Origin of the sequence: Citrobacter sp. Cpo142 (assembly GCF_030332425.1) — a bacterium.
Lineage (GTDB): Bacteria > Pseudomonadota > Gammaproteobacteria > Enterobacterales > Enterobacteriaceae > Citrobacter > Citrobacter portucalensis.
Map to the genome: position 1 here is coordinate 56,299 of NZ_JAOWHW010000030.1, position 57,671 is coordinate 113,969.

53 protein-coding genes (2 of these 53 only partly in view) are annotated in these 57,671 nt (G+C 51.9%); 28 read left to right on the top strand and 25 right to left on the bottom strand.

Annotated elements, in window-relative coordinates; genetic code table 11:
* Positions 1 to 59 carry the 3' end of a 2-keto-3-deoxygluconate transporter gene (kdgT, locus tag OGY18_RS01275; RefSeq protein ID WP_003825237.1) on the top strand. The gene continues 925 nt to the left of window position 1, outside the view, so the window shows 59 of its 984 coding nt (coding positions 926-984); the start codon falls outside the window, past its left edge; it ends in the stop codon at positions 57 to 59.
* A gap of 41 nt (positions 60 to 100) precedes the next feature.
* Here kdgT and OGY18_RS01280 read toward each other — a convergent pair whose 3' ends face one another.
* Positions 101 to 997 carry a dihydrodipicolinate synthase family protein gene (locus OGY18_RS01280; protein WP_148362602.1) on the bottom strand — a complete coding sequence of 299 codons (897 nt, stop codon included), beginning with the start codon at positions 995 to 997 and terminating at the stop codon, positions 101 to 103.
* A 152-nt stretch (positions 998 to 1,149) separates the two neighbouring features.
* Here OGY18_RS01280 and yiiM point away from each other — a divergent pair, with 152 nt between their 5' ends.
* The 4 genes from yiiM to OGY18_RS01300 all read left to right on the top strand — a co-directional run bounded on the left by yiiM (position 1,150) and on the right by OGY18_RS01300 (position 5,091).
* Positions 1,150 to 1,824 carry a 6-hydroxyaminopurine reductase gene (yiiM, locus tag OGY18_RS01285; RefSeq protein ID WP_003825233.1) on the top strand — a complete coding sequence of 225 codons (675 nt, stop codon included), beginning with the start codon at positions 1,150 to 1,152 and terminating at the stop codon, positions 1,822 to 1,824.
* Between the two features lie 227 nt (positions 1,825 to 2,051).
* Positions 2,052 to 2,756, top strand: coding sequence for a GntR family transcriptional regulator (locus OGY18_RS01290; protein WP_079939316.1), 705 nt, complete (start codon positions 2,052 to 2,054; stop codon positions 2,754 to 2,756).
* Between the two features lie 8 nt (positions 2,757 to 2,764).
* Positions 2,765 to 3,718: a sugar phosphate isomerase/epimerase family protein gene (locus OGY18_RS01295; protein WP_286551365.1), complete on the top strand. Its 954-nt coding sequence runs from the start codon at positions 2,765 to 2,767 to the stop codon at positions 3,716 to 3,718.
* A 122-nt stretch (positions 3,719 to 3,840) separates the two neighbouring features.
* Entirely contained in the window at positions 3,841 to 5,091 is a 1,251-nt protein-coding gene (locus OGY18_RS01300) for an MFS transporter (protein WP_122973888.1), read from the top strand.
* Between the two features lie 40 nt (positions 5,092 to 5,131).
* On the opposite strand, the gene cpxA is transcribed toward OGY18_RS01300, so the two are convergent.
* Together cpxA and cpxR are read right to left on the bottom strand one after the other, a co-directional pair.
* On the bottom strand, positions 5,132 to 6,505 hold the full coding sequence (gene cpxA, locus OGY18_RS01305; RefSeq protein WP_003028758.1) for an envelope stress sensor histidine kinase CpxA: 1,374 nt from the start codon (positions 6,503 to 6,505) through the stop codon (positions 5,132 to 5,134).
* Positions 6,502 to 7,200: an envelope stress response regulator transcription factor CpxR gene (gene cpxR / locus OGY18_RS01310; RefSeq protein ID WP_003028763.1), complete on the bottom strand. Its 699-nt coding sequence runs from the start codon at positions 7,198 to 7,200 to the stop codon at positions 6,502 to 6,504. The genes cpxA and cpxR overlap by 4 nt, the downstream gene beginning before the upstream one ends.
* A gap of 150 nt (positions 7,201 to 7,350) precedes the next feature.
* On the opposite strand from cpxR, the gene cpxP reads away from it, so the two are divergent.
* The gene (gene cpxP, locus OGY18_RS01315; RefSeq protein WP_008787022.1) at positions 7,351 to 7,851 is read left to right on the top strand and encodes a cell-envelope stress modulator CpxP; all 501 of its coding nucleotides are present in this window, start codon (positions 7,351 to 7,353) and stop codon (positions 7,849 to 7,851) included.
* Between the two features lie 207 nt (positions 7,852 to 8,058).
* Here cpxP and OGY18_RS01320 read toward each other — a convergent pair whose 3' ends face one another.
* Complete coding sequence (locus OGY18_RS01320) at positions 8,059 to 8,418, bottom strand: putative T6SS immunity periplasmic lipoprotein (protein ID WP_284962597.1); 360 nt, start codon at positions 8,416 to 8,418, stop codon at positions 8,059 to 8,061.
* Positions 8,415 to 8,978, bottom strand: a complete 564-nt coding sequence (locus tag OGY18_RS01325) for a type IV secretion protein Rhs (RefSeq protein WP_079939319.1) — start codon at positions 8,976 to 8,978, stop codon at positions 8,415 to 8,417. Before OGY18_RS01325 ends, OGY18_RS01320 begins: the two co-directional genes overlap by 4 nt.
* A 250-nt stretch (positions 8,979 to 9,228) precedes the next feature.
* Between OGY18_RS01325 and fieF the strand changes: the two genes are divergently transcribed.
* The 6 genes from fieF to OGY18_RS01355 all read left to right on the top strand — a co-directional run bounded on the left by fieF (position 9,229) and on the right by OGY18_RS01355 (position 16,286).
* Positions 9,229 to 10,131 carry a CDF family cation-efflux transporter FieF gene (gene fieF, locus OGY18_RS01330; protein WP_003825216.1) on the top strand — a complete coding sequence of 301 codons (903 nt, stop codon included), beginning with the start codon at positions 9,229 to 9,231 and terminating at the stop codon, positions 10,129 to 10,131.
* Between the two features lie 185 nt (positions 10,132 to 10,316).
* Positions 10,317 to 11,279 (top strand): 6-phosphofructokinase, encoded by a 963-nt coding sequence (gene pfkA / locus OGY18_RS01335; protein ID WP_003825214.1) that lies wholly within the window; start codon positions 10,317 to 10,319, stop codon positions 11,277 to 11,279.
* 200 nt (positions 11,280 to 11,479) lie between these two features.
* Complete coding sequence (gene sbp, locus OGY18_RS01340; protein ID WP_008787024.1) at positions 11,480 to 12,469, top strand: sulfate/thiosulfate ABC transporter substrate-binding protein Sbp; 990 nt, start codon at positions 11,480 to 11,482, stop codon at positions 12,467 to 12,469.
* Positions 12,470 to 12,572: 103 nt separating this feature from the next.
* A complete protein-coding gene (locus OGY18_RS01345; RefSeq protein WP_020996109.1) occupies positions 12,573 to 13,322 on the top strand; it encodes a CDP-diacylglycerol diphosphatase in 750 nt (249 codons plus the stop codon).
* 73 nt (positions 13,323 to 13,395) lie between these two features.
* Positions 13,396 to 14,700: an SLC13 family permease gene (locus OGY18_RS01350; RefSeq protein WP_148362600.1), complete on the top strand. Its 1,305-nt coding sequence runs from the start codon at positions 13,396 to 13,398 to the stop codon at positions 14,698 to 14,700.
* A gap of 113 nt (positions 14,701 to 14,813) precedes the next feature.
* Positions 14,814 to 16,286 (top strand): DASS family sodium-coupled anion symporter, encoded by a 1,473-nt coding sequence (locus tag OGY18_RS01355; RefSeq protein ID WP_003825206.1) that lies wholly within the window; start codon positions 14,814 to 14,816, stop codon positions 16,284 to 16,286.
* Positions 16,287 to 16,325: 39 nt separating this feature from the next.
* On the opposite strand, the gene tpiA is transcribed toward OGY18_RS01355, so the two are convergent.
* Both tpiA and OGY18_RS01365 read right to left on the bottom strand, forming a co-directional pair.
* On the bottom strand, positions 16,326 to 17,093 hold the full coding sequence (gene tpiA / locus OGY18_RS01360; RefSeq protein ID WP_003028783.1) for a triose-phosphate isomerase: 768 nt from the start codon (positions 17,091 to 17,093) through the stop codon (positions 16,326 to 16,328).
* 228 nt (positions 17,094 to 17,321) lie between these two features.
* A complete protein-coding gene (locus tag OGY18_RS01365; protein WP_003825203.1) occupies positions 17,322 to 17,924 on the bottom strand; it encodes a YiiQ family protein in 603 nt (200 codons plus the stop codon).
* Between the two features lie 100 nt (positions 17,925 to 18,024).
* Between OGY18_RS01365 and OGY18_RS01370 the strand changes: the two genes are divergently transcribed.
* The gene (locus OGY18_RS01370) at positions 18,025 to 18,453 is read left to right on the top strand and encodes a DUF805 domain-containing protein (protein ID WP_003825201.1); all 429 of its coding nucleotides are present in this window, start codon (positions 18,025 to 18,027) and stop codon (positions 18,451 to 18,453) included.
* A 63-nt stretch (positions 18,454 to 18,516) separates the two neighbouring features.
* Here the strand turns inward: OGY18_RS01370 and fpr are convergent, their stop codons facing one another.
* The 4 genes from fpr to OGY18_RS01390 form a co-directional block, all read right to left on the bottom strand.
* Complete coding sequence (gene fpr / locus OGY18_RS01375; RefSeq protein WP_126319619.1) at positions 18,517 to 19,263, bottom strand: ferredoxin--NADP(+) reductase; 747 nt, start codon at positions 19,261 to 19,263, stop codon at positions 18,517 to 18,519.
* 95 nt (positions 19,264 to 19,358) lie between these two features.
* Positions 19,359 to 20,369, bottom strand: coding sequence for a class II fructose-bisphosphatase (gene glpX / locus OGY18_RS01380; RefSeq protein WP_003840506.1), 1,011 nt, complete (start codon positions 20,367 to 20,369; stop codon positions 19,359 to 19,361).
* Positions 20,370 to 20,504: 135 nt separating this feature from the next.
* Positions 20,505 to 22,013: a glycerol kinase GlpK gene (gene glpK / locus OGY18_RS01385; RefSeq protein WP_003028792.1), complete on the bottom strand. Its 1,509-nt coding sequence runs from the start codon at positions 22,011 to 22,013 to the stop codon at positions 20,505 to 20,507.
* 22 nt (positions 22,014 to 22,035) lie between these two features.
* Positions 22,036 to 22,881 (bottom strand): MIP/aquaporin family protein, encoded by an 846-nt coding sequence (locus tag OGY18_RS01390; protein ID WP_003825195.1) that lies wholly within the window; start codon positions 22,879 to 22,881, stop codon positions 22,036 to 22,038.
* A 428-nt stretch (positions 22,882 to 23,309) separates the two neighbouring features.
* On the opposite strand from OGY18_RS01390, the gene zapB reads away from it, so the two are divergent.
* The 3 genes from zapB to OGY18_RS01405 all read left to right on the top strand — a co-directional run bounded on the left by zapB (position 23,310) and on the right by OGY18_RS01405 (position 24,702).
* On the top strand, positions 23,310 to 23,555 hold the full coding sequence (zapB, locus tag OGY18_RS01395; protein ID WP_095533156.1) for a septal ring assembly protein ZapB: 246 nt from the start codon (positions 23,310 to 23,312) through the stop codon (positions 23,553 to 23,555).
* Positions 23,556 to 23,647: 92 nt separating this feature from the next.
* On the top strand, positions 23,648 to 24,316 hold the full coding sequence (locus OGY18_RS01400) for a hypothetical protein (RefSeq protein WP_032934070.1): 669 nt from the start codon (positions 23,648 to 23,650) through the stop codon (positions 24,314 to 24,316).
* A gap of 32 nt (positions 24,317 to 24,348) precedes the next feature.
* Positions 24,349 to 24,702 (top strand): hypothetical protein, encoded by a 354-nt coding sequence (locus OGY18_RS01405; RefSeq protein WP_286551398.1) that lies wholly within the window; start codon positions 24,349 to 24,351, stop codon positions 24,700 to 24,702.
* Between the two features lie 37 nt (positions 24,703 to 24,739).
* Here the strand turns inward: OGY18_RS01405 and rraA are convergent, their stop codons facing one another.
* The 7 genes from rraA to priA form a co-directional block, all read right to left on the bottom strand.
* Positions 24,740 to 25,225, bottom strand: coding sequence for a ribonuclease E activity regulator RraA (gene rraA / locus OGY18_RS01410; protein ID WP_079939327.1), 486 nt, complete (start codon positions 25,223 to 25,225; stop codon positions 24,740 to 24,742).
* Between the two features lie 92 nt (positions 25,226 to 25,317).
* Positions 25,318 to 26,247, bottom strand: coding sequence for a 1,4-dihydroxy-2-naphthoate polyprenyltransferase (gene menA / locus OGY18_RS01415; protein ID WP_149384907.1), 930 nt, complete (start codon positions 26,245 to 26,247; stop codon positions 25,318 to 25,320).
* A 67-nt stretch (positions 26,248 to 26,314) separates the two neighbouring features.
* The gene (gene hslU / locus OGY18_RS01420) at positions 26,315 to 27,646 is read right to left on the bottom strand and encodes an ATP-dependent protease ATPase subunit HslU (RefSeq protein WP_003028803.1); all 1,332 of its coding nucleotides are present in this window, start codon (positions 27,644 to 27,646) and stop codon (positions 26,315 to 26,317) included.
* 9 nt (positions 27,647 to 27,655) lie between these two features.
* Complete coding sequence (hslV, locus tag OGY18_RS01425) at positions 27,656 to 28,186, bottom strand: ATP-dependent protease subunit HslV (protein ID WP_003028805.1); 531 nt, start codon at positions 28,184 to 28,186, stop codon at positions 27,656 to 27,658.
* Positions 28,187 to 28,277: 91 nt separating this feature from the next.
* Positions 28,278 to 29,252: a cell division protein FtsN gene (ftsN, locus tag OGY18_RS01430; RefSeq protein ID WP_072025521.1), complete on the bottom strand. Its 975-nt coding sequence runs from the start codon at positions 29,250 to 29,252 to the stop codon at positions 28,278 to 28,280.
* A 93-nt stretch (positions 29,253 to 29,345) separates the two neighbouring features.
* The gene (cytR, locus tag OGY18_RS01435) at positions 29,346 to 30,371 is read right to left on the bottom strand and encodes a DNA-binding transcriptional regulator CytR (protein WP_003825179.1); all 1,026 of its coding nucleotides are present in this window, start codon (positions 30,369 to 30,371) and stop codon (positions 29,346 to 29,348) included.
* 156 nt (positions 30,372 to 30,527) lie between these two features.
* Positions 30,528 to 32,726: a primosomal protein N' gene (gene priA / locus OGY18_RS01440; protein WP_003825177.1), complete on the bottom strand. Its 2,199-nt coding sequence runs from the start codon at positions 32,724 to 32,726 to the stop codon at positions 30,528 to 30,530.
* 204 nt (positions 32,727 to 32,930) lie between these two features.
* On the opposite strand from priA, the gene rpmE reads away from it, so the two are divergent.
* The 3 genes from rpmE to OGY18_RS01455 all read left to right on the top strand — a co-directional run bounded on the left by rpmE (position 32,931) and on the right by OGY18_RS01455 (position 35,665).
* Positions 32,931 to 33,143, top strand: a complete 213-nt coding sequence (gene rpmE / locus OGY18_RS01445; protein WP_008787040.1) for a 50S ribosomal protein L31 — start codon at positions 32,931 to 32,933, stop codon at positions 33,141 to 33,143.
* 338 nt (positions 33,144 to 33,481) lie between these two features.
* Positions 33,482 to 34,162, top strand: a complete 681-nt coding sequence (locus tag OGY18_RS01450) for an oligogalacturonate-specific porin KdgM family protein (protein WP_003825173.1) — start codon at positions 33,482 to 33,484, stop codon at positions 34,160 to 34,162.
* A 78-nt stretch (positions 34,163 to 34,240) separates the two neighbouring features.
* Positions 34,241 to 35,665 carry an MFS transporter gene (locus OGY18_RS01455; RefSeq protein ID WP_003825170.1) on the top strand — a complete coding sequence of 475 codons (1,425 nt, stop codon included), beginning with the start codon at positions 34,241 to 34,243 and terminating at the stop codon, positions 35,663 to 35,665.
* Positions 35,666 to 35,723: 58 nt separating this feature from the next.
* On the opposite strand, the gene metJ is transcribed toward OGY18_RS01455, so the two are convergent.
* Positions 35,724 to 36,041, bottom strand: coding sequence for a met regulon transcriptional regulator MetJ (gene metJ / locus OGY18_RS01460; RefSeq protein ID WP_003825168.1), 318 nt, complete (start codon positions 36,039 to 36,041; stop codon positions 35,724 to 35,726).
* Positions 36,042 to 36,306: 265 nt separating this feature from the next.
* Between metJ and metB the strand changes: the two genes are divergently transcribed.
* From metB to katG, 4 genes are all read left to right on the top strand, one after another.
* Positions 36,307 to 37,467, top strand: a complete 1,161-nt coding sequence (gene metB, locus OGY18_RS01465) for a cystathionine gamma-synthase (protein ID WP_003028818.1) — start codon at positions 36,307 to 36,309, stop codon at positions 37,465 to 37,467.
* A 2-nt stretch (positions 37,468 to 37,469) separates the two neighbouring features.
* Positions 37,470 to 39,902 (top strand): bifunctional aspartate kinase/homoserine dehydrogenase II, encoded by a 2,433-nt coding sequence (locus OGY18_RS01470; protein WP_003825164.1) that lies wholly within the window; start codon positions 37,470 to 37,472, stop codon positions 39,900 to 39,902.
* Between the two features lie 372 nt (positions 39,903 to 40,274).
* The gene (metF, locus tag OGY18_RS01475; RefSeq protein WP_003825161.1) at positions 40,275 to 41,162 is read left to right on the top strand and encodes a methylenetetrahydrofolate reductase; all 888 of its coding nucleotides are present in this window, start codon (positions 40,275 to 40,277) and stop codon (positions 41,160 to 41,162) included.
* Between the two features lie 168 nt (positions 41,163 to 41,330).
* A complete protein-coding gene (katG, locus tag OGY18_RS01480) occupies positions 41,331 to 43,511 on the top strand; it encodes a catalase/peroxidase HPI (RefSeq protein WP_003825159.1) in 2,181 nt (726 codons plus the stop codon).
* Positions 43,512 to 43,597: 86 nt separating this feature from the next.
* Here the strand turns inward: katG and gldA are convergent, their stop codons facing one another.
* From gldA to ptsP, 3 genes are read right to left on the bottom strand one after another with little or no spacing between them, the layout of a single operon-like run.
* Positions 43,598 to 44,701, bottom strand: a complete 1,104-nt coding sequence (gldA, locus tag OGY18_RS01485; RefSeq protein WP_003825158.1) for a bifunctional L-1,2-propanediol dehydrogenase/glycerol dehydrogenase — start codon at positions 44,699 to 44,701, stop codon at positions 43,598 to 43,600.
* Between the two features lie 12 nt (positions 44,702 to 44,713).
* Positions 44,714 to 45,376, bottom strand: coding sequence for a fructose-6-phosphate aldolase (fsa, locus tag OGY18_RS01490; protein ID WP_126319610.1), 663 nt, complete (start codon positions 45,374 to 45,376; stop codon positions 44,714 to 44,716).
* Between the two features lie 15 nt (positions 45,377 to 45,391).
* Entirely contained in the window at positions 45,392 to 47,893 is a 2,502-nt protein-coding gene (gene ptsP, locus OGY18_RS01495) for a phosphoenolpyruvate--protein phosphotransferase (protein WP_286551402.1), read from the bottom strand.
* Positions 47,894 to 48,201: 308 nt separating this feature from the next.
* Between ptsP and OGY18_RS01500 the strand changes: the two genes are divergently transcribed.
* The 5 genes from OGY18_RS01500 (at position 48,202) to OGY18_RS01520 (ending at position 53,217) form a co-directional block, all read left to right on the top strand.
* Positions 48,202 to 49,281 carry a PTS fructose transporter subunit EIIC gene (locus OGY18_RS01500; protein ID WP_286546050.1) on the top strand — a complete coding sequence of 360 codons (1,080 nt, stop codon included), beginning with the start codon at positions 48,202 to 48,204 and terminating at the stop codon, positions 49,279 to 49,281.
* A gap of 14 nt (positions 49,282 to 49,295) precedes the next feature.
* Positions 49,296 to 49,616 carry a PTS fructose-like transporter subunit IIB gene (locus tag OGY18_RS01505; RefSeq protein WP_148362595.1) on the top strand — a complete coding sequence of 107 codons (321 nt, stop codon included), beginning with the start codon at positions 49,296 to 49,298 and terminating at the stop codon, positions 49,614 to 49,616.
* A 101-nt stretch (positions 49,617 to 49,717) separates the two neighbouring features.
* Positions 49,718 to 52,015 carry a formate C-acetyltransferase gene (locus OGY18_RS01510; protein WP_286551380.1) on the top strand — a complete coding sequence of 766 codons (2,298 nt, stop codon included), beginning with the start codon at positions 49,718 to 49,720 and terminating at the stop codon, positions 52,013 to 52,015.
* On the top strand, positions 51,981 to 52,859 hold the full coding sequence (locus OGY18_RS01515) for a [formate-C-acetyltransferase]-activating enzyme (RefSeq protein WP_286551383.1): 879 nt from the start codon (positions 51,981 to 51,983) through the stop codon (positions 52,857 to 52,859). Before OGY18_RS01510 ends, OGY18_RS01515 begins: the two co-directional genes overlap by 35 nt.
* 1 nt (position 52,860) lies before the next feature.
* Entirely contained in the window at positions 52,861 to 53,217 is a 357-nt protein-coding gene (locus OGY18_RS01520; protein WP_126319602.1) for a PTS fructose-like transporter subunit IIB, read from the top strand.
* On the opposite strand, the gene OGY18_RS01525 is transcribed toward OGY18_RS01520, so the two are convergent.
* The 3 genes from OGY18_RS01525 to ppc form a co-directional block, all read right to left on the bottom strand.
* Positions 53,204 to 54,064, bottom strand: a complete 861-nt coding sequence (locus tag OGY18_RS01525; protein WP_003825144.1) for a helix-turn-helix transcriptional regulator — start codon at positions 54,062 to 54,064, stop codon at positions 53,204 to 53,206. The genes OGY18_RS01520 and OGY18_RS01525 overlap by 14 nt on opposite strands.
* Before the next feature lie 151 nt (positions 54,065 to 54,215).
* On the bottom strand, positions 54,216 to 55,949 hold the full coding sequence (locus OGY18_RS01530) for a phosphoethanolamine transferase CptA (protein ID WP_286551386.1): 1,734 nt from the start codon (positions 55,947 to 55,949) through the stop codon (positions 54,216 to 54,218).
* A gap of 210 nt (positions 55,950 to 56,159) precedes the next feature.
* Positions 56,160 to 57,671 carry the 3' portion of a phosphoenolpyruvate carboxylase gene (gene ppc, locus OGY18_RS01535; protein ID WP_003825139.1) on the bottom strand. Its footprint extends 1,140 nt past the window's final position, so the window shows 1,512 of its 2,652 coding nt (coding positions 1,141-2,652); its start codon lies off the right edge, out of view; its stop codon occupies positions 56,160 to 56,162.

Below are 57,671 nucleotides of genomic sequence, written 5' to 3' on the forward strand. Positions count from 1 at the left end.
GGTCGAAAAAGGTCAAAGCAAGGGCGGCAGAAATTGATATTCGTGGTACCGTGAAGTAAGTCTCTTAAGCCGGATGGTCTGCTCCATCCGGCTTAATTATTTACCCTTTGACGACAAACACCTCATCGATTGTTCGGCACTCACTCTCGTTCAACTCTCCACCGGCATTACGTGACACGCCGGTACAATAGCCAAATTTACGCGATACCACGGTTTTGATGGTGGTGACAAAATCTTCGCCAATGGCATAGATGGACATGTAGGTGCCAATCTGGTCCTGAATATCGCGAAGCGCTGCCAGGTCGCCCTGTTTAAACGCTTCCCGCGCGCTGACAAACAGTTCCGGCATGACGTTGTTCAACCCTGAAATAATCCCCGCGCCACCTGCCAACAGGTTGGGAATGTAGTATTCGTCATAGCCGGACAGCACGGCAAAATCCTCCCGCACGGCGCGGGTGGTCTGAATCATACTGCGGGTATGGGACTGGCAGTCGACGGTGTCTTTAATGCCAGCAAAATTCGGGAACTCGGCGGCGAGGGTAGCTACCAGTTCGGGGGTTAAATCGCAGCCGGTGCGTGCCGGGAAGTTATAAGCAAACCATTTGCCGCTGAGTTTCTGCCCCAACTGACGGAAGTAGCTCAGCAGCTGTTTCGCTGTTTGTCCGTAGTAGTAGGGTGGCAGGATCATCACGGCATCGTAACCTGAGCGATACGCTTCCTGCGCCATCAATAAAACATCATTCTGGCAGGTGGATGAGACGTTGGCGACCATCTTTAGCGGGCTCATGGCACGGGCTTCGCGGATCAGCAGCAGCCTTTCTTCGAGCGTAAAGGAGGCAAATTCCCCGATGCTGCCCATCAGCAAAATCACGTCGATTTTGGCCTCGGTAAGGCGTTTGAGATGTTGGCTTAGACCGTTGAGATCGATCTTTCCATCATTGTCCATTGGCGTAATGGAAGGACACCAGACGCCAGCAAATTGCGATTGACCAGTCACGTTGTCGACTCCTTATTTGAAATGATGTTTCAAAACCAGCTTACATTGATAGCATGTGTCCCTAACTTTCATGTGAACCGTGCTCTCATTTTGAGCGACTGGGGTAAAATAAATGTGGTGTAATGGGGGAAATTTATCGGGAGAGGGAACAGATGCGATATCCGGTCGATGTTTTTACGGGCAAAGTTCGGGACTACACGGGAAGCCGTCCCAGCGCGATTGCTAAAGTCCAGATTGACGGTGAATTGATGCTGACTGAACTGGGACTGACGGGGGATGAACAGGCGGAAACGAAAATTCATGGCGGGCCGGATCGCGCGCTGTGTCACTACCCGCGTGAACACTATCAGCACTGGAGACAAGCGTTCCCGGAGCAGGCGGAGCTATTTGTCGCCCCCGCGTTTGGTGAGAACCTCTCTACTGAGGGGCTGACTGAAGAGAATGTGTATATTGGCGACATTTTCCAGTGGGGAGAGGCGCTGATTCAGGTCACGCAGCCGCGCTCGCCGTGCTTTAAGCTGAATTTCCATTTTGGCATCAGCGATATGGCCAGCCAGATGCAGGATGTGGGTAAGACAGGCTGGCTGTGCAGCGTCATCGCGCCTGGTCAGGTGTCAGCAGACGCGCCATTGATCCTGGCGTCACGCGTGAGCGACGTCAGCGTACAGGAGGCAATTGCTATCGCCTGGCATATGCCGTTTGATGATTCGCAATATCACCGTCTACTGTCGGCTGCCGGGTTATCAAAAAGCTGGACCAGAACGATGCAAAAGCGTCGTTTAAGCGGCAAGATCGAAGACAATTCCCGCCGTTTGTGGGGAAAATAAACCCACCTTAATCTTGCAATTAAATCAGGTGGCGACACCTGATTTACCTCTCCCCGTGGTTCATCTCTCTGCGTACCAAACCGGGCAAAAACCTGACGGTCACGGTTTGCTTCAAAGCCATTCTTGATACCTGGTCCACAAAAAGAAACTCTGCGTTGAAAAAAAACTTGAGTATTTCCTGCACTCAAATATCTTAGCTTCAAATTGGTTTAAACCAGATGAGCAAAATGAAAAAGAAAAACAATGTTGATGTGCTCAGAGAGCGCTTTGAAAGCTGGTTAAACGAGAAGAATTTACCAGCGGGGTCCAAATTGCCCTCAGAAAGGGAGTTATGTGAGCTGCTGGATGCAAAGCGTATGACCTTACGTCAGGTTCTGATTGAGCTTGAGATCGATGCGCGTATTTTCCGCAAGAACCGCAGTGGTTGGTTTATTTCATCGAAGCGATTTATTTATAACCCTAAATCACTTTCCAGCTTCAATGCTGAAGCCTGTGCTCAGGGACGTAAGCCTTTTTGGGATTATTTAACCAAAGAAACCATTGATACAGTTCCGCATCATGTTGATGATGTTTTTCTCTCCTCCGGCGATCGCTATTTAGTTACCGGCTGGTGCGGTCTTGATTCACATAAAGTGTTTTACCATGAATCCTATATTGATGCCGCTGTTGCGCCAGGATTCATTAATAAATTGGGCAATCAGTCTTTTGCCAGCGTCTGGGAAGATGCGTTTGGCCATGTTTTAAATATCAAAGAAATGATTTTTAAACCGGTTAATATGCCAGAAGTGGCCTGCAAAGAGCTGGGTGTTGCGCCTAATACGTATGGAATTTTAGTAGAAAAACATCGGGCTACCCGAGATAAAAAAGTGGTTCAGGTTGATTTCGAATACTGGCGACTTGAATCAGTGGAACTTGTTATTCGCGATGAATGAGAAAAATAATGGGAAAATGTAACCAAGAACTTCTTGCGGAACGCGCGAGAAATATACCGCTGTACCTACATGCTTATGCTTTTCATCTGAATATGCGCTACGAGAGAGTCCTGCCGGGGGATCTTCTGGATATTGCGCATCAGCAAAAATTGAAGGGTGTAAAAATACATGTTGAGGATGGTGAGTCCCAATCACTGCAGAAACTGAACGATCAGCAGCTACACGATTTTAAAGAGAAGGCCAAAGAATATAATCTGGATGTGCATATCGAAACGAGCGCATCGGATAAGGCGACATTGACGGATGCCATCCGTATTGCTGTTGCTACTGGTGCAACTTCAGTGCGTTTCTACCCGCGTTATGAAGGGTATCTAAACGATGTTATGGCGAAGATTGCCAATGATATTGCGTGGCTGTCTCAGTATGACGATTGCGGACTAAGCTTTACTATCGAACAGCATGAAGATCTGCAAGGCCATGAGCTGGTGACGCTGGTTAATAATAGCGGGATGAAAAATCTCTCTATTCTGTTTGATTTTGGCAACATGATTAATGCCAATGAGCAGCCGCTTTCTGCGTTAGAGGTTATGTCTCCTCTGATCACTCAGGTGCATATCAAAGACGCAAAAATTATTAAAGAAGGTAAAGGCTGGGGGCATGAGGCTTGTCGTTCAGGACACGGCGATTTACCCATGGAAGAGATGCTTAAGGCATTATTACTTTTAGGTGAAGATAAACCGCAAGTACATGCTTTTGGCCTGGAAGAAGAAGTTGAATATTATGCCCCTGCATTTCGCTTCGACGATGAGGGTGATAATCCATGGATCCCATGGCGCGATGCAAGTTATACGCCGCTGCCTGACAGCAACATGATTGATGCGCGACTGGCGCAGGAAAAAGAACATGCTCTTGCCCAAATAAAATATATCCGTGATATATGTGACAAGTTTATAGGCAATTAATTAGTTTTCTTAAAATATTATTAAATGCGGAAAGGATTATGAAAATAATCCCCTGACGTTATTAATTATACAATTTAATTTAGATATTTCTCTCAACAAGCAATGAGGGTTTAATCATGTTCATGAATAAATGGGCAAGGCTCTGTTTTTTGATTTTAGGCGGCGGCACGATATTCAAGCTTTCGAGTATGAAAGATGTTTTCTATGTGCCAATGCAGAATGACTGGGGTTTAACTAATACGCAAATTGGGTTGAGCTTTACGGTTTATACGATTGTTCAGACAACCGGACTTTTTCTTTCTCTCTATATCGCAGACCGTTACTCCAAGAAAATATTATTACCGTTCGGTCTGATTGGCGTTGGGTTATGTGGCTTATATCTGGCAACGCTACCGTCATTTACCGGTTATCTCATTTGCTTTGCCGCGATGGCTTTCTTTGCCGACGTGGTTTATTGGCCGGTATTGCTGAAAGCCGTTCGTTTGCTGGGAACGAAAGAAGAACAAGGACGCATGTTCGGCTTTTTAGAAGCCGGACGTGGCGTAGTGGATGTTATCGTTGCATCTGGCGCTCTGTTTGTCTTCGTCCAGTTTGGTGAAGGTAAAGCGGGGATGCAGGCGGGCCTGTTGTTCTATACGGTAATTACGCTTGTGGCAGGTATTGTGACGTACTTTATTGTCGATGATGACAAAGTGAAAGGCGGCGAGAAAACCAGTGCCAACATGGAAGTGTTAAAGGGTATCAAACATGTTTTGTCCTGCCCTAATGTTTGGCTGGCTTCTTTAGGTATTTTCTTCGTTTATGCCGCGTACTGTGGACTGACTTACTTTATTCCATTCTTAAAAGATATCTATATGCTGCCGGTAGCGCTCGTCGGTGCGTACGGCATCATCAACCAGTATGCGTTAAAAATGGTAGGTGGGCCGATTGGTGGAATGTTGGCAGATAAAGTTGCTAAATCACCGACAGTGTATCTGAAGTGGACGTTCCTGATCTCTGCTGTGGCGATGCTTGTGTTCATGCAGTTACCGCATCAAACAATGAACGTGTATATCGGTATGGCGGCGACATTAGGGTTCGGAGCGATTATCTTCTCACAGCGCGCCATTTTCTTCGCGCCAATGGATGAGATCGGTACCCCACGTGAGTATGCGGGCTCGGCAATGGCGTTTGGTTGCATCATCGGTTATATGCCAGCGATGTTTGCGTACACGTTGTACGGCTATTTGCTGGATACCAATAGCGGCATCACGGGCTACAACTATGTCTTTAGCGTGATGATTGCATTCAGCTTAATGGGCTTTATCTGTTCGACCATTCTGGTGAAGCGGATTAAAAAGCAAAAGCTAGCGGCGGCAGAAGTGACAGCATAAAGTGAGAGCTTCCCCGGCACGAGGCTACCGGGGAAGCCTGTTAAGCGCGTTTGTACAGCGGCAACCAAATCACCAGCCGTAAACCACCCAGCGGGCTGTCTTCGGCCTTCACCCAGCCACGATGCTGCTGGATTGCGGTTTCAACAATCGCCAGACCCAGACCTGTTCCGCCAGACTCGCGATCGCGCGCCTCATCGGTACGATAGAACGGACGGAAAATCTGTTCTCTGTCTTCAGGGCTAACGCCTGGGCCATCGTCGTCCACGGTGATGGTAATCCCGTCGATATCCACCGCGAAGCCAACTTCAATCTTCGTATGTGAATAGCGCAGGGCATTGCGCACAATGTTTTCCAGCGCGCTTTCCAACGCATTTGGGTTACCGTACAGCGGCCACGGACCCGGCGGGAAATTCACCGTGAGTGATTTACCCATCTGCTCAGCTTCAAAGGCGGCGTTATCCAGCACTTCGCCCCACAGCTGATTAGCTTTCACTGTTTCACTGACCAGCGCGTTTTTCTGCTGATTACGTGACATCACCAGCAGGTCGTTGATCATGCTGTCCAGTCGGTGTGCTTCTGTTTCAATGCGCTCCAGCTCTTTGCTCTCACCGCTACGACGGCGCAGCAGAGCGGTGCCCAGTTGCAGACGCGTTAGCGGTGTTCTCAGCTCGTGAGAGATGTCCGACAGCAGGCGTTGCTGTGTGGTCATCATCCGTTCCAGCGCCGTAACCATCTGGTTAAAGCTCGCGCCTGCCGCCAGGAACTCCTGCGGACCGGCTTCCAGCTCAGGATGTTGACGCAGGTTACCCTGAGCCACTTCATCCGCCGCGTTTTTCAACTTACGCGCTGGTTTCGCCAGACTCCAGGCAAGCCAGAGCAATAGCGGTGAGCTGACTAACATGGTGACGATCAGCAACAGCAGCGGTCGGTCGAACAGCAGGTTGATAAAGTCAGATTGTGAGCTGCTGGCAGGTCGTATGAGATACAGCTGGTAGTTATCTTCACCGTCTCTGACGGAGAAAGGCCCGACCATCTCAACGCGACCGTATTTTTTCTTTTGCGGATGGTCGGCGTTATCGGCCTGACCAATAAAGTTACGAATGATCTGCATTTCGTTGCGTTCTGCGCCGATCACGCGTCCTTCCGTCGTAACAAGTAATAACCGCTGTCCTGGCGGCGCCCACTTGTCTATCGCCCGAAACAAGCGACGCCACCACATCAAATCGTTGGGTGGATCGTTCGCCAGTTCAGCTTCAACATGTTGCTCAATCATTAACCCCTGGCGCTGCTCGCTGTCCAGTAGCTCGGTCATCTGGCGTGAGTCGAGCTTGGGTAACATCAGTACCAACATCAACACCAGTGCCAGCGTCAACCAGAAGATGGCAAAGATGCGTGCGGTTAAGCTCCCTATCATGAAGCGGAGACCATCAGGTAGCCGCGACCACGCAGGGTTTTAAACCACGGGTGTCCGTCTTTACGCTCTGGCAGCTTACGACGCAGGTTCGAGATATGCATGTCGATCGCGCGATCGAAAGGCGTCAGGCGTTTGCCCAGCACTTCCTGGCTCAGGTGCTCACGCGAAACCACCTGACCGAGATGCTGAGCCAGCAAATAGAGCAGGGTGAATTCGGTGCCGGTTAACTCCAGAATTTGCCCGTCAAAGCTGGCTTCCTGGCGACCCGGATTAAGGCTTAACGCATCTACTTCCAGCGTCGGCGAGCCGTTATCGCTGTTCTGCTGCTGTTCGCTCCAGTGCGAGCGACGCAGAATAGCGCGGATGCGCGCGACCAGTTCACGGTCGTTAAACGGTTTAGGTAAATAGTCGTCCGCGCCCAGCTCAAGGCCAAGTACGCGATCCAATTCGCTGCCGCGAGCGGTCAGCATGATTACAGGTGTCTGGTGTGTCTGACGAAGTGCTTTCAGCGTATCAATGCCGTTTTTCTTCGGCATCATGACGTCGAGCAAAAGTAAATCGATGCTGTCATCCAGAAGCTCAAGCGCCTGTTCCCCATCATAGGCAACCAGCACATCGAAACCTTCCATTTCGAGCAACTCCTTTAACAGGGAAGTCAGCTCTCGGTCATCATCAACTAACAGGATTTTATTCATTGTTTACGTACCTCCGAGGCAGAAATTACGTCATCAGGCGTCGCTAATCTATGACTTTACGTTGTTTTACACCCCCTGACGCATGTTTGCAGCCCGAATCGTAAACTGTCTCTCGTTGAATCGCGACAGAAAAGATTTTGGGAGCAAGTGATGGGCAAAGTTACCGCTGCCGTCATGGCCTCAACGCTGGCACTCAGTACATTTAGCCATGCAGCTGAAGTCGTCACAGGCGATCACTGGCACCTGGGTGAAGGCTCATCGCAACGCAGCGTTCAGAGCCACATGTTTGACGGTATCAGTTTAACCGAACATCAACGTCAACAGATGCGAGATTTAATGCAGCAGGCAAGACACGAACAGCCTCCTGTTAATGTTAGCGAAATGGAGACAATGCATCGCCTTGTCACCGCAGAGAAATTTGATGAAAGCGCAGTGCGCGCTCAGGCAGAAAGAATGGCGCAAGAACAGGTTGCCCGCCAGGTTGAAATAGCCAGGATCCGCAACCAGATGTATCGCCTGTTAACGCCCGAGCAGCAAGCGGTTTTAAATGAGAAACATGAACAACGAATGGAGCAACTGCGCGACGTAGCGCACTGGAAAAAAAGCTCATCGTTGAATTTATTGAGTAGTAGCAACTCACGTTCCCAGTAGTAACCCTGTTTTCCTTGCCATAGACACCATCCCTGTCTTCCCCCACATGATGTGGGGGTTTTTTTTGCCTAAAATTACAGTGAATTACCAAAGATAAACAGCTACTTGCAGATAGTATTTGGAGCTGAAAACAGCTTTTGTTATGTGTGGCTGACTTCAATGTAACTTACTGCCTTTATGTAGAGCGGCGTGATCTGATAATAATGCTTAGCTTTTTCCTAAATCCAACACTTTTCCATCATTGGTAATGATAAATGTGTAGTAGTGATTTTTTCCATTTAAGGTATAGCTTGTACCATACACCACCCCTTTTTCTAAATTGACCGTGAAGCAGGTACTTGGGTAGATGAGATGTTTAAAATCGCCGACTAATAATTTTTTATCTTCTCTACCATTAGTTGACAGAATATAGCGGTTTAACACATCATTTTTATCTATGGTAAAGCAAACACGATTGCCATCTACGTAGATCGCCTGTCGTTCACCGGACTCTGCACCCTCTCTGCCTTTCCCTGGGCACCCGGCCAGAAATAAAAGTAAAGGGAGAAAAAAGAACGATTTCTTCATATCGGAAAGCTCCCGAGTACCTTTTCATATTTCTGCATTAATTCCAGCGCCGGTTCTTCTGGGTCATAATCACGGTAAACATACAGATCGCTATGCCCATCAAACCCATAGTGCTTTAACAACCAGTAATCGCTGACTAAGGATGCTTGTTGCTCCAGTCCGTAATCAAGTAGATTTTTTTCATTTAGGCTGTATGTATAGTCAGCTGCCCATGAGAACGCCCCACGTGTTCGTACCCACATTCCATATTGGTGCTGCCAAACATGCATCATTTCATGCAAAAAAAGATGCTGGGCATTTGGAGTTGGCTGTTTTGTTGGCATCGAGAAATCATCTTCGTATTTTATTGTTCTAAACCACATTTCGCCGTCAGGCGTCATCGCCTGACCTGGGTTTTGAGTATCAAAAGGAAGATAACTTTCCAGATGAACCCAAACCTGATGGTAAAGAATGCTGAAGCCAAAGAGCGAGTTTGCAAGATTTATCTCGCCAAGCCTTAACCTACGCAGACCTCCTTCTTGGATCGGTTTCCAGTCAATAGAATTAGGGTAATACGCCATCTTAATCCCTCAAGATATGTTGATTGAGCGTTTATCGTACACCTAAAGTAAATGAGGATTAGAAGTGTTACAGAGAGGCCTTAAAAATTCAGAATAAAACGTATTCAGGTGACGTATTGCTGCAACATTCCATCCCTGTCTTCCCCCATATGATGTGGGGGTTTTTTTTGCCCAAAATTTGTCCCTCGGTTATTGCCTGACTGTTTTACTTCATCCGTTATACTAGCGGCATATCCTGGCAGGAGTGTTTATGAATCAAACCTATGGGCGGCTGGTGAGCCGGGCGGCAATCGCGGCAACCGTGATGGCATCGCTGTTACTTTTGATCAAAATTTTTGCGTGGTGGTACACCGGATCGGTCAGTATTCTGGCTGCACTGGTGGATTCTCTGGTGGACATCGCGGCGTCATTAACCAACCTGTTGGTGGTGCGCTATTCGCTGCAGCCCGCCGATGATGAACATACGTTCGGACACGGAAAAGCGGAATCGCTGGCGGCGCTGGCGCAAAGCATGTTTATTTCCGGTTCGGCGCTGTTTTTATTCCTGACCGGGATTCAGCATCTCATTCAACCCACGCCGATGAAAGATCCCGGCGTTGGGGTGGTTGTCACCATTATTGCGTTAGTGTGTACAATCATTCTGGTCTCGTTTCAGCGCTGGGTAGTGAAGCGTACGCAAAGTCAGGCCGTTCGGGCAGATATGCTTCATTATCAGTCTGATGTTATGATGAACGGTGCGATTCTCATTGCGCTCGGGCTGGCATGGTACGGCTGGCATCGTGCGGATGCCTTGTTTGCGCTCGGGATTGGCATCTATATTTTATATAGCGCATTACGCATGGGGTATGAGGCAGTGCAATCTTTGCTGGATCGCGCTTTACCCGATGAGGAACGTCAGGAAATTATTGATATCGTGACGTCATGGCCTGGAGTCAGCGGCGCTCACGATCTTCGCACGCGGCAGTCAGGGCCGACCCGCTTTATTCAGATTCATTTGGAAATGGAAGATAATCTGCCGCTCGTTCAGGCGCATTTAGTGGCTGAACAGGTTGAGCAGGCAATTTTACGACGTTTCCCGGGATCGGATGTCATCATTCATCAGGATCCCTGTTCAGTCGTACCCAAGGAAGGCAAGATGTTTGAGCTTTCATAATTCGTTGTAAAAAAAGTGAACCGGGCCAGCATTTTGTGTATAAATTACCACCATTTGGCCTGACCTGAATCAATTCAGCAGGAAGTGATTGTTATACTATCTGCATATTCGTTGGATCGTTTCGATATGCGGAATCGACTTCCGGCAGCAGATTTCATTTTGCATTCCAAAGTTCAGAGGTAGTCATGATTAAGAAAATCGGTGTGTTGACAAGCGGCGGTGATGCGCCGGGCATGAACGCAGCAATCCGTGGTGTTGTACGTGCAGCGTTGACGGAAGGGCTGGAAGTCATGGGGATCCATGATGGCTACCTGGGTTTGTATGAAGACCGTATGGTCCAGCTTGACCGCTACAGCGTGTCCGACATGATCAACCGTGGCGGTACTTTCCTCGGTTCTGCTCGCTTCCCGGAATTCCGTGATGAAAACGTGCGTGCGGTAGCTATCGAAAACCTGAAGAAGCGTGGCATCGACGCCCTGGTTGTTATCGGGGGTGACGGTTCTTACATGGGGGCAAAACGCCTGACTGAAATGGGCTTCCCGTGCATCGGTCTGCCGGGTACTATCGACAACGATATCAAGGGCACTGACTACACCATCGGCTACTTCACCGCGCTGGGTACTGTCGTTGAAGCGATTGACCGCCTGCGTGATACCTCTTCTTCTCACCAGCGTATTTCTATCGTTGAAGTGATGGGCCGCTACTGTGGTGACCTGACCCTGGCAGCAGCGATTGCCGGTGGCTGTGAGTTCGTGGTGGTTCCGGAAGTGGAATTCAGCCGTGACGATTTGGTTACTGAAATCAAAGCAGGTATCGCGAAAGGTAAAAAACACGCAATCGTAGCGATCACAGAACACATGTGTGACGTTGACGAATTGGCGCATTACATTGAGAAAGAAACGGGTCGTGAAACGCGTGCAACCGTACTGGGTCACATCCAGCGTGGTGGTTCCCCGGTTCCTTACGACCGTATTCTGGCATCCCGTATGGGCGCCTATGCCATTGAACTTCTGCTGGAAGGTCACGGCGGTCGCTGCGTAGGTATTCAGAACGAGCAGCTGGTTCACCATGACATCATCGACGCTATCGAAAACATGAAGCGTCCGTTCAAAGGTGACTGGCTGGACTGCGCGAAGAAACTGTATTAATTGCAATTGCCGGATGGCGGCTTGCGCCTTATCCGGCCTACATGATGCAAATCGTAGGCCTGATAAGCGTAGCGCCATCAGGCAAAAACTCGACCCCATATATTCCCCCAAGTTATAGCAAATCTTTTTTTATTCTTTAATGTTTGGATGCCTTTCTGGCACGCTTTGCTCATCACAACACTACCTAAGAGAGCTGGGCGATGAACAAATGGGGCGTAGGGTTAACATTATTGCTGGCATCGACCAGCGTTCTGGCAAAGGATATTCAGTTACTTAACGTATCGTACGATCCAACGCGTGAACTGTACGAGCAGTACAATAAGGCCTTCAGCGCGCACTGGAAGCAGGAAACGGGCGACAACGTCGTGATTCGCCAGTCGCATGGTGGTTCGGGTAAACAGGCGACCTCCGTCATCAACGGCATTGAAGCCGATGTCGTGACGCTGGCACTGGCTTACGACGTGGATGCCATTGCTGAACGTGGCCGTATCGATAAAAACTGGATTAAACGCCTGCCGGATAACTCTGCGCCTTACACCTCCACCATCGTATTCCTGGTCCGCAAAGGCAATCCCAAACAAATTCATGACTGGAACGATTTAATCAAACCGGGCGTGTCGGTCATTACGCCAAACCCGAAAAGCTCCGGCGGAGCTCGCTGGAACTATCTGGCGGCATGGGGCTATGCCCTGCACCACAACAACAACGATCAGGCCAAGGCACAAGACTTTGTGAAGGCCCTGTATAAAAACGTTGAGGTACTCGATTCTGGTGCACGTGGTTCAACCAATACCTTCGTTGAACGTGGTATCGGTGATGTGCTGATTGCCTGGGAAAACGAAGCGCTGTTGGCAACGAACGAGCTGGGCAAAGATAAATTCGAGATAGTGACCCCGAGTGAATCTATCCTCGCGGAGCCGACCGTTTCCGTAGTCGACAAAGTAGTGGAAAAGAAAGACACCAAAGCGGTGGCGGAAGCTTACCTGAAGTATCTCTACTCTCCGGAAGGTCAGGAAATTGCAGCGAAAAACTACTATCGTCCACGTGATGCAGAAGTCGCGAAGAAATACGAAAACGCATTTCCGAAGCTGAAGCTGTTCACTATCGACGAAGAGTTTGGCGGCTGGACGAAAGCGCAGAAAGAGCACTTCTCTAACGGCGGTACGTTCGACCAAATCAGTAAACGATAAATAAGTCTTGATTTACCGACCCGGTGGCCTAACGCGACCGGGTTTTTTATTTGTCATGGTTTTGCGTTACTCTTGCCCTTCAATGGGATACAGGAAACGCGTAATGAAAAAAGCAGGCTATCTTTTACTGGCGGTGATTGTGGTCGCCGCCGCTGCAGGTATCGGGTACTGGAAATTCACCGGCAACCCGGACGCATTACGCCAGATCGTTCTTCAGCAATGCCTGCCGCACCAGTTGCAGCAGCAGGACCCCGCACCATGCGCAGAAGTGAAGCCGGATGCCGGATATGTTGTGTTCAAAGACCGTAACGGCCCACTGCAATATCTGTTGATGCCGACCTGGCGGATCAACGGTACGGAAAGTCCGCTGCTGTTGAAATCAGGCACGCCGAACTTTTTCTGGCTGGCCTGGCAGGCGCGTAGCTTTATGAGCCAAAAATACGGCCAGGAAATCCCTGACAAAGCCGTCTCTCTGACCATTAACTCACGTAGCGGGCGTACGCAAAATCACCTGCATATTCATATCTCCTGCCTGCGAACCGATGTCAGAAAGCAGCTGGATGACAACCTGGCGAAAATCAGCACCCGCTGGCTACCATTACCGGGTGGGCTGCGCGGTCATGAATATCTGGCACGTCGCGTCACGGAAAATGAACTGGCACAACGCAGCCCGTTTATGATGCTGGCGGAAGAGGTGCCGGATGCGCGTGAGCATATGGGCAGCTATGCGTTGGCGATGGTGCGCCAGAGCGACGAATCCTTTGTCCTGCTGGCTACTCAGCGCAATCTGCTGGCACTGAATCTCGCCTCCGCTGAGGAAATTCAGGATCATCAATGTGATATTCTGCGTTAACCCCACCTAATCTGGCGTTTACTCCGCATGCCTGTCCCCGTATTCTTGTTGAAAAAAACAACAGGAGACAGGCATGTCGCTCTGGCTTACACACCCTCTGTTTATCCCCTCTCTGGTGGTTGGTATCACCATTCTGCTCTGGGCTACGTCGCTGCTGCCGGAGTTTATAACGGCGCTGCTGTTCTTTGCCGTGGCGATGGTCGCCAAAATCGCGCCACCGGATGTGATTTTTGGCGGCTTTGCGTCCTCCGCATTCTGGCTGGTGTTTAGCGGCTTTGTACTGGGTATTGCGATTCGTAAAACGGGGCTGGCGGACAGGGCGGCGAGGGCGCTGTCATCGAGGTTGACTGATTCCTGGCCGTTAATGGTGGCGAGCGTAGTGCTGCTGAGTTACGCGCTGGCATTTGTAATGCCATCCAACATGGGCCGCATTGCGCTGCTGATGCCGATTGTCGCGGCGATGGCGAAACGAGCCGGAATTAACGACGGCACGCGCGCCTGGTATGGTCTGGCACTGGCCGTCGGATTTGGGACGTTCCAGCTTTCTGCGACGATTTTACCCGCTAACGTACCGAATCTGGTGATGAGCGGCGCGGCGGAAGGCTCTTACGGCATCCACCTCAATTATCTTCCCTATTTGCTGCTGCATACGCCGGTTCTGGGTTGGCTTAAAGGCGCGGTGCTCATTATGCTTATCTGCTGGTTGTTCCCTGGCAAGCCGCATGCGCCGCGCGATCTCACGCCGCCGGAGCCGATGAGCCGGGATGAAAAACGTCTGGCCTGGATGTTAGCGGTGGTGCTGTTCTTGTGGGTAAGCGAAAGCTGGCACGGTATTGGCCCCGCGTGGACCGGGCTGGCGGCGGCAGTTATCACATTGCTACCACGGGTTGGCTTTATCAATGGCGACGAGTTTTCCGCTGGGGTCAACATTCGTACCTGTATTTATGTGGCGGGTATTCTGGGGCTGGCGATCACCGTCACGCAGACCGGTATTGGTAGCGCCGTTGGCGAAGCGCTGTTACAGGTGATGCCGCTGGATGCGGAAAAGCCGTTTACCAGTTTCCTCGCGCTGACCGGTATTACCACTGCGCTTAATTTTATTATGACGGCGAACGGTGTTCCGGCGCTGTATACCACGTTGGCGCAAAGCTTTGCCGATGCGACGGGATTCCCACTGCTGTCGGTGATTATGATCCAGGTGCTGGGTTATTCCACACCACTGTTGCCGTATCAGGCTTCACCGATCGTGGTGGCGATGGCGCTCGGGAAAGTACCTGCAAGGGCGGGGATGCTGCTGTGTATCGCACTGGCGGCGGCAACATATCTGATTCTTCTGCCGCTGGATTACGCCTGGTTTACGGTGTTGGGAAAACTGTAGCTGTATCAAAATGTTAATTTTTTGTTTTGTGAGTGAGTGAATTGTATTATGCGCGGCAATATTGGTTAATGCCTGAGCGCAGATTTGCGCACTGGAAATTCAAGGATTGATTCATGGACAGTTTAACCCCCATCCGCTGTTGGCCTGCCATCATCTCGCTCGTGATTACGCTGACCATCTGGTTTGTTATCCCGTGTCCACCTGACGTAACCCCGCAAGCGTGGCACCTGCTGGCACTGTTTATTGGTACGATCGCTGCGATTATCGGTAAAGCCATGCCGATTGGCGCAATTGCGATTGTGGCGATTATGCTGGTGGCGATGACTGGCGTTACTAACCCCGGCAAACCCTCCGCGGCGTTGAACGATGCGTTGAGTGGTTTTTCTAACCAGCTAATCTGGCTGATCGGTTTATCCATTATGCTGTCGCAAAGTCTGTTAAAGACTGGCCTGGGAGCGCGTATTGGCTACGGGTTTATTGCGCTATTTGGTAAAAGAACGCTGGGCATTGCGTGGGCATTAACCCTTGCGGAAACGCTAATTGCACCCGTAACGCCAAGCAATACCGCGCGTGGCGGCGGCATTATCCACCCGGTAATGCGGGCGATTGCGGAGAGCCTCGGCTCGCAGCCAGGCCATGCCGAGAATGGCTCAACGGGCCGTTATCTCGCGCTGGTGAACTACAACATTAACCCGATCAGCTCGGCAATGTTCATCACCGCGACCGCACCTAACCCGTTAATCGTCAGCTTTTTGACGAAGGGGACGGATGGCGTGCTGAACATGACCTGGGGAATGTGGGCTATTGCGGCGCTTCTTCCTGCTCTGGTATCACTGGTTGTCATGCCGATTGTAATCTGGTGGCTCTATCCGCCAGCTATCACGCGCACGCCAAATGCGCCGCAGTTCGCGCGGCAAAAACTGGATGCGCTGGGTCCACTATCACTGGCAGAAAAAATCACCCTGGCAGTGTTCATTTTGCTGCTCTGCCTGTGGGCGGGTGTTCCAGCGATGCTGATGGGCAGTGCCTGGAGCGTAAACCCTACCAGCGCCGCGTTAATTGGATTGTCGATTCTATTGATGGCGGGCGTATTGAGCTGGGATGACATTCTTAAATGCCGCGGGGCATGGGATACGATAGTCTGGTTTGCCGCGCTGGTGATGATGGCAGATTTTCTCAGCAAACTGGGGTTGGTGGGATGGCTGGCAACCAGTGTTGGTAGTGCAATCGACCATCTTGGCGTGCACTGGAGTGTTGCAACGCTGCTGTTGATTCTGCTTTACGTCTACTCGCACTACTTTTTCGCCAGCACAACTGCGCATATTACGGCTATGTTCGCTGCGTTCTTCGCCGCAGGATTAGGCCTCGGCGCGCCACCAGCATTGCTTGGTTTAATGCTCGGTTTCTCCTCCTCTTTGATGATGTCGCTCACGCACTATGGCACGGGTACTGCGCCGATCATCTTTGGTTCGGGCTATGTCACGCTGGCGGAGTGGTGGAAAACGGGCCTGGTGATGAGTGTGGTCAACCTGACCATTTGGGGGGTGACCGGCGCCTTCTGGTGGCACTGGTTGGGATACTGGTAGTTAATACAGCGGGAGGAGGGTTCCTCCCGCCTTAACAACTTAAGCCTGTTTAGCGGCTTCTGCTGCTTTAACGATGACTGCGAAGGCGTCTGCTTTCAGAGAAGCACCACCAACCAGCGCACCGTCGATGTCCGGCTGAGCAAACAGTTCTGCCGCGTTAGCTGCGTTTACAGAACCGCCGTACTGGATGATAACTTGTTCAGCGATTTTCGCGTCAGCTTTAGCAATGTGGTCACGAATAAATTTGTGAACAGCCTGAGCCTGAGCAGGAGTTGCAGACTTACCGGTACCGATAGCCCATACTGGTTCGTAAGCGATAACGACGCCTTCGAATGCTGCTGCGCCCTGAGTTTTCAGAACCGCGTCGATCTGACGTGCGCAAACTTCTTCAGTTTTGCCTGCTTCGTTTTCTGCTTCGGTTTCACCGATGCACAGAACCGGAGTCAGACCTTGCTCTTTCAGCACAGCGAATTTTTTAGCGATCAGCTCGTCAGATTCTTTGTGGTAAGTACGACGCTCAGAGTGACCGATAATGATGTACTGCGCGCCGATATCTTTCAGCATTTCAGCACTTGTTTCACCGGTGAATGCGCCAGACAGGTTCAGATCAACGTTCTGCGCGCCCAGAATGATGTGGCTACCGGCAGCGGCGTGTTTCGCCAGGTCGATATACATTTCCGGCGGAGCAATTGCTACTGCACAGCCAGCAACGCCAGCCAGTTCTTTACGCAGATTAGCAACCAGTTCGTTTACCATGTGGCGGCTGCCGTTCAGTTTCCAGTTACCCATCACTAAAGGATGTCGCATTTCATTTCTCCACGCTTGTCAGCGAATTAAGGAATATGGCCGCCCCTCAGGGCAGCATGGTCTGTGAAACAGTATAGAGATTCATCCCCCGAAAGGCTTTGCTTTTTGTCATTTCCCCGTCATTCTCCACGTTGCAGGTGCGTTGGCTGTACTCTCTCACCCCAGTCACTTACTGATGTAAGCTCCTGGGGATTCGTTGCGTCGCCGCCTTCCTGAAACGTGAATAATTTAGGGGGAATTCGACCCTTCGAGGTTTTCAGATAGTGCCAGCTTAATCGGTTCAACAGCGAAGGTCAGCCCCTTTTCACCGTTATCTGCCACGACATAGCGAATTGCGCCTTCTGTTTCGGCGTAATAGTGCTTACCTTTGCCTGCGGCGAGCAGTTTTTGCAGCTTTTTCTGGCTCTGTTCCTTCGTCAGTAGTGGTGCGACAGTGCGGATGACGGCGGTCATGTATTCCAGCGCTTTCGCTTTAGCTGCCTTTTGCTCTGGTCCTTGAATTGGTAACCAGGTTATCTGCATGCTTTTGATTTTCAGGGTGCCGCGCTCAAGGGCGGAAGACGCATACAAGTTTTCATTGATTTTACTGGCCGCGCGGGTGAGATTTGCCCGATCGCGACTGCTGTCGATAGCGCGGAACTCATTCAGGATCAGCTTCGGATTCTGTGTATTAAAGTTTTCGCGAAACTGGCTAATCGACAGGTCAAAGGTCGGCGCGCCCGCCAGTAAATAGGGGGCTGTGGTTGCCGTCGATGGCTCTTTCGCCAGTGCCGCAGTGCTCGCGGTTAAGGCTGAAAACAATAATAAAAACAGTGTAAATCCGTGCTTCATCAATCGTACCTTTCATTCTCACTGCTCACGATTAAAACGGTAACCGTCGAGCTTGTCAAAAGGGTAAACTGTTCTGGAAGGTAATAATAAAGGAACTTACATGACCATACAGCAGTGGTTATTCTCATTTAAAGGGCGCATCGGGCGCCGTGATTTCTGGATTTGGATTGGCCTATGGATCGTCGGCATGCTGGTTCTGTTTTCGCTGGCGAGCAAACAATTACTCGATATTCAGACCGCGGCTTTTTGTCTGGTGTGTCTGCTATGGCCAACGGCGGCAGTGACGGTAAAACGTCTGCATGACCGAGGGCGTTCCGGAGCGTGGGCGCTGTTGATGATTCTGGCGTGGATGCTGCTGGCCGGAAATTGGGCGATGTTACCCGGCGTCTGGCAATGGGCGGTAGGCCGCTTTGTTCCAACGTTGATTCTGGTCGGTATGCTTATCGATCTGGGTGCGTTTATTGGCACCCAGGACGCAAATAAATATGGTAAGGATACGCAGGACGTAAAGTACAGAGCTGGCTCGTAGGCCGGATAAGCGCAAGCGCCATCCGGCAAAATGCCCGGGTGTTTACCGGGCAGTAAAACGTTCTTACCAGTAGTGCTCTGCAGTCATATGGCCCGGTCGGCGGCGCAGGTGTTTGGTCATCTGCCGGGTCTCTTTCAGCAACTGCTGCGTGTCGCGTACCATCTGCGGGTTTCCACACAGCATCACATGGCAGGTTTCTTTATCCAATGGCAGCCCGACTGCTTTTTCCAGCTCACCGCTTTCAATCAGCGCCGGTACACGCCCGGTCAGCGAATCTGCCACGGTTTCACGGCTGACAACCGTCTGGATACGTAATTTACCTTCGTAGCGCTTTTCCAGCGCCTGCATCAACGGTAGATAGCTCAAATCGGCGGCATAACGCGCGGCGTGGACCAGCACCAGGTTTTTGAAGCGATCCAGGTCCTTGCCTAACTGCAGAATCGACAAATATGGGCCGATAGCCGTGCCGGTTGCCAGCATCCACAGCGTGTCGCAATCGGGGACTTCATCCAGCACGAAGAAACCAGCCGCTTCACTCACCACCTGGACTTCATCGCCAGGCTTCAGTGCTGCCAGACGAGGGCTGAGTTTGCCGTCGGGAACCGTCACCAGATAAAACTCTAAATCGGGGTTATCAGGGGCATTGACGTAAGAATAGGCACGCTGGACGCGTTCGCCGTCGATCTCAAGGCCAAGCTTGGTGAATTGACCTGCAGTGAAAGGAAGAACCGGAGCTCGCACGGTCAAACTAAACAGGGCATCGGTCCAGTTCTGTACCTTCGTGACTTTGCCTGTTACCCAATCTGCCATGGTTTTCTCCTGTCTGCTTTGATTGCCTTATCTTCGTTCGTTGGACGAAAGATTTCCAGCCCATATGGGCTGGAAGGCTCTATTGATCAAATCAATTACAGGATGTGCGCCTGCACATCGGGATCTTTACGATCGAGGTAGTGAATCGACTGAATGCGGCGGATCGTACGTGATTTGCCGCGGATCAGCAGCGTTTCGGTGGTCGCGATATTACCTTTACGGCTAATCCCTTCCAGCAAATCGCCTTTGGTGATGCCGGTGGCGGAGAAAATGACGTTGTCGCTACGCGCCATTTCATCGAGGCGCAGCGCTTTGCCCGCTTCAATGCCCATGGCGGCGCAACGAGCCAGTTCTTGTTCGCCAATGCGACGGTTCTCTTCGCTGTCGCCTTTGACGTCATGACGTGCCAGCAAACGGCCCTGCATGTCGCCGTCCAGCGCGCGGATGACGGCGGCAGAAACCACGCCTTCCGGTGCGCCGCCAATGCCGTACAGCACGTCAACTTCACTGTCTGGCATGCAGGTCAGAATGGAGGCTGCAACGTCGCCGTCTGGAATAGCAAAGACGCGCACGCCCAGTTTTTGCATTTCGGCGATCGTTTCATCATGGCGTGGCTTGGCCAGAATGGTGACGGTCAGTTCACTCAGCGGCTTATTGAGTGCAGCGGCAACGTTATGCAGGTTGGCTTCCAGCGACAGGTTCAGGTCGATAGACCCTTTTGCGCCTGGGCCGACAATCAGCTTTTCCATGTACATGTCTGGCGCGTTCAGGAAGCAACCTTTATCGCCAACAGCCAGTACGGCCAGCGCGTTTGCCTGACCCATTGCCGTCATGCGTGTGCCTTCGATAGGATCGACGGCGATGTCGACCGCATCACCAAGACCGGTCCCGACTTTCTCACCGATAAACAGCATCGGCGCTTCATCGATCTCGCCCTCGCCAATCACGATGGTGCCGTCAATGTTGACCTGGTTGAGCATAATACGCATGGCGTTTACCGCCGCGCCGTCAGCGGTATTTTTATCGCCGCGGCCCAGCCATTTATAGCCAGCCAGCGCGGCCGCTTCGGTCACGCGTGAAAATTCAATGGCAAGTTCTCGTCTCATTGCAAACTCGTAGCTGAAAGGAATGGCGCGAAGTGTAGCACAGGGGAGGGGGCGAGATTATTGATGTGTGTGCGGGGTTGCCCCCGCACGAAGATATTGCCGGATAAGGCACAGTTGCTATCCGGCTATGACGTATTACTCGTCGTGATCTTCCCACGCCATGGCGCGTTTGACCGCTTTTTTCCAGCCGCTGTAACGGAAGTTACGTTCGGTGGTTTCGATGCCTGGGCGGAATTCACGCTCGATGACTGCTTTTTCCTGCAGCTCATCCAGATTCTGCCAGAAGCCTACTGCCAGACCAGCCAGGTATGCCGCACCCAATGCGGTGACTTCGCGGACTTCCGGGCGCTCAACGCGCGTGCCGAGAATGTCGGACTGGAACTGCATCAGGAAGTTGTTGGCGACCGCACCGCCATCAACACGCAGGGCGTGCAGGCGAATACCGGAGTCAGCCTGCATCGCTTCCAGAACATCACGAGTCTGGTAAGCGATAGACTCAAGCGTGGCGCGGATGATGTGGTTGGAGTTTACCCCACGGGTCAGACCAAAGATGGCGCCGCGAGCATACGGGTCCCAGTACGGTGCGCCCAGGCCAGTAAATGCCGGAACGACGTACACGCCGTTGGTGTCTTTCACTTTAGTGGCGAAATATTCGGAGTCGAACGCATCGCTGATGAGTTTCATTTCATCACGCAGCCACTGGATAGATGCGCCAGCCATAAATACCGCACCTTCCAGCGCGTAGTTCACTTCCCCGGTCGGTCCGCAGGCGATGGTGGTCAGCAGTCCGTTTTCGGACTTAACGGCTTTCTCGCCGGTGTTCATCAGCATGAAGCAGCCGGTACCGTACGTATTTTTCGCCATCCCTTCCTTCACGCATAGCTGGCCAAACAGCGCCGCCTGCTGGTCACCGGCGATACCGGAGATAGGAATACGAATACCGCCTTTACCACCGATGTTGGTCTGGCCGTATACTTCAGAAGAACGACGTACTTCAGGCAGCATGGCACGCGGAATATCCAGCGCATCCAGCATCGTGTCATCCCAGTCCAGGGAGTGGATGTTGAACAGCATGGTACGCGAGGCGTTGGTGTAATCTGTTACGTGTACGCGTCCTTGCGTCATTTTCCAGATAAGCCAGGTGTCTACGGTACCGAACAGCAGTTCGCCGCGACGAGCGCGCTCACGCGAGCCTTCTACGTGGTCGAGGATCCACTTCACTTTGGTGCCGGAGAAGTACGGGTCAATGACCAGACCTGTATTGTTACGGATGTACTCTTCCATACCGTCGCGCTTGAGCTTTTCGCAGATATCCGCGGTACGACGACACTGCCACACAATCGCGTTATAGATAGGTTTACCGGTTTCGCGTTCCCAGACGATGGTGGTTTCACGCTGGTTGGTAATACCGATCGCTGCAATTTCATCGGAACTGATATCGGCTTTCGCCAGAACTTCTACCAGCGTGGAGCTTTGGGTCGCCCAAATTTCCATCGGGTCATGTTCTACCCAACCTGCTTTCGGGTAGATTTGTTCGAATTCGCGCTGTGAAACGGCAACGATATTCGCATCGTGGTCCATTACGACCGCGCGGGAGCTGGTGGTGCCCTGGTCGAGCGCAACGATATATTTTTTTTCAGTCATAATTATTTGTCCCGTAGTCACATTACTGCGAAGCTTTTTGTTGAGTGTTGGCCGCAACGTCTTTTTCTTCAATCGCGCAGACATCGCACGGTAAATGACGACCAATCAGTTTGCGATATGCCCATGCGCCCAAAATCGCGCCGGTAATCGGGCCAAACACCGGAACCAGGAAGTAAGGGATATCGCGACCACCCGTGAAGGCAATCTCACCCCATCCGGCCATCCAGGCGAAGAGTTTCGGTCCGAAGTCACGTGCCGGGTTCATCGCAAAACCTGTCAGCGGACCCATGGAAGCACCAATAACGGCAATCAACAAGCCGATCAGCAGTGGTGCCAGCGGACCACGAGGTACACCGTTACCATCGTCGGTCAGAGCCAGAATCAGCCCCATTAGAATAGCGGTAATGACCATTTCAACCGCGAAGGCCTGCACAAAATTGATATGCGGGTTCGGATAGGTGGAGAAAGTACCTGCCAGACCCAGGCTCTCGGTACTGCCGCGTACGATATGGTTAGTTTGTTCGAAATCGAGGAAAAGATTGTAATAAAGCCCGTAAACCAGTGCCGCTGCGCAAAAGGCGCCGGCAATTTGCGAAATAATAAAAGGAACAACTTTGCGTTTATCAAAACAGGCGAACAGCCAGAGTGCGATGGTTACCGCGGGATTCAGGTGTGCACCAGAAACGCCTGCGGTCAGATAGATAGCCATCGCTACCCCCAGACCCCAGATGATACTGATTTCCCACTGACCAAAAGTAGCCCCAGCCACTTTAAGTGCAGCGACACAGCCCACACCGAAGAAAATCAACAACCCGGTACCGAGGAATTCAGCAATGCACTGGCCTTTTAAGGTTGATGTTTGACTCATAATCGGATCCTGAAGAGAGTTTAATGTTTATTGTGTGCGAGAAGGTCACTGACATCCCCGGAGCCGGTAGGCACACTGTTAATTTATCGTTAACGCGCAAAAACGAGAAATATCGAAATTAAAATGTGTGTACTGCATCAACAAAATGAGCGTTTTCGCGCCATTGTGAGGTATTTGTTATACAAAAATAGTGTGAGCTGAATCATTTCACTGATCAACCTGTTAACACTTAAGAGTTATGACAGTAATGTCACCAGGAGAAAGACTAAAAGTGTTGCAAACCGCAATCTGCGCGGGATGCCGCTGGACAGGGATGACGCGGCTTCATACAATCGGTGTTAAGTAGAGTGCGCTCGTTTTTATTAAGGCGTCGCCGGTTATCGGGACGAGGATTTTTATCCATCAACGCCTTGCAATTCAGGAGAGGTATGACGATGTCATTAGAAGTGTTTGAGAAACTGGAAGCAAAAGTACAGCAGGCGATTGATACCATCACGCTGTTGCAGATGGAAATCGAAGAGCTGAAAGAAAAGAACAACTCACTGTCGCAGGAAGTTCAGACTGCACAGCAGCAGCGTGAAGAACTGGAGCGTGAGAACAACAGCCTGAAAGAACAGCAGAGCGGCTGGCAGGATCGTCTGCATGCCCTGCTGGGTCGTATGGAAGAAGTCTAATTCTGATTTCTTGAAAAAGGCATCCATAATGGATGCCTTTTTGCTATGTAGAGATTAGGATATCGTATTTTTTAAATATCAAAGAATACGATATGACAAAAAGAAACGATATTATTGATGATTCGGATCGACTTATCACCAGAGATATTAGATATGGTCTTATCTATACAGATAATTTAGGATGGATTGATTTAGGCCATGCTAATCCGGCAGGGGCTGAAAAATTATGGTTTGAAATGACAAGGCCTCGTGGTGGTGATAGTGAGTTTTATGAAGTGAATTATCATCAAAGTATGTCCAAAAACATTCATGGCATAAATATCAATACTGGTATATATCGTAGATTTATGGTGCGCCGAGGATTGCAGGAGCGAACCTTACAAGGTATTGCTTTATCAATATTCTTAGGTACGTCACATCGCTTTGAGTCCTTACAGGACTTTTGGCCTTATGTTTATTTAACGGATAGTGGTTATAGTGCTGAAGATTTGGTCTCAAATCTATTTGGTTTTTACCAAGCGGTAAATTATGCAGATTACACCTCTTACCTTCAGATATGTTCGAAAGAAAAGGCTTATCGAATCTGGGACTTCTATGGCCCAGTTGGTGAGTTTAAGAATAAAAGTGTTATTCCGTTACTGTTTCCTGACCCTATCAATAAAGATAAGAGACATGAACCCTATTCGGGTGAATTACCTTTATTTATGGATGTAATAAGACCTATTGCTAATCCTGATTATGTTCGGGAACTTCACATATGAAATCCAGGAGATCAGGATTTATTATTGTGTTTATGCTTTTTATTGCGCTATTTTATTGTCATTTTATGGTGAGCATCTATACAGAAAAAATCTACACTCAGCAGAATTTATTATTTTATCATCTGCTAACACCGAAACCTCTTAAACAGGCTCCAAGGATATCTAACGACTGGTTTTTTGTAAGCTATGCAGATGATGGTAGTCATCTTCAACGCAGTGAGATAATTTTCACCGGGATACAAAAGAGTGGCATTCAGATAGCTGAGGATAAATTAAATGCTTATATCGAAACTTATCCTGTCAGTCGTGAGACGATGAGTATCGTTGTCGAAGAAAAATATAAAAAGTATGATATTAAAGTCATTCATTACGAATCAAATGAATGAAAAAAAGGCCATCAAATTTGCTGATGGCCTTTTTCGCTTACTCGATATCGAGCGGGTCTTCGGAGAGGATTATCCCGGTGTTATCGGCGTACAGGTGGTCGCCGGAGAAGAACGTCACGCCACCGAAGTTGACGCGTACATCGCTTTCCCCAATGCCTTCACCTGAGGCGCCTACCGGAATCGCGGCAATCGCCTGAATGCCGATGTCCAGCTCTCCCAGATCGTCTACCTGGCGGACTGAGCCGTAGATGACCAGACCTTCCCATTCATTCTGTACTGCCAGGCGCGCCAGTTCGGCATCGACCAGCGCACGACGAACAGAACCGCCGCCATCGACCAGCAGAACACGACCACGGCCATTTTGTTCGAGCAGATCGTACAGCAACCCGTTGTCCTCGAAACATTTTACCGTGATGATTTGTCCGCCAAACGACGCCCGTCCTCCAAAGTTAGAGAACAGCGGTTCCACGACGTTGACATCTTCCTGATAGATGTCACAAAGCTCGGATGTATCGTATTTCATAGGCTTAACGTTCAGTTGCTGCGAGAATTTTTAGTATATCGCGCTATGTGTACTGTTGGCAAAATCATCAATTGTTAATTGATATTTGTCAGTTAAAGAGACCACTGACTTAAGAAAATTCCAACGACAAACAGCAGGTTAGTTAACAATGCCGCTTTTACGGTGCGTTCCAGCATCGGACGCATTGCAGCTGGGTCCATCTCATGCATCACGTAACGCGCCTGTTTGATTAGCAACGGAGCGGCAAGGATAAACAGCCATCCCCACAGACTTTGCAGCGAAAACAGGTTGAACAGTGCCAGACAGACTAGCGTCCCCATCAGCAGGCAGGCATGGTAGCGGCGGGCATTGACGGCGCCTAAACGCACGACCAGCGTGTTCTTGCCGTTCTCTCTGTCGCTGTTGATATCGCGCAGGTTGTTGACGTTGAGCACGGCGGTTGCCAGCAGGCCGCAGGCGGTGGCAGGCAGAATCAGCGCTGGAATCAACGTATGAGCCTGCAGATACCAACTTCCCATTACGCTGAGCCAGCCGAAGAATACCAGCACAGAAATATCGCCCAGGCCGATATATCCGTAAGGGCGATTACCCACGGTGTAGGTGATCGCGGCGATAATCGACAGGCCGCCGAGCACCAGGAAACCGACAAAATCCGCCAGCGTGTGACAGGCTACAGCAACCAGGGCCAGCCCGGACAGACAGATCAGCACCACGGTGACGATCAGCGCGCGCTTCATCTGCTGTTGGGTGATGACCCCTTTTTGCATACCGCGCAGCGGTCCAATACGGTCGGGCTTGTCGCTGCCTTTGACGGCATCGCCATAGTCGTTAGCAAGATTGGACAGAATTTGCAGCAGTCCTGCCGTAATCAATGCCAGCAGAGCAACCAGCGGATCGAAGTATCCTTGCCACCATGCTAATGCCGTACCGACGATGATCGCCGCGAAGGCGAGCGGTAAGGTCTTAGGTCGTAAACTTTCCAGCCAGGCTTGTGAGCGGCTAATTTGTTGTTGTTCAGTCATATTTAGCGCCAATAAAAATGGGGCTTTATCAGCCCCATCAACAGTGATGAAAATGCATTGAACGCGATTATAGGATAAAACGGCTCAGATCTTCATCTGCGACCAGCGCATCCAGATGTTTGCTCACATATTCGGCATCAATTGTGATGCTTTGGCCGTTCAAATCGCTCGCATCATAGGAAATATCTTCCATCAGACGTTCCAGAACGGTATGCAGACGACGTGCACCGATGTTTTCGGTGGTTTCGTTGACCTGCCAGGCCGCTTCGGCAATGCGTTTAATACCGGATTCAGTGAAGTTGATGTCCACACCTTCAGTCGCCATCAGCGCTTTGTACTGGACGGTGATGGAGGCATTCGGTTCGGTAAGGATACGCTCAAAATCGCTGGTGGTCAGCGCCTGCAGCTCGACACGAATCGGCAGACGACCCTGCAGTTCCGGGATCAGGTCGGACGGTTTGGCTACCTGGAATGCGCCAGAAGCGATAAACAGAATGTGATCTGTTTTCACCATGCCGTGCTTGGTGGAGACCGTACAGCCTTCAACCAGCGGCAGCAGGTCGCGCTGTACGCCTTCACGGGACACGTCCGGGCCGGAGGATTCACCGCGCTTACAGATTTTGTCGATTTCGTCGATAAACACGATCCCGTGCTGTTCAACGGCATCGATAGCTTCCTGTTTCAGCTCTTCCGGGTTCACCAGTTTGGCCGCTTCTTCTTCAATCAGCAGCTTCATCGCGTCTTTGATTTTCAGCTTACGCGGTTTTTGTTTCTGACCGCCGAGGTTCTGGAACATGGACTGCAGCTGGCTGGTCATCTCTTCCATTCCCGGAGGCGCCATAATTTCAACGCCCATCGGTGCGGCCGCGAGATCGATTTCGATCTCTTTATCATCCAACTGGCCTTCACGCAGTTTTTTACGGAATGCCTGACGTGCTGCAGAAGGTTCCTGCGGCTGCTCTGACTGTCCCCAGTTATTTTTAGCCGGTGGGATCAGCACGTCGAGAATGCGCTCTTCCGCCATCTCTTCGGCACGGAAGCGGTTTTTCTCGATTGCCTGCACGCGGACCATTTTAATGGCAGCATCGGTCAGATCGCGGATGATGGAGTCAACTTCTTTACCAACATAGCCGACTTCGGTGAATTTTGTTGCTTCGACTTTGATGAACGGCGCGTTGGCCAGTTTTGCCAGACGACGGGCGATTTCGGTTTTACCGACGCCGGTCGGGCCAATCATCAGAATGTTTTTCGGCGTGACTTCATGGCGCAACTCTTCGTTGAGCTGCATACGACGCCAGCGGTTACGCAGGGCGATCGCCACGGAACGCTTCGCGTTATCCTGGCCGATGATGTGTTTGTTCAGTTCGCTGACAATTTCGCGTGGGGTCATTTCAGACATGGGGGATCCTTACGCTTTGGAGTTCAATTCTTCGATGGTATGGAAGTGGTTGGTATAAATGCAGATATCCCCTGCAATATCCAACGCTTTTTCAGCAATCTCGCGTGCGCCAAGCTCGGTGTTTTCAAGCAGAGCGCGTGCAGCAGCCTGGGCGTAGGGACCGCCGGAGCCGATAGCAATCAGATCGTTTTCTGGCTGGATGACATCGCCGTTACCGGTGATGATGAGCGATGCAGTTTCATCTGCGACGGCCAGCAGCGCTTCGAGTTTGCGCAGCATACGGTCGGTACGCCAGTCTTTTGCCAGTTCAACGGCAGCTTTCACCAGGTGACCCTGGTGCATTTCCAGCTTGCGTTCAAACAGTTCAAACAGCGTGAATGCATCCGCAGTACCGCCCGCAAAGCCCGCGATGACTTTATCGTTGTACAGACGGCGGACTTTCTTCACGTTGCCTTTCATTACGGTGTTACCCAGTGTGGCCTGACCATCACCGGCGATTACCACATGGCCGTTACGGCGTACGCTTACTATTGTTGTCACGAGCAGACCCCTTGGTTACAAATGCAATGTACAGGCCCCGCACAGTGTACGGGGCGTAATGCAAGTATAGATGGGGGAGATTTTGGGGGTTTCAACCCCCAGTGGAGAGTCGAATGCAGTTTGTGTGACCAGCAACCTTCAGGCGGCTGATGGTGTTGTCGGCATTCTCTTTGCCTTTGACCGGACCAATGACCACACGATTCCAGCCGTTATTGGTGGTTATACGGGAGTTAAAGCCTTCAAAGGCCAGCTGTGCACGCACAGTTTCTGCCTGCTCAGCGCCTTTAAATGATCCGCACTGAACCATCCAGCGGCGTTCATCTTTTTTCTCCGCCGTCTGTTTTGGCGGCTGCGTTTCATTGGTTATTGGCGCGGCCGGCTGCGGTTTTGGCTGAGCAGCGGTGGTATGCGCTGGCGTTTGCAGCAGATCCTGATACGGCTGTTGCGCCGCCGGTTTTGGCTGCGCTTTCGGCTGCTGTACCGGCGCGGCTTGTGCTGTACGCGTTTGCTGCTGCTGATACGGCTGTTCTGTTGCCCGTGGACGCGGCTGCTGAGCCTGCTGCTGGGCATTGTTCCACTGCTGCTGTTGCACCTGACGCTGACGCTGCAGCGTTTGCTGGCGCTGTTCAGCCGTTTGCTCGTTCCACGGTACTTCGTTGAGCTGTGTCGGCTGTTGACGCATATCAGCCTGCATTTGCGCCAATAGCTGACGCTGCTCATTGGTTAGCTGATCGGCATTAAGCACCTCGCCGCCCGCAGACGGTTCGGTAGGCGCACGTACGCCAGGCTGACGGCTCTCCAGCTCTTTGATGTATCGCCAGCGCTCTTCCGGTTTTGGCGGAATGCCATTACCGGTGACTTTCTGGTTTTGCAGCGTTTCGGACTCTTCTTTCTTGTGATGCGTAATGAAGTACAGACCACCGATAAAGGTCACGAGTACGGCTGCAGCAATAGCAACCATTGCGGGCGATACCGCAGGCGTATTGCGTTGTTTTTTCCGTGATGTGCTCTTCTTGCGCCGCGAAGGTGCCGGTTGGCCGCGACGTACATAATCTCGTTGTGCCACTATCGTTTCGCTGTATTTATTCGTTCGTCAGCCCGCCATGTTACTTAAGCGGCGGGCCTTTGACCAGACAGGGGAGTCCGAAAGCACTTTACTTTACGTCAGTGCCCGGGTAGTACCCCGAATAATAAGCTCGCAGTCCAGTAAACGTGAGCCACTGCTGACGCTCTGCCCTTGTAATTGATCGAGCAGTAACAGCATAGCTTCACGTCCGATATCGAAACGCGGCTGTGCGACGGTTGTCAGGGGTGGATCACAAAATTCCGTGAGCGAAATGTTATCAAAGCCAATAATGGATAAATCATCAGGGACTTTCAGACCCTGGCGTTTGGCGTAAGAGAGTGCGCCCAGCGCCATGACGTCGCTGTGACAAAAGACCGCGGTAGGCGGCTGCGGTAGTTCAAGGAGCTGCTTCAGCGCATTGGCTCCCGCTTCATAGGTAAAGTCACCGCGCGCGATAAAATGCGGATCGACCGTAATTCCGCTGCGGCGTAATGCCTGAACGTAGCCTTGCAGACGGTAATGGCACAGCGGCATATCTTCGGGGCCGGCGATACAGCCAATGCGTTTATGCCCCAGTTCCAGCAGATAATTCATCGCGTTAAAGGCGGCGGTGAGGTTATCAATGTGCACGGTGGGGAGTTCCAGCTCTGGCGCGAACTCGTTGGACATGACCATTGGCGGTAAATTGCGCTGCTCTTCCACGCTTGCATCAAACGGCAGGCGCGAGCTGAGCAGTACCATGCCATCGATCTGCTTGGTGATAATGAGGTTAAGAAACGTCTTTTCCTGCTGGTTCTGATGCGCGCAGTCGCCAATAAGCACCAGGTATCCCTGTTCTGCGGCAGTTACTTCAATGCCACGAATCACTTCGCTAAAAAACGGATCGCAGATATCCGGCACAATCACCAGAATGGTACGCGACTCATTACGCTTAACGTTACGTCCCATTGATTGGGGTAGATATCCCACTTCCAGCGCTGCCTGCTCAACCTTGTTACGGGTTGACTGCGAGACTTTGTCCGGGTTCATTAATGCGCGGGATACGGTTGCCGTTGAGACTTTCGCCTTCAGAGCAACATCTTTCATCGTAGCGGCGGCAACCTGCTTATTCGGTTTCACTCTTTCTCCTCGCCAGAGAGCTGCTGGCACAGACTCGTCCCTGGATAACCTTCATCTGAAACATTTTTATCAGATAGTGAATGGAAGCGGTTACAGAATTTTCATAAAAAGTGTGATGGATCTTTAATTTTACGATCCGCCTCGCATCGTGAGGGGTTATCCCTCGATGGGATCGACATCCAGCACCCATTTAACCTTGCGTGCATCGGGTAGCGTATTGATCAGTGCCAGCGTGCCGCTGACAATATGTTGCAGGCGAATTCGTGATGGATGTTGCAACAATATTTGCCAACGATAACGACCACCGCGTTTGGGCGCCAGTGCGGGAACCGGGCCGAGCACCCAGAGTTTGTCATCGGCCAACGGGCTGGCTTGAATGAGATTCCGTAGTTGCTGCAAGAACATTGGTGCATGCTGGTTGTTATGATCTTCTGCCCGCACGATCACATGGCTGGTCCACGGTGGAAGCTGGAGCGTTTGTCGCTCGGCCAGCGCCTGTTCGGCAAACGCGTCATAGCCTTTATACAGCAAGGTTTGCAGCAGCGGATGTTCAGGATGGTGCGTTTGCAGCACCACTTCGCCTTGCTTCCCGGCGCGTCCGGCACGGCCAGAGACCTGCGTATAGAGCTGGGCGAAGCGTTCTGCTGACCGGAAATCTGCGGAGAATAGCGCGCCGTCAACGTCCAGCAGCGCCACCAGAGTGACGTCCGGGAAGTGGTGGCCTTTGGCCAGCATTTGCGTGCCTATAAGTATTCGTGCGCCGCCGCGATGCACTTCCGCCAGATGCTGCTCCAGCGACCCTTTACGGCTGGTGGTGTCGCGATCTATACGTGAAATTGGCACACCGGGGAAAAAAGGTGCCAGAGCCTGCTCAAGCTGTTCGGTGCCGAGTCCTACCGGAACCATATGCGTCGAACCGCAGGAAGGGCACTGACGCGGTATTGGGCGCTGGCTGTCGCAGTGGTGGCAACGCAGGTGGTGCTGCGCCTGATGTAGCGTGTAGTAATGATCGCAACGCGGACATTCGGCAATCCAACCACAGTCGTGGCACAGCAGCGCAGGCGCAAAACCACGACGGTTCAAAAACAGGATCACCTGGTTATCCGCCTGCAGGTGCTGACGCATACGGGCGATCAGCGCAGGGGCTAGACCGGCCTGCACCTGCTGACCTTTGAGATCCAGCACGTGCTGAGTGGCTGGGCGCGCATTTCCGGCGCGGCGCGTCAGGCGCAGCATGCGGTATTTGTTCTGCCGCACGTTACACAGCGTTTCCAGTGCCGGAGTGGCTGAGCCGAGAATAATCGGGATTTGCTCGCTATGGGCGCGGTAAACCGCGAGGTCGCGCGCATGATAGCGCCAGCCTTCCTGCTGTTTATAAGAGCTGTCGTGCTCTTCGTCGATGACAATCACGCCGAGATTTTTAAACGGCGTAAACAGCGAAGAACGCGTGCCGATAACAATCGCCGCCTCGCCATTTTTTGCTTTCAGCCAGGCTGAAAGACGTTCACTGTCGTTTAAACCGGAGTGCAGGACTTCGACCGGCGCATTAAAACGTTCGCGAAAACGGGCAATAGTTTGCGGCGTCAGGCCAATCTCCGGCACCATCACCAGCGCCTGCTTGCCCTGGGCAAGGACGTTTTCCAGAACGCTGAGATAGACTTCTGTTTTGCCTGATCCCGTTACGCCCGCTAATAGCCAGGCGCTAAAACTGTCTGAGGCGCTGTGAATCGCCCCGACGGCGGTGGCCTGCTCGGTGTTCAGTCGCAGACGCTCACCGGAAACCGCGTAGTCCGTACGCCAGTCGCTAAAGCCTGGTGTTTCGCTCGCCAGATCGCACAGCCCTTTTTTCCGCAGTGCCTGTAATGCGGCATCATTAAATTCCAGTTCAGCCACCTGGTCGCGCCAGATTTTCCCCTGGCGTAGCGCAGCTAGCGCCTGTTGCTGCTTGGGAGAACGCTTTAGGCTGTTGAGGTCAATAACCTGGCCTTCTTCAGTGGCAAACCAGTACCACATGGGCGCGTTTGTCGCCGGGCGTCCCTGGCGCAGTAAAATTGGCAGAGCGTGAAACAGTACGTCACCGATGGGATGATGATAATAATCAGCCGCCCACAACAGCAGACGCCAGACAGAGGTCGAGTAGACCGGTTCGCTGTCCAGCACTTCTAGAACGGCTTTCAATTCGCTCCGCGGCAGTTCACTGTGCTCGCTGACGGAAAGGACGATACCCACGCGCTCCTGCTGCTTGCCAAAGGGCACGCGTACACGACACCCGGCTTTGGCACTCAAGCCTTCCGGCAGGAGGTAGTCAAAGGTGCGAGGTAGCGGAACAGGTAAGGCAACGTGCGCAACGGGCATTGAATCATCCTGACTTGAAATCTGGCGGGTTAGTATACACATTAGTGGAGGGTAGAATGCGGATCAGTTTGCATGAGCAGGTTAATTTCTGTATGATTCGCCGCCTTTGATGCAAATTTGTATCACTGACCTATACTATTAACATCGCGTGGTGTCTGGCGTTAGGGCTGGAAGAGCGACGCGGCCTTAAACCGAGGTTTTCCCATGAAAAAAGATATTCACCCGAAATACGAAGAAATTACTGCAAACTGCTCTTGCGGTAACGTCATGAAAATCCGCTCTACCGTCGGTCACGATCTGAACCTGGACGTGTGCGGTCAGTGCCACCCGTTCTATACTGGCAAGCAGCGTGATGTTGCTACCGGTGGCCGTGTTGATCGCTTCAACAAGCGTTTCAGCATCCCAGGCAGCAAGTAAGTTTCAGCTGTCAGAAAAAAGCGCCTTATGGCGCTTTTTTTGTTTCTGCGCTTCAGAACTGAAATATATATTGATGTATTGAATAGTCTATTTTATTTAATAAATAAAACGGTGTTTTATTTTTTCGATAAAATATTGCAACTGGTGATCTGCTTCCTTTTTATCTTCTGTCTTTTGCCACTTTTACCAGCTCCTGGCAAAATACCAAAGGTTTCTGCTTTCTTTCTAAAATACACTTTCGTGGAAATATAAAATTAATCTAAAAGCCTTTTTGTTTTCCCATTTTATGGACAAACGAGATGGATTATTTCCGTTGTTGAGTGTGAAGAGGGATTGTCATGAAATTTAAATCTGCGTTATTACTGATTCCATTATTCTCTGCGGCCGCACAGGCGGGTTATGTTGATTACCGACATGAATATTATGACGATGGACGTAATTACGATCGTGTTTATATGTCTCACCGTTTTGCCACGGGTTTTGGTGTCGCAGTCGAAGCCATTTCTCGTTCCGAAAACACGCAGTCAAATGATGCGTGGAATAATATGGAAAGTAACGGTAACGAGTATACCGCAAGCTACCAGTTCACATGGCAGGGTCTTGTCTGGCAGCCCGGCATTGCGATCGAAACGGGCGATAATATCGCGATTTATAAGCCTTATATCCGCGTGCAGTACAACATCAACGACAACTGGTGGACCGCGTTCCGCTATCGTCAGGAGTACATGCGCAGAAACACTGACGGCAAAGATGACCGCATGGTCTATCGTCCGGAAGCCTGGCTTGGTTATAACGTCAATGACTGGATGTTTGAGCTAAATGGTATTTATAAAATTGCCGATAGCGAAGATTTATATAACAACCGGAAAGATGATTATGAATATAACTTCCGCGTGGCGTATAAACTAGGCTCATGGGTTCCATTTGTTGAAGTTGGCAACGTTTCCTCGGGTTATAACACTACCACTACAGACGATCGTCAGACCCGTTATCGTGTCGGTCTTGGTTATAACTTCTAATCGGTAATAGTTTTCGTATTGGCTGATTACGTCGATAAGCATAGTTTGTGTGAATAATATGTCTAAGGAGTTGACATCATGTCTAATGATGGAACTATTATCGGAAATAATGAAACCACTGCCGTCAGGCCTTTCGGAATTAGAGATAAAATCGGTTATTTATGTGGTGACCTCGGAACCTGTTTTATTCTTGGCTTAGTTAATAGTTTTTTAATGATTTATTACACTAACGTCCTCGGTATTTCCGGCGTTATTGTTGGCTCACTCTATTTTGTGACCAAACTCTTTGATGCGTTCGTTGATGTTGGTGTAGGGCGCTTATGCGATACCTCTAAACTGACGGTACATGGACGTTTCAACCCGTGGGTGCGTCGCATGAAGTATCCATTTTGCATCATTGCGGTTGTCCTGTTCCTGCCGTTTGTGAATGATTTTTCTTATACGGCGAAAATCATCTACATCTGTTGCTCCTATTTCATTTACGGTTCGCTGTTATCGACCGTGAGTATTCCGTACGGTGCTATGTCTGCGGCGATTAGCTCGAATCCGGATGATCGTGTATCGCTTTCAACCTGGCGTAGCGTTGGGTCAGCAATTGGCGGTGGGGCAACTGGCTTTTTCATTCCGATCCTGATGTACACCACCCTGGTGGACGGAAGCCAGGTGATTTCCGGGCAACACTTCTTCTGGATTTCCATTGGTTGCGCAGTGCTGGGCTTGATCTTTTTATCCTTGACCTGTCATTTAACGACGGAGCGCGTGCGCGTGGAGAGAAAAGAGAGCATGCCCGTTTCGGTGTTGCTGAAGGGACTGGCACGCAATAAGGCGCTGATTGTTTTAGTGGTTGTGGATTTGCTGATTGTAATTAATCAGGGGTTGTCCGGTACCAACATGACTTACCTGTTTAATGACTATTTCCACAATAAAGAGGCGATGTCAGTCGCGTTGCTGTTTACCTTTGGTTCCCTGGTTTTGCTGGCGCCATCGGCATCCTGGCTCACGAAGCGGTTTGGTAAAAAAGAAGCCAGCGTAGGCGCGTTGCTTTTTGCCGTGGTCATGTATGTGATTATGTACTTTGTCCACATTACGGATGCAAAGGTCTATCTGGTTTTCTTGTTCCTGGCGACGCTGGGTGCAGGGTTATTCAACCTGATGATTTGGGCGTTTATGACTGATGTTTGTGACTACCATCAGTATGTCACTGGCGATCGCGAGGATGGCACGGTTTATGGTGTGAACTTCTTTGCGCGCAAGGTTGGTCAGGCATGCGCAGGGGCGATTGGTGGCTTTATGTTGGCTATCATTGGCTATCAATCATCGTCAACAGGTGGTGCAGTGCAAACCAGCATTGTGCAGGAAAATATTTATACGATGGCGAATCTCTTGCCGGCGCTATGCCTGTTTTTGGCGGCGGTCATTCTGATTTATTTCTATCCATTGAACCGTACGGAAACGCTCAAAATGGAAGAAACATTGAATAAACTCAATGGTATTAGTAAGTAACACAGTGAGAAAAGGCGGGAGCATTCCCGCCTCTACACGCCCATTGCTGTTCTAACTATCAGTATTCCCACGTTTCCGGGTTGATACCCAGTTCACGCATGATTACCTTTGCTTCTTCCGGGATTTCATCACTGCGTTCTTTACGCAGGTCGTCATCGTTGGGTAAGGGTTGCCCAGTAAAAGCATGCAGAAACGCTTCACACAGCAGTTCACTGTTGGTGGCGTGGCGCAGGTTGTTCACCTGACGACGCGTGCGTTCATCGGTAAGGATTTTTAACACCTTCAGAGGAATGGAAACCGTAATTTTTTTGACTTGCTCACTCTTCTTACCGTGCTCAGCGTATGGGCTGATATATTCGCCGCTCCATTCAGCCATGAGATACCTAATCCTCTTCGTCATTAATATTGAGGCCAGAACCTGAGCCCGGACCATAATTGCGCGTAGTTTATCGTAGTGGCGTGGCCCTGACACGAAGTAAGCCGACGCAGATGTACGCTAATGCATATAATTTTAACGGCTATTTCCAGTTTGCTCAATCTATACGCAAAGAAGTTTAGATGTCCAGATGTATTGACGGCTATCGTAACTATGATTACTCTGGTGTCTGACTTTTCACCGACTCAGCCAGGATCTCCTCAATATGACGCGTAAACAGGCCACCATCGCAGTGCGTAGCGGGTTAAATGACGACGAACAGTACGGTTGCGTTGTCCCGCCGATTCACCTCTCCAGCACCTATAACTTTACCGGATTTAATGAACCTCGCGCCCATGACTATTCGCGTCGCGGCAACCCAACGCGCGATGTTGTTCAGCGTGCGCTGGCGGAACTGGAAGGCGGTGCTGGTGCTGTGCTGACCAATACTGGCATGTCGGCGATTCATCTGGTGACCACGGTCTTCCTCAAGCCAGGCGATCTGCTGGTCGCACCGCATGACTGCTACGGCGGGAGCTATCGACTGTTTGACAGTCTGGCAAAACGTGGCTGTTACCGCGTCCTGTTTGTCGATCAAGGAGATGAGCAGGCATTGCAGGCCGCATTGGCGGAAAAACCGAAGCTGGTGCTGGTAGAAAGCCCAAGCAACCCGCTGCTGCGCGTGGTGGATATTGCGAAAATCTGCCAGCTGGCGCGTGAAGCAGGCGCGGTCAGCGTGGTCGACAACACTTTTTTAAGCCCGGCACTGCAAAATCCACTGGCATTGGGCGCCGATCTGGTGTTGCATTCATGCACGAAATATTTAAACGGTCACTCAGACGTGGTGGCTGGTGTTGTGATAGCGAAAGATCCGGAAACGGTCACTGAACTGGCATGGTGGGCGAATAATATTGGTGTGACCGGCGGCGCGTTTGATAGTTATCTGCTGTTGCGCGGCCTGCGTACTCTGTCTCCTCGAATGGAGGTGGCGCAACGTAATGCTCAGGCGATAGTCGATTATCTGCAAACTCAGCCGCTGGTGAAAAAATTGTATCACCCGTCATTGCCGGATAATCAGGGCCATGAGATTGCTGCGCGTCAGCAAAAAGGCTTTGGCGCGATGTTAAGTTTTGAACTGGATGGCGATGAGCAAACGCTGCGCCGTTTCCTCGGCGGGTTGTCATTGTTTACGCTGGCGGAATCGTTAGGGGGCGTTGAAAGTTTGATCTCCCACGCCGCAACCATGACACACGCGGGCATGGCACCAGAAGCGCGTGCTGCTGCCGGGATTTCCGAAACGCTGCTGCGTATCTCCACCGGTATTGAAGATGGCGAAGATTTAATTGCCGACCTGGAAAATGGCTTCCGGGCTGCAAACAAGGGGTAAACATGAGTGTGATTGCGCAGGCAGGGGCGAAGGGTCGTCAACTGCACAAATTTGGTGGTAGTAGTCTGGCAGACGTGAAATGTTATCTGCGTGTCGCAGGCATTATGGCGGATTACTCGCAGCCTGATGACATGATGGTTGTTTCAGCCGCAGGCAGTACCACTAACCAGTTGATTAGCTGGCTGAAATTAAGCCAGACCGATCGCCTTTCTGCGCATCAGGTTCAACAGGCGTTACGTCGCTATCAAAGTGAGCTTATCAGCGGTTTGTTACCTCCTGAGGTAGCGGATGGACTGATTGGCGCGTTTATTCACGATCTGGAGCGTCTGGCCGGATTACTCGACAGCGGTGTGAACGATGCCGTCTATGCTGAGGTTGTTGGGCATGGTGAGGTATGGTCCGCGCGTTTGATGTCTGCGGTCCTTAACCAACAGGGGCTGGAGTCCGCCTGGCTGGATGCGCGCGATTTTTTACGTGCTGAACGCGGTGCCCAGCCGCAGGTAGATGAAGGTCTTTCTTACCCGCTGCTACAGCAACTGCTGGCGCAGCATCCGGGTAAACGGCTGGTGGTTACCGGCTTTATTAGCCGCAGCAATTCCGGTGAAACGGTCCTGCTGGGGCGTAACGGCTCCGACTACTCGGCGACGCAGGTTGGCGCGCTGGCGGGCGTTTCTCGCGTAACTATCTGGAGCGATGTCGCCGGGGTTTACAGCGCGGATCCGCGTAAAGTAAAAGACGCCTGTTTGCTGCCGCTGCTGCGTCTGGATGAAGCCAGCGAGCTGGCGCGTCTGGCGGCGCCGGTTCTCCATGCCCGTACCTTACAGCCGGTTTCCGGTAGCGATATCGATCTCCAGCTGCGTTGTAGCTATACGCCGGAGCAAGGTTCAACGCGCATTGAACGCGTACTGGCCTCCGGTACCGGGGCGCGTATTGTGACCAGTCATGATGACGTCTGCCTGATTGAGTTTTTGGTTCCGACTGGCCAGGACTTTAAGCTGGCATATAAAGAGATCGACCAGGTTTTAAAACGTACCCAGGTGCGTCCGCTGGCAGTGGGTGTGCATCCTGACCGCCAACTGCTGCAATTTTGCTATACCTCCGAAGTCGCTGACGGCGCACTGAAAATTCTTGATGAAGCTGGTCTGCCGGGCGAACTGCGTCTGCGCCAAGGGCTGGCGCTGGTGGCAATGGTCGGGGCGGGCGTCACCCGTAATCCGCTGCATTGCCACCGTTTCTGGCAACAGTTGAAAGGTCAACCGGTTGAATTCACCTGGCAATCGGAAGAGGGTATCAGCCTGGTCGCGGTACTGCGTACTGGGCCAACAGAGAGCCTGATTCAGGGTCTGCATCAGTCAATTTTCCGTGCGGAAAAACGCATTGGTCTGGTGTTGTTCGGCAAAGGCAACATTGGTTCGCGCTGGCTGGAGCTGTTCGCTCGCGAGCAGAGCACGCTCTCGGCGCGCACCGGATTAGAGTTTGTGCTGGCGGGTGTGGTTGATAGCCGTCGTAGTCTGCTGAATTACGAAGGGCTGGATGCCAGCCGCGCGTTAGCTTTCTTTGATGACGAGGCAGTAGAGCAGGATGAAGAGTCTCTATTCCTGTGGATGCGTGCTCACCCGTATGATGATTTAGTGGTGCTGGACGTTACTGCCAGCGAGCAACTGGCGGATCAGTATCTGGATTTTGCCAGCCATGGTTTCCACGTTATCAGCGCCAACAAACTGGCGGGGGCGAGCAGCAGTCATAATTATCGCCAAATTCATGACGCTTTTGAAAAAACCGGTCGCCACTGGTTGTATAACGCCACCGTGGGTGCAGGCTTGCCGATCAACCATACCGTGCGCGATCTGATTGATAGCGGAGATACCATTCTGTCGATCAGCGGGATCTTCTCCGGCACGTTGTCGTGGTTGTTCCTGCAATTTGATGGCACGGTCCCGTTCACCGATCTGGTGGATCAGGCGTGGCAACAGGGTCTGACTGAACCCGATCCGCGCGTAGATCTTTCCGGCAAAGATGTGATGCGCAAGCTAGTGATTCTGGCGCGTGAAGCAGGTTACGACATCGAACCGGACCAGGTTCGCGTGGAATCGCTGGTGCCTGCGCACTGTGAAGAAGGCTCTATTGACCATTTCTTTGAGAATGGCGATGAGCTGAACGAGCAGATGGTGCAGCGTCTGGAAGCGGCGCGTGAAATGGGGCTGGTGCTGCGCTATGTGGCGCGTTTTGATGCTAACGGTAAAGCACGCGTTGGCGTTGAAGCGGTTCGCCCTGAACACCCGCTGGCGGCGCTGTTGCCATGCGATAACGTATTCGCCATTGAAAGCCGCTGGTATCGCGATAACCCGCTGGTGATCCGTGGACCGGGCGCAGGTCGTGACGTCACCGCCGGCGCTATTCAGTCAGACATCAACCGTCTGGCGCAACTGCTGTAGTTTTTGTTGCCGGATGATCCGGCCGACGGTTCGTTTGTGACCCTGGCCGGATAAAATACGTCAACAGCCTTCTGCATAATCACTTCAACTCTCATCCTGGGTTAAACCTACCCGTATTGCGTCTTACCCGCGCTCTGGCCAGAGGCGAGGCTGTCACCGCTCTCGTTAACGGCTTGCAGACGGTCGTGCCGCAATCCCCCATCATTTCAGGCTGATGTGAATTTTTTTCACGTTGGCTGAGTATTCCTCACCTTTAACGATGATTTTTGTGTTGACGCCAGCGTGCTTTTCCGTCATTTTTACATCTAGACGTCTAAACGTATAGCAGTTCACAACACAACATATAACGACAAAAGATTGATGAGGTAAGGTATGAGCTTTTTTCACGCCAACCAGCGGGAAGCCCTGAATCAGAGCCTGGCGGAAGTGCAGGGTCAGATTAACGTTTCGTTTGAGTTTTTCCCGCCGCGCACCAGTGAAATGGAGCAAACCCTGTGGAACTCCATCGATCGCCTGAGCAGCCTGAAGCCGAAGTTTGTTTCAGTCACCTACGGTGCAAACTCTGGTGAGCGCGACCGCACGCACAGCATTATTAAAGGTATTAAGGATCGCACGGGTCTTGAAGCGGCTCCGCACCTGACCTGTATTGATGCAACCCGCGATGAGCTGCGGACCATTGCTCAGGACTACTGGAATAACGGTATTCGTCATATTGTTGCTCTGCGCGGTGACTTGCCGCCGGGAAGCGGTAAACCGGATATGTATGCCTCTGACCTGGTGACTCTGCTGAAAGACGTTGCGGATTTTGATATCTCCGTTGCGGCTTATCCGGAAGTACACCCGGAAGCGAAGAGCGCTCAGGCCGATCTGCTGAACCTGAAGCGGAAGGTAGATGCCGGTGCAAACCGCGCGATCACCCAGTTTTTCTTCGATGTAGAAAGCTATCTGCGTTTTCGTGATCGCTGCGTGTCTGCGGGTATCGATGTGGAAATTATTCCGGGCATCTTGCCGGTATCTAACTTTAAACAGGCGAAAAAATTTGCCGATATGACCAATGTTCGTATCCCTTCCTGGATGTCGACCATGTTTGATGGTCTGGATGATGATGCCGAAACCCGTAAGCTGGTGGGTGCAAACATCGCCATGGACATGGTGAAGATCCTCAGTCGCGAAGGGGTGAAAGATTTTCACTTCTATACGCTCAACCGCGCCGAGATGAGCTACGCAATTTGTCACACACTGGGTGTAAGACCGAATTAAACAGATGCCCCAGCCCTCTACGGAGGGCTTTTTTTTGATCATTTTGATCTACATCTCTGTAACTTAAAATATAAAAGGAATTAGCTATCGAATCTGTGGGTTATTTCGACTATATCTTATCTCTGGTGGTGTATATCGTAGTCAGAACACTGTAAAGGGAGCATATAGATGAGCATGTCCGACGATAGCCAGAACGCATCAACTGCCGGTAAGTGCCCTTTTCATCAGGGCGGTCACGATCAGAGCGCGGGAGCAGGAACGAATAACCGCGACTGGTGGCCAAATCAACTCCGCGTTGATCTTTTAAACCAACATTCTAATCGTTCGAACCCGTTGGGTGAGGACTTCGACTACCGTAAAGAGTTTAGCAAACTCGACTATTCTGCCCTGAAAGGGGATCTCAGAGCCCTTCTGTCCGAATCTCAACCGTGGTGGCCCGCTGACTGGGGAACCTATGCCGGATTATTTATCCGCATGGCATGGCACGGTGCAGGGACCTATCGCTCCATCGATGGACGCGGTGGCGCGGGTCGCGGACAGCAGCGTTTTGCTCCACTGAACTCCTGGCCAGATAACGTCAGCCTGGATAAAGCGCGTCGCCTGCTGTGGCCTATCAAGCAGAAATATGGTCAGAAAATATCCTGGGCCGACCTGTTTATCCTCGCGGGCAACGTGGCGCTGGAAAACTCCGGCTTCCGCACCTTCGGCTTTGGTGCTGGTCGTGAAGATGTCTGGGAACCGGATCTCGACGTAAACTGGGGTGATGAAAAAGCCTGGCTGACCCACCGTCACCCGGAAGAGCTGGCGAAAGCGCCGTTGGGCGCGACCGAAATGGGTCTTATCTATGTAAACCCAGAAGGGCCGGACCATAGCGGCGAACCGCTCTCAGCGGCAGCGGCGATTCGTGCGACCTTCGGTAACATGGGCATGAACGACGAAGAAACCGTGGCGCTGATTGGCGGCGGTCATACGTTGGGCAAAACCCACGGCGCAGCACCGGCTTCGCACGTTGGGGCCGATCCAGAATCCGCGCCGATTGAAGCGCAGGGCCTGGGCTGGGCCAGCAGCTACGGCAGCGGCGCGGGTGCAGACGCAATTACTTCCGGTCTGGAAGTTGTGTGGACGCAGACGCCGACTCAATGGAGCAACTATTTCTTCGAGAACCTGTTCAAATACGAGTGGGTACAAACTCGCAGTCCGGCAGGCGCGATTCAGTTTGAAGCCGTTGACGCACCAGAAATTATTCCCGATCCGTTTGATCCATCGAAAAAACGTAAGCCGACGATGCTGGTTACCGACCTGACGCTGCGTTTTGATCCTGAGTTCGAAAAGATCTCCCGCCGTTTCCTGAACGATCCGCAGGCGTTTAACGAAGCGTTTGCCCGTGCATGGTTTAAGCTGACGCACCGTGATATGGGGCCAAAATCGCGCTACATCGGACCGGAAGTACCAAAAGAAGATCTGATTTGGCAAGACCCGCTGCCGCATGCGTTCTTCAACCCAAGCGAAGAAGATATTCTGAAGCTGAAGGCGACCATCGCCGCTTCCGGGTTGTCCGTGGGCGAACTGGTATCGGTAGCGTGGGCTTCCGCATCAACTTTCCGCGGTGGGGATAAACGTGGCGGCGCTAACGGTGCGCGTCTGGCGCTGGACCCACAGCGTGGCTGGGATGTGAATGCTACCGCGGCACGCGTACTGCCTGTGCTGGAAGGCATTTATAAGTCAGCCCATACCGCTTCGTTAGCCGATATTATCGTGCTGGCCGGGGTTGTTGGTATAGAGCAGGCGGCTAGCGCTGCGGGTGTCAGCATCAAAGTACCTTTTGCACCGGGCCGCGTGGATGCGCGCCAGGATCAAACGGATATTGAGATGTTTGAACTGCTCGAGCCGATTGCCGATGGTTTCCGTAACTACCGCTCTCGTCCTGACGTGTCGACCACCGAGTCGCTGCTGATCGATAAAGCACAGCAGCTGACGCTGACCGCACCGGAAATGACTGTGCTGGTGGGCGGTATGCGCGTACTGGGTGCCAACTTCGACGGCAGCCAGCATGGCGTCTTTACCGATCGTCCAGGCGTACTCAGCACTGACTTCTTCGTCAATCTGCTGGATATGCGTCATGAGTGGAAGGCGGTTGATGAGTCAAAAGAGCTGTTCGAAGGTCGTGACCGTCTGAGCGGCGAAGTAAAATACACGGCAACCCGCGCCGATCTGGTGTTCGGTTCTAACTCCGTACTGCGCGCAGTGGCTGAAGTTTATGCCTGCAGCGATGCTCACGAGAAGTTTGTGAGAGATTTCGTTTCCGCATGGGTGAAAGTAATGAACCTGGATCGTTTCGATCTGCTGTAACAGCTAATGCCGGATGTCGCTTGCGCGGATCCGGCATGGTATGAATAAAAAAATCCCCGCTTTTGCGGGGATTTTCTATTTGCAGGTTATTCCCACTCTTGCAGGTAACGTTGACCGTACTGATCAGCCACCAGCAGGGCGGCATACACCTGGTCCGGCGTCGCGCCGCCAGGCATGTTGTGGATGGTTTCGCCTTCGGCACAGGCTGCCTCAGCCACAATGCGCATTTTCGCTGGGATATCCTGTTTGATATCCAGTTGCGCCAGGGTAATCGGTAGGCCAACGGAATGGCACAGTGCTGCAACGGTTTCAATTTCATCGACCGGCGCGTTTTCCAGCACCAGCTGCGTCAGCGTACCGAAAGCCACTTTCTCGCCGTGATAGTAGTGATGCGCATCCGGGATTGCGGTCAGACCGTTATGAATGGCGTGAGCCGCTGCCAGACCACCGCTTTCAAAACCGACGCCACTCAGATAGGTGTTGGCTTCAATAACACGTTCCAGTGCTGGTGTAACCACGTGCTGCTCGGCTGCCAGCATCGCTTTTTCACCTTCTTCGATTAGCGTATTAAAGCACAGCTCTGCCAGCGCCAGCGCCGCCTGAGTACACTGACCGCCCGCCATGGTGGTTGCGCCGCTACGTGAACAGGCACGGGCTTCGAACCAGGTCGCCAGCGCATCGCCAATACCCGCAGCTAACAGACGTGCCGGTGCGCCCGCGACAATTTTGGTATCCACAATGACCCTGTCCGGGTTGTTGGGCAGCAGCAGATAGCGATCGAATTCACCGGCATCGGTGTAAATGACGGACAGCGCGCTGCACGGCGCATCGGTAGAGGCGATGGTTGGGGCAATGGCGACAGGCACGCCCATAAAGTGCGCCAGCGCTTTGGCGGTATCCAGCGTTTTACCGCCGCCAATACCAAGTACTGCGCCACACTGCGCTTTTTCTGCCACGCCGCGCAGACGGTCGATTTCGTTTTGTGAACATTCGCCGCCAAACGGTGCAATTTCCAGCGCCAGTCCGGCATCCTGGAAGCTTTTTTCCAGTGCGCCCTGGGCAAAACCTAAGACAAACTTGTCCCCAACGACCAGCCAGCGTTCTGCCAGTGGTTTGAGGTAGCTGCCAAGACGGGTAATAACATCGGCACCCTGGATGTACTTACCAGGTGATTGAATAATGCGATCCATACTTTATTTCCCTCACAGGTTGATGTGACCAAATGCGTTGTTCCAGTCCTGCTCAAACTTCTCTATTGCTGACTCTACCGCAGGGGTATTGAGCATTTGTTGCGCTACGTCTAATGGCAGGGTGATAGCTTCACATCCTGCCAGTAAGCAATCCAGCGCCTGACGCGGGGTTTTAAAGCTGGCTGCCAGTACCATGCTGTTTGGCGCATGCAGTTCCAGTAACGTTTGCAGTTCCTGTACAGTGCGAATTCCGTCGCCGCCCTGCGCGTCGATACGGTTAACGTAAGGTGCGATATATTTAGCTCCCGCCAGCGCAGCCAGTAGCCCCTGAGAAGCACTGTAAACCGCGGTTCCTAGCGTGGTGATGCCCTCTTTTTTCAGCATCTTAATCGCGGCCAGACCTTCGGATGTCACCGGGATTTTCACTACCAGACCGGGCACCGCGTTGCTCAGGCGTTTGGCCTCTTCCACCATGCCCTGTGCGTCTCGGCTCATGGTTTGGGCAAACAAAATACCCTCTTCGCCGATGGTGTTTTGCAGGCGTGGCAGTACATCCCAGATGGATTCTTTGCTTGCCGCTACAATGCTTGGGTTGGTGGTGACTCCCGCGATAGGAAAAATGCGTGCCAGACGTTCAACTTCCGCGACGTTGGCGGTATCAAGGTAAAGTTCCATACAAAAACATCCTCTTTAAAGTTCAAGTTCATGTTGCAACAGGCTGGCGATAGCGTCGGCTGAGGCGGCGCTAACCAGCGCGTTACGGAATTCTTCATGCATAATGCGGCGCGCCAGACGCGAGAAAATACGCATATGCTGATCGCCAGCGGCATGTTTGTTGAGCGTCAGCATAATAATGAACTGTGCATCATCATCACCCCAACGTACCGGCGCTTGCAGGCGCGCTACGCTGATGGTGGACTGCTCAATATGTTCGGATTTGCTGTGTGGAATGGCGAAGCTAAAACCTAATCCGGTAGAGAAGACGGCTTCGCGTGCCCACAGGTCTGCTTCCAGTTTACGTGGATAGCGGCAACGGCCTGCCAGCAGGAGGTTGTCGGTCATCCCTTTGATGACCTCTTCTTTACTGCGCCAGTCGCTATCCAGCGTGATGCACTCGGCGGTAACCAGCGGAGTATCCTGTTGGGTCATGCGGAACTGGGCCAGCAGATGTTCGACCTCCAGCGAAGTTCGACAAGCCATCGCTTGATTCAGCAACTGACGGCAGGCACGGCTGTCGAGTTGCGCCATCCGCGCTTTGGCGGCGGGAATGGAGGGAGCGCTCATGCTAAGTTCGTCCAGACCCAGCCCCACCAGCAGTGGCAGCACAGAACCTTTGGCACCCAGTTCACCGCACAGGCCAATCCATTTCCCCTGTCGATGTACTGCCTGCACGGCGTAATCCAGTGCGCGCAGGAAGGCCGGATTCAGGCTGTTGTAGTGGCGGGTAACTTTGGCGTTGTCGCGGTCGACCGCCAGTAAGTATTGCGTTAGGTCATTGCTGCCAATACTAAAGAAATCAATCTCTTCGCAGCATTGGTCAATGATGAACATCACAGACGGAACCTCCAGCATAATACCGAGCTGGATCTTCTCATCAAACGGAATGTGTTCACTTCGTAGCTGCTGTTTGGCTTCAGCCAGTTTCTCTTTGACCCACAGGATCTCTTCCATGGAGGAGATCATTGGGATCATGATTTTCAGGCTACCGTGCGCTGAGGCGCGCAGGATCGATCGCAGTTGCGTGGTAAACAATGCGGCATATTCTTCATAGATACGCACCGCACGATAACCGAGGAACGGGTTGGCCTCAGCAGGAATATTCAGGTAATCAACGGGTTTATCACCGCCGATATCCATGGTGCGCACAATAATGCTGCGTCCCTGTGCGGGTTCCAGCGCCTGGCAGAAAATGTTGTATAGCTCGTTCTCATCCGGGGCGCAGGTACGGTCCATATACAGCATTTCCGTACGGAACAGGCCAACCGCTTCCGCACCGTTACTAAAGGCTGCCTGCGCTTCCACGGAGTGGGCGATGTTGGCGGCGACTTCCATGCGGATATCATCAGCCGTGCGTGCCTCCTGGGTCAGCCAGATACGTTGTTGTTCCCGAATGGCATCCTGGATACGGGCTTCCTGCTGATAGTAACGTACGACAGATTCATCAGGGGCAACGACGACTGCTCCTGCGTTACCATCGATATAAACTGTTTGCTGCAGCCATGGCCTCAAAGATTCAATATCTACGCCAACCAGCGTAGGGATGTTGAATGACCGGGCGAGAATCACCGTGTGTGACGTAGTACCACCGCTTTTTAACAGCAAGCCTTTCAGCAATGTTTTATCCAGTTCGAGGAACTGGCTCGGTGTTAGCTCATCCGCCATGCAAACCGTAGGCTGGGTCAGTTTTCCCGGCGCTGGGAAGCGCTGTTCCCCATAAATTTGCTGCAGAAGCTGGAAGCAAACATCGCGTACATCCAGCGCACGCTCCTGTAAATAACTGCTGCTTGAACGGGAGAATTCATCACAAAAATGTCCGGCACTTTCAACAACCGCCTGGGCGCAGCTTAACCCGCGTGATACGCCGGCGAGCAGGTGCTGGCGCAGTGAGAGGTCGCTTGCCAGCGAGCGGTGTGCTTCCAGAATCGCACTGGTAGCGCCGTCGCTGTCGAGTAATCGAAACTCAATATTTTTCATCAACAGCGTTAAACCGTTATCCAGTGCCGCTTGCTCGGTTTCAATATCTTGAGCGGATGGAAGGTTACTGAGCGCGTTAAGATCCAGCGAAGAAAGCAGACTCAGAACGCCTCCTGCGCTGCCGCTGCAGACGGTGCGAGCGCGGAAAAGCTGTGGATTTAAATGGGTGAGCGATGCCGGAAGAGGCTCCAGCTCGTTGTTTTTGGCTTCCGCTAGCGGTGCATCGCAGTGTGGAAATTCATTACGTAACCATTGGCTCAGATGCTGGTGAGCTGCTTGTTCATCTGTACCGGAAATCAGCAACTGACAGCTATCACCCGCCAGAGTATCGGTGCCAATCAGCGATAACGCGCTCTTAGCGTTGCCCTTACGTTCGGTACGCAGGTTGTGCCACTCAATGTGCGAAGTAAAGGTGTTGCACTGCGTTTCTATGTGGCTTGCCGGGCGTGCATGTACGCCATTGGATAGCTCACAGGTAAATTCCACAATCAGGGCCATAGCCTCATCTCCCATAACGATTTCTCGCTACAGGATAAAAGGGCAACGCCTGAGCCTGCCATGTGACAAAACTGCCAAAAACTGGATAAATGTAATGTAACCATCAAAGTGAGACATCCCTCACAAGTCAGCGTATCCCCTATAAATTCCGAGAAACTGCAAGTTATGAGGCGGATCGCATTTTTGTACTGACATTACAAAAGTCCAGCAAATGGCCTTTTTATCCACTGTTTGCGTCGCGTCAGATTGCCTATTGTTTTCCGCAACAAGTTTATGGATATGGGCTTTAGGCAGCCCGGGAGCGACTTATGAAAGAGTTGGTACAAATCCTGAAAAATACTCGTCAGCACCTGATGACCGGTGTTTCGCATATGATCCCCTTCGTAGTAGCGGGCGGTATTTTGCTGGCTGTCTCCGTCATGCTGTATGGCAAAGGCGCGGTACCGGATGCTGCGACCGATCCTAATCTTAAAAAGCTGTTTGATATTGGCGTCGCCGGGTTGACTTTGATGGTGCCATTTCTTGCTGCTTTTATCGGCTATTCCATTGCTGAACGTTCTGCTCTGGCCCCTTGTGCGATTGGCGCATGGGTGGGAAACAGCTTCGGTGCAGGTTTCTTTGGCGCATTAATTGCCGGGATTATTGGCGGTATAGTCGTCCATTATCTGAAGAAGATCCCGGTTCATAAGGTGTTGCGCTCGGTAATGCCTATCTTTGTTATTCCTATCGTCGGCACTTTTATCACCGCAGGCATCATGATGTGGGGCTTGGGAGAACCCGTTGGCGCGTTAACCACGAGCCTGACCGAGTGGCTGCAGGGTATGCAGCAGGGCAGCATCGTATTGCTGGCGGTAATTATGGGACTGATGTTGGCCTTCGATATGGGAGGGCCAATTAACAAAGTTGCCTACGCTTTCATGCTGATTTGCGTGGCGCAGGGGGTTTATACCGTGGTGGCAATCGCTGCGGTGGGGATCTGCGTGCCGCCGCTGGGTTTAGGTTTGGCGACGCTGATTGGTCGTAAGAACTTCTCTTCTGAAGAACGCGAAGCCGGTAAAGCTGCGCTGGTAATGGGTTGTGTTGGCGTAACAGAAGGCGCGATTCCGTTTGCTGCAGCCGATCCGCTGCGCGTCATCCCATCGATTATGGTGGGTTCCGCCTGCGGCACGGTAACCGCCGCCCTGTTTGGTGCGCAGTGTTATGCCGGCTGGGGCGGACTGATTGTTCTGCCTGTAGTGGAAGGAAAACTGGGTTATATCGCGGCGGTTGCCGTTGGTGCTGTAGTGACCGCCGTGTGCGTTAACGTACTGAAAAGTCTGGCGCGGAAAAAAGTGTCTCAGGTCGATCAGAAAGAAGATGACCTGGATTTAGATTTTGAAATGAATTAAGTGAGGAATGAGTCATGACCAAGATTATCGCAGTAACCGCATGTCCTTCTGGCGTTGCCCACACCTATATGGCAGCCGAAGCGCTGGAAAGCGCCGCTAAAGCCAAAGGTTGGCAAGTAAAGGTTGAGACTCAGGGGTCGATCGGTCTGGAAAACGAACTGACCGCGGCGGATGTGGCGGAAGCCGACATGGTCATTCTGACCAAGGACATTGGTATTAAATTTGAAGAACGTTTTGCGGGCAAAACTATCGTTCGCGTCAACATCAGCGATGCAGTGAAACGTGCCGACGCCATCATGAGCAAGATTGGCGCGCATCTGGCGCAAACCGCTTAACCGTTTGTTTGCCGGATGGCGGCTTCGCCTTATCCGGCCTACAGATGCGTAGGCCTGATAAGCGTAGCGCCATCAGGCAACTATTCCCGCAGGAGTTCCTCATGACTAACCGTATCCAACGTTTAAAAACCGCTCTGTTTCAGAACAACCGTGAAATTTCGCTTGAACGTGCGCTGTTATATACCGCCAGCCACCAGCAGACGGAGGGAGAGCCGGTTATTCTGCGTCGGGCGAAAGCCACCGCATATATTCTTGAGCACGTTGAGATTTCGATTCGTGATGAGGAACTGATTGCCGGAAACCGTACCGTTAAACCGCGTGCGGGCATTATGTCGCCGGAAATGGATCCTTACTGGCTGCTTAAAGAGCTGGAGCAGTTTCCAACCCGTCCGCAGGACCGTTTTGACATCAGCGAAGAGGATAAACATCGCTATCGTGATGTGCTGTATCCGTACTGGGAAAAGCGGTCGATGAAAGATTTCATCAACGGTCAGATGACCGATGAGGTAAAAGCCGCCGTCAGTACCCAGATTTTTAGCATTAACCAGACTGACAAAGGTCAGGGACATATCATTATTGATTATCCACGCCTGTTGAATCACGGGCTTGGCGAGCTGGTAGCGCAGATGCGGGCGCATTGTCTGCAGCAGCCGGATAATCACTTTTATCAGGCTGCGCTGTTGCTGCTTGAGGCTTCGCAAAACCATATTCTGCGTTACGCTATGTTGGCAGAGAAGATGGCGGAAAGCTGCCCGGATGCGCAGCGACGCCAGGAATTACTGACGATTGCTGAAAACTCCCGGCATAACGCCCAGAGCAAGCCGCAAACCTTCTGGCAGGCATGTCAGCTGTTCTGGTACATGAACATTATTTTGCAATATGAATCCAACGCCAGTTCGCTTTCACTCGGACGCTTCGACCAGTATATGCTGCCGTTTTATCAGGCTTCGCTGACGCAGGGGGAAGACCCGGCATTCTTACAAGAGATCCTCGAATCCCTGTGGGTGAAATGTAATGACATCGTACTGCTGCGATCCACCAGTAGTGCGCGCTATTTCGCTGGCTTCCCAACAGGCTACACCGCGCTACTGGGGGGATTGACGGAGAATGGTCGTAGTGCGGTAAATGTATTGTCTTTCCTCTGTCTTGATGCGTATCAGAACGTACAGCTACCACAACCAAACCTCGGTGTGCGCACGAATGCGTTGATCGATACACCGTTCCTGATGAAAACAGCACAGACCATTCGTCTTGGTACCGGCATTCCGCAAATCTTTAACGATGAAGTGGTGGTGCCCGCGTTTCTGAATCGCGGTGTTTCTCTGGAAGATGCGCGGGATTACGCGGTAGTAGGCTGTGTCGAGCTGTCTATTCCAGGCAGAGCATACGGTTTGCACGATATCGCTATGTTTAATCTGCTGAAAGTGATGGAAATTTGTCTGCATGAGAACGAAGGCAACCGCACTCTGACGTACGACGATCTCCTGGCGCATATTCGTGCCAAAATCAGCCACTACATCACGTTGATGGTGGAGGGCAGTAATATCTGCGATATCGGTCACCGCGACTGGGCACCGGTGCCGCTGCTCTCCTCGTTTATTAGCGACTGTCTGGATAAAGGGTGCGATATTACCGACGGCGGCGCGCGGTATAACTTCTCCGGCGTACAGGGGATCGGTATTGCAAACCTGAGCGATTCGCTGCATGCGCTCAATGGGCTGGTATTCGAACAACAGCGCTTATCTTTTGATGAACTTTTGTTGGTGCTAAAAGATAACTTTGCTACCCCGGAAGGCGAGAAAGTTCGCGCCAGGCTGATCAATCGCTTCGAAAAATACGGCAACGATATCGATGATGTAGATAACATCAGCGCCGAACTGCTGCGTCATTACTGCAAAGAGGTAGAGAAATACCACAATCCACGCGGCGGGCAATTTACGCCGGGTTCGTATACCGTCTCTGCACACGTGCCGCTGGGTTCGGTCGTTGGGGCAACACCGGATGGCCGCTTCGCCGGAGAGCAACTGGCAGATGGGGGGCTGTCGCCGATGCTGGGACAGGATATGCAAGGACCGACGGCGGTATTGAAGTCGGTCAGCAAGCTGGATAACACGCTACTTTCCAATGGGACGTTGCTGAATGTGAAGTTTACGCCAGCCACACTGGAAGGTGAGGCCGGTTTACGCAAGCTGGCGGATTTTCTGCGGGCATTTACCCAGCTCAAGCTCCAGCACATCCAGTTTAACGTGGTAAATGCCGACACATTGCGCGAAGCACAGCAGCGCCCGCAGGATTTCACCGGGCTGGTGGTGCGCGTGGCGGGTTACAGCGCCTTCTTTGTCGAGCTGTCGAAGGAGATCCAGGATGACATCATTCGCCGCACCGCGCATCAACTGTGAAGTAATTGACCCCCGTGGCGAGGAAGTCGCGCGTATATTCAACATTCAGCGTTACTCACTGAATGATGGGCAGGGTATTCGTACGGTCGTCTTTTTTAAAGGCTGTCCGCATACCTGCCCTTGGTGTGCTAACCCTGAATCTCTCTCCCCACGTATTGAAACGGTACGGCGGGAGAGTAAATGCCTGCACTGCACACCCTGTCTGCGTGATGCTGACGAGTGTCCCTCCGGTGCGTTTGAGCGTATTGGTCGTGATATCACGCTGGACGAGCTGGAACGTGAAGTGATGAAAGATGATATTTTCTTTCGCACCTCTGGCGGGGGCGTGACGCTTTCCGGCGGTGAAGTGCTGATGCAAGCGCCCTTTGCCACACGATTCCTGCAACGTCTGCGGCGCTGGGATGTGCGCTGTGCAATTGAAACGGCTGGCGATGCGCCGGCCGGTCGCTTGTTATCGCTGGCAAAAGAGTGTGATGAGGTGCTGTTCGATCTCAAAATAATGGATGGAGATTTGGCACGTGAGATCATCAACATGAATCTGCCGCGTGTGCTGGCGAATTTACGGTTATTGGTGGAGGAAGGGGTTAATGTCATACCTCGCCTGCCGCTGATTCCGGGCTTTACGATGAATTCAGATAACACGCAGCATGTGTTGACGATGTTGTCATCACTAGGCATAAAGCAGGTACACCTGCTACCGTTTCATCAATATGGCGAGCCAAAATACAGCCTGCTCGGTATGCCCTGGTTGATGAAAGAAGTGCCCGTACCGACGGCGCAAGAGGTGGATAGTATACGTAAGATGGCAGAATGCGCCGGATTTCAGGTAACAGTAGGAGGATAGTATGACCATCGCACCTGTACGATATCTGGTTGCTGTCACCGCGTGCGTAAGCGGCGTGGCCCATACCTATATGGCAGCTGAGCGGCTGGAGAAACTCTGCCAGCAAGAAAAATGGAGTATCAAGATCGAAACTCAGGGTGCATTGGGTACCGAAAATCGCCTGACGGAAGAGGATATTAACCGCGCTGATGTGGTGTTGCTGATTACTGATATTGAACCGGCAGGAGCAGAGCGTTTTACGCAGAGCCGATACGTTCAGTCGGGCATTAGCGCATTTCTGCGTGAGCCGCAGCGGGTGATGAGTGCCGTGCGAAAGCTGCTTTCAGCGCCACAGCATACGCATCTTACTCTGGATTAGCTTCTTTCTCCGTCAATTGGCTGTGGTACTGCCGACGGTATTCTGATGGCGAACGTTCGGTATTTTTGCGAAACAGGCGGCAGAAGTAGTTGCTGTCAACAAACCCACAAATGTGCGCCACCTCTTTAATCTTCAATTCGTAACCCTTCAACAGCGTTTTTGCGTGCTCCAGTCGCGTGTGGTTCAGGTATTCGTTAAAACCGATAGCGCCCGTTTTTTGAAAAAGGTGGGAAAGATAATTGGGTGAGATGTAGAACGCCTGCGCGACGGATTCTCGGGTGAGTGGTGAAGCGTAGCGTTCGTCAATATAGTTGCGAATGGCTTCGAAAAGCGCCTGGCTGCGTGATGCGGTTTGGATCTGGCTACCGAGCAGATCGCGACAGTGGCTCAGCAAGCTCGCAACGATTAGCCTGGCGGTTTGCTGCTCCTGCGGCTGCATCTGCATTTCATTGAGCGTTTGCAGCAGGAATGAGCCAATACGCGGTCCACGCCGCGCGACGTGCTGACGGGTAAGGTTTTGATATTGCTTACCGTCCCACTGCACGATGCTAAAACCCAGTTGCTGTTTGCCAAATAAGATACTGAGCGTGGTCACCGGTGTGAGCCACTGTGGAAAGTTCCAGCCACCAGCCGGAACGAACAAGGCATCGTAAGGCTGTAACGTCGCGGATGCGCCAGCAACACCGTTATCGGTGAATTCACCTTCCAGCACAATCTCCAGTCGGGGAAAATCGACCTGATACGCCAGTTCCGGCGTTGAGCTACTGGTGCTGGCAAAGTAAATCTGGCGCAGCGGCGTGGGGCCGTTGATCAGGCGAGAGAGCAGGTGGCTGATGTCGTGATACATGTTAATCCCTTGCAGGCAGCAGACAGGGAAACAGTAACGTTGAAAACAATCGCCCTCAAGTGATTATTGCCGGATGGCGGCTAATGCCTTATCCGGCCTACAAGTCTTTGCGAGCTGTAGGCCGGATAAGCGTAGCGCATCCGGCAGACTGTTACTGATTACCGATTTGATTGCCGTAAGGCAGGGTATCGTAATCAATCAGGGCATTCTTTTTGTACGGGTTGCCAATCCAGCGGGTCGTCTCTTTGAACTGCGGGCTGGTAATGGCACGAGTTGGATCGAAACCATCATAGGTGAAGCCCGCTAAATCAGACCAGGTGTGGATAAGCTCTGAGCTGCTGTATTTACGATTCACATCCTGTGAGAAGTCACGTGGGTGTGCAGCCTGCCATTTTTCCGAGGTCCACAGCAGGAACGGCACCGTATACATATGACGCGTTGGGTTGTCTTCATTACGACCCTGCGTTTTATGCGGCGGCGTATCGTATACCTCTTCTCCATGATCGGAGAAGTACAGCAGGAAGCCGTTCGGATCGGTCGCTTTATAGTCTTTGATCAGACTGGCAATGATATGGTCATTGTAAACATTCGCGCTGTCGTAATCGTTGTAAGCTTCCAGCTCATCGTCACTCAGGCCAGCGGGCACATTGTCGATATTATTGTCGAACTTACCCTGACCATCCGGATAGCGGAATTTGTACTTAATATGCGTTCCCAGCAGGTGCACGATGATGAACTTTTTCGGTGCAGGGTCAGCCAGTACTTCTTTAAACGGTGCCAGCACGTTGCTGTCATATTCGCGTGCACTTTGTGTACGCTGCTGGTTCATATAGAACTGTTTATCCGTCTGCTTAGAGAACACTGTCAGCATGGTGTTGCGGGCAGTCATCGTCTGCTGATTGGTGATCCAGAAGGTTTTATAACCTGCCTGTTTCATCATGTTCATCAGGGACGGCTGAGTCGGATACAGATCCGGGTTCTTCTCGTTAGCGAAGGTCAGCGCCTGCTGCAGGATTTCAATGGTGTACGGACGGGAGGTCACGACATTATTGAACACGGTGAAGTTAGGATCGGATTTATGCAGCGCATCCAGTTCCGGCGTTGTTTCGCGTGGGTAACCGTACAGGCTCATGCGGCCACGTTGCGTTGATTCGCCAATCACCAGTACCAGCGTACGCGGTGCATCACCTGAGCTGTCTTTAAAGTTGGCCAACGGCGGTAGGGCATTGTTCTCATTCAGCAGGCTGTTCAGCGCGGTCAACTGCTGACGATACTGATAATAACCGGAGATGAATTGCCATGGCGCAGCTGGTTCCATGCGTGAGGCGAGACCATTCAACGTTTTTTCAAATGGTTTATGTTTGATAAACGTGTTCACCGTCATCGGATGCAGAATCAAACCGTATAACAGTGCAAACGACACCAGATAGCGCCAGGGTGATGGAATATGCACAGGACGCAGACGTGTCCATAGCAGAATTGCCACAGCTGTATAGGCCAGCGCAATTAAGACAATCTTCAGACTGAAATATTGGCTCAGATATTCGCTGGCTTCGTTCGCATTGGTTTCAAACATTACGTACAGAACGCTTTGCGAGAACTCTTGTCCGTAAATGACGTAATAGCTTAGAGCAGCCAGCGAGGCCGCCCATAGCATTACGCCAATGACGGCAGCAATAACGCGGATACGGTTTGGAAATAAGAATACCGGAATCAACCACAGCGAACTGAACAGTAAGGAGTCGCGTAAACCATTAGTTCCGCTATAGCCGGATAAGAGAATAACGACCTGGAGTAAACTGGAAAAAAAACAAAAATAGAGGAGCGCCCAACCCAGGGCTTTCCAGCTAAATTTAGGTTTAGACTGGGGGTGTAAGGATTGCATAATGTAAGCCTGTCTTTAATTGTAGCGCCAAGAGTAGCACTTAAACATTAAGAGGAACTGAAGCATCACGATCTTAGGATCGTGTTTTGCCATCTATATATTCATTTAGTGAATATATTCGAGGGGGAATATATTGAAAATGAAGTGGTTGTAACAGCGGTTTTTGCCGTCGCCTCCGAATAATAGCACGAAGGCGACGGGGGAGGGATGTTAGCCTGTATTACGCATACCAGCGGCGACACCAGCGATTGTGACCATCAATGCTTGTTCCACGCGAGGGTCCGGTGCATTGCCTTGCTCTTCCGCCAGGCGTGAGCGGTGTAACAGCTCTGCCTGTAATACGTTCAGCGGGTCAGTATAAATATTTCTTAACTGAATGGACTCGGCAATCCACGGCAGGTCGGCCATCAAATGTGAGTCGTTGGCAATCGCCAGTACGACATCGATATCTGCTGCCAGGCGTTGGCGTAGCTCTGCACCCAACGGCCACAGATCTTTTTTGACCAGGCGCTGATCGTAATACTCTGCCAGCCACAGGTCTGCTTTCGCGAAAACCATTTCCAGCATGCCAAGGCGTGTGGAGAAGAATGGCCAGTCGCGGCACATGGCTTCAAGTTCGCTTTGCTTGCCGTCTTCAACCACTTTTTGCAGCGCGGTACCTGCACCCAGCCAGGCCGGGAGCATCAGGCGGTTCTGCGTCCAGGCGAAGATCCACGGAATGGCGCGCAGAGACTCTACCCCGCCGGTCGGACGGCGTTTTGCCGGACGTGAACCGAGCGGGAGTTTACCCAGTTCCTGCTCCGGTGTAGCTGAGCGGAAATAAGGGACGAAGTCTTTGTTTTCACGCACATATCCACGATAGAGCTCGCAGGAAATATCGGAAAGTTCATCCATGATATGACGCCAGCTATCTTTCGGTTCTGGCGGTGGCAACAGGTTGGCCTCCAGAATTGCTCCGGTATACAGCGACAGGCTGCTGATGGTCACTTCCGGCAGGCCGTACTTAAAGCGGATCATCTCCCCTTGTTCTGTCACGCGCAGACCACCTTTCAGGCTGCCCGGCGGTTGAGAGAGTAGCGCTGCATGGGCAGGCGCGCCGCCGCGACCAATGGAACCACCGCGACCGTGGAACAGCGTCAGTTCGATACCGGCTTTTTCGCAGGTTTTGATTAGCGCGTCCTGAGCCTGGTATTGCGCCCAGGAGGCCGCCATCACGCCCGCGTCTTTTGCGGAATCAGAGTAGCCAATCATGACCATCTGTTTGCCCTGAATAAATCCGCGGTACCAGTCGATATTCAACAGTTGCGACATGACGTCATCGGCATTGTTGAGGTCGTCCAGCGTTTCAAATAGCGGAGCGACCGGCATAGCAAAACCAATTCCGGCTTCTTTCAGCAGCAGATGCACGGCCAGCACATCCGACGGAGTTTTCGCCATCGAGATAACATAGGCGGCAATGGAGCCATATGGGGCTTCGGCAATGACCCGACAGGTGTCGAGCACTTCGCGGGTGTCATTGCTCGGCTCCCAGTTACGTGGCAGCAACGGACGCTTGGAATTCAGTTCGCGGATCAGGAAAGCTTGTTTATCCGCTTCCGACCAGTTTTCGTAGTCGCCAATGCCCAGATAACGGGTCAGTTCGCCCAGGGCTTCAGTGTGACGGGTGCTTTCCTGACGAATATCAATACGCACCAGCGGCACGCCGAAACACTTCACGCGCCT

Coding starts and splice junctions, on each gene's coding strand:
- yiiM (WP_003825233.1), top strand. CDS start 1,150: ATGCGATATCCGGTCGATGTTTTTACGGGCAAAGTTCGGGACTACACG.
- OGY18_RS01290 (WP_079939316.1), top strand. CDS start 2,052: ATGAAAAAGAAAAACAATGTTGATGTGCTCAGAGAGCGCTTTGAAAGC.
- OGY18_RS01295 (WP_286551365.1), top strand. CDS start 2,765: ATGGGAAAATGTAACCAAGAACTTCTTGCGGAACGCGCGAGAAATATA.
- OGY18_RS01300 (WP_122973888.1), top strand. CDS start 3,841: ATGAATAAATGGGCAAGGCTCTGTTTTTTGATTTTAGGCGGCGGCACG.
- cpxA (WP_003028758.1), bottom strand. CDS start 6,505: ATGATAGGGAGCTTAACCGCACGCATCTTTGCCATCTTCTGGTTGACG.
- cpxR (WP_003028763.1), bottom strand. CDS start 7,200: ATGAATAAAATCCTGTTAGTTGATGATGACCGAGAGCTGACTTCCCTG.
- cpxP (WP_008787022.1), top strand. CDS start 7,351: ATGGGCAAAGTTACCGCTGCCGTCATGGCCTCAACGCTGGCACTCAGT.
- OGY18_RS01320 (WP_284962597.1), bottom strand. CDS start 8,418: ATGAAGAAATCGTTCTTTTTTCTCCCTTTACTTTTATTTCTGGCCGGG.
- OGY18_RS01325 (WP_079939319.1), bottom strand. CDS start 8,978: ATGGCGTATTACCCTAATTCTATTGACTGGAAACCGATCCAAGAAGGA.
- fieF (WP_003825216.1), top strand. CDS start 9,229: ATGAATCAAACCTATGGGCGGCTGGTGAGCCGGGCGGCAATCGCGGCA.
- pfkA (WP_003825214.1), top strand. CDS start 10,317: ATGATTAAGAAAATCGGTGTGTTGACAAGCGGCGGTGATGCGCCGGGC.
- sbp (WP_008787024.1), top strand. CDS start 11,480: ATGAACAAATGGGGCGTAGGGTTAACATTATTGCTGGCATCGACCAGC.
- OGY18_RS01345 (WP_020996109.1), top strand. CDS start 12,573: ATGAAAAAAGCAGGCTATCTTTTACTGGCGGTGATTGTGGTCGCCGCC.
- OGY18_RS01350 (WP_148362600.1), top strand. CDS start 13,396: ATGTCGCTCTGGCTTACACACCCTCTGTTTATCCCCTCTCTGGTGGTT.
- OGY18_RS01355 (WP_003825206.1), top strand. CDS start 14,814: ATGGACAGTTTAACCCCCATCCGCTGTTGGCCTGCCATCATCTCGCTC.
- tpiA (WP_003028783.1), bottom strand. CDS start 17,093: ATGCGACATCCTTTAGTGATGGGTAACTGGAAACTGAACGGCAGCCGC.
- OGY18_RS01365 (WP_003825203.1), bottom strand. CDS start 17,924: ATGAAGCACGGATTTACACTGTTTTTATTATTGTTTTCAGCCTTAACC.
- OGY18_RS01370 (WP_003825201.1), top strand. CDS start 18,025: ATGACCATACAGCAGTGGTTATTCTCATTTAAAGGGCGCATCGGGCGC.
- fpr (WP_126319619.1), bottom strand. CDS start 19,263: ATGGCAGATTGGGTAACAGGCAAAGTCACGAAGGTACAGAACTGGACC.
- glpX (WP_003840506.1), bottom strand. CDS start 20,369: ATGAGACGAGAACTTGCCATTGAATTTTCACGCGTGACCGAAGCGGCC.
- glpK (WP_003028792.1), bottom strand. CDS start 22,013: ATGACTGAAAAAAAATATATCGTTGCGCTCGACCAGGGCACCACCAGC.
- OGY18_RS01390 (WP_003825195.1), bottom strand. CDS start 22,881: ATGAGTCAAACATCAACCTTAAAAGGCCAGTGCATTGCTGAATTCCTC.
- zapB (WP_095533156.1), top strand. CDS start 23,310: ATGACGATGTCATTAGAAGTGTTTGAGAAACTGGAAGCAAAAGTACAG.
- OGY18_RS01400 (WP_032934070.1), top strand. CDS start 23,648: ATGACAAAAAGAAACGATATTATTGATGATTCGGATCGACTTATCACC.
- OGY18_RS01405 (WP_286551398.1), top strand. CDS start 24,349: ATGCTTTTTATTGCGCTATTTTATTGTCATTTTATGGTGAGCATCTAT.
- rraA (WP_079939327.1), bottom strand. CDS start 25,225: ATGAAATACGATACATCCGAGCTTTGTGACATCTATCAGGAAGATGTC.
- menA (WP_149384907.1), bottom strand. CDS start 26,247: ATGACTGAACAACAACAAATTAGCCGCTCACAAGCCTGGCTGGAAAGT.
- hslU (WP_003028803.1), bottom strand. CDS start 27,646: ATGTCTGAAATGACCCCACGCGAAATTGTCAGCGAACTGAACAAACAC.
- priA (WP_003825177.1), bottom strand. CDS start 32,726: ATGCCCGTTGCGCACGTTGCCTTACCTGTTCCGCTACCTCGCACCTTT.
- rpmE (WP_008787040.1), top strand. CDS start 32,931: ATGAAAAAAGATATTCACCCGAAATACGAAGAAATTACTGCAAACTGC.
- OGY18_RS01450 (WP_003825173.1), top strand. CDS start 33,482: ATGAAATTTAAATCTGCGTTATTACTGATTCCATTATTCTCTGCGGCC.
- OGY18_RS01455 (WP_003825170.1), top strand. CDS start 34,241: ATGTCTAATGATGGAACTATTATCGGAAATAATGAAACCACTGCCGTC.
- metJ (WP_003825168.1), bottom strand. CDS start 36,041: ATGGCTGAATGGAGCGGCGAATATATCAGCCCATACGCTGAGCACGGT.
- metB (WP_003028818.1), top strand. CDS start 36,307: ATGACGCGTAAACAGGCCACCATCGCAGTGCGTAGCGGGTTAAATGAC.
- OGY18_RS01470 (WP_003825164.1), top strand. CDS start 37,470: ATGAGTGTGATTGCGCAGGCAGGGGCGAAGGGTCGTCAACTGCACAAA.
- metF (WP_003825161.1), top strand. CDS start 40,275: ATGAGCTTTTTTCACGCCAACCAGCGGGAAGCCCTGAATCAGAGCCTG.
- katG (WP_003825159.1), top strand. CDS start 41,331: ATGAGCATGTCCGACGATAGCCAGAACGCATCAACTGCCGGTAAGTGC.
- gldA (WP_003825158.1), bottom strand. CDS start 44,701: ATGGATCGCATTATTCAATCACCTGGTAAGTACATCCAGGGTGCCGAT.
- fsa (WP_126319610.1), bottom strand. CDS start 45,376: ATGGAACTTTACCTTGATACCGCCAACGTCGCGGAAGTTGAACGTCTG.
- ptsP (WP_286551402.1), bottom strand. CDS start 47,893: ATGGCCCTGATTGTGGAATTTACCTGTGAGCTATCCAATGGCGTACAT.
- OGY18_RS01500 (WP_286546050.1), top strand. CDS start 48,202: ATGAAAGAGTTGGTACAAATCCTGAAAAATACTCGTCAGCACCTGATG.
- OGY18_RS01505 (WP_148362595.1), top strand. CDS start 49,296: ATGACCAAGATTATCGCAGTAACCGCATGTCCTTCTGGCGTTGCCCAC.
- OGY18_RS01510 (WP_286551380.1), top strand. CDS start 49,718: ATGACTAACCGTATCCAACGTTTAAAAACCGCTCTGTTTCAGAACAAC.
- OGY18_RS01515 (WP_286551383.1), top strand. CDS start 51,981: ATGACATCATTCGCCGCACCGCGCATCAACTGTGAAGTAATTGACCCC.
- OGY18_RS01520 (WP_126319602.1), top strand. CDS start 52,861: ATGACCATCGCACCTGTACGATATCTGGTTGCTGTCACCGCGTGCGTA.
- OGY18_RS01525 (WP_003825144.1), bottom strand. CDS start 54,064: ATGTATCACGACATCAGCCACCTGCTCTCTCGCCTGATCAACGGCCCC.
- OGY18_RS01530 (WP_286551386.1), bottom strand. CDS start 55,949: ATGCAATCCTTACACCCCCAGTCTAAACCTAAATTTAGCTGGAAAGCC.